Below are 57,671 nucleotides of genomic sequence, written 5' to 3'. Positions count from 1 at the left end.
TGCAATCCTTCAGCAAAGCCGCTACGGCCAAATGAGCCGGATGGACCGCATAAGCCCTTACGTCGTCCATCGTGTCGAACTCGCTGTAGAGCGCGATGTCGAACTGTTCTTCCGGATTGGCATTCAACCCGACTTCAATCTTCCGGATAAACGGGATTTTGGCAGGCAGTGCCTCTATCCCTTTCTTAAAAGCGTCCATCACATTTTTCTTACGCCCAGCTTCCATCTCAGAAGCCAACTGAAATAATACGATATGTTTCACCATAATAATACAACGTCTTTTATATTATTTTCATCCAAAGTTAGCAAAAAATCCGTTCATGGCACCCGCTTCCAACTGTTTTTTGCTTACCTTTGCCTTATCACACTTATGCATCCATTATGATCAGACAAGGAATCATCGGTATTTGGAGATTTTACCGCGACGGTTTCCGCAGCATGACGCTGGGACGCACGTTGTGGGCCGTGATTCTCATCAAACTTTTCATCATGTTCTTTATCCTGAAACTTTTTTTCTTCCCGCCTTTCCTCAAAGGCAAATCGACCGAAGAAAAGGAAGACTATGTAGGCAACGAACTGATAGGAAGAGCTATCCATCCTTAATTTGAAATAAAAACAAGGCTTATGTTAGACAATATGGAGACAATGATAGACTGGTCAAGGGCACAATTCGCCCTGACGGCAATGTACCACTGGCTGTTTGTTCCGCTCACGTTGGGACTGGCCGTCATCATGGGAATTATGGAGACACGATACGTCATTTCCGGTCATGATTTCTGGAAAAGGACAGCCCGGTTCTGGATGAAACTGTTCGGAATCAATTTCGCTATCGGAGTAGCTACCGGACTGATTCTCGAATTCCAATTCGGTACGAACTGGAGCAACTATTCCTGGTTCGTAGGTGATATCTTCGGAGCACCGCTTGCTATTGAAGGTATCGTGGCCTTCTTTATGGAGGCCACTTTCGTAGCCGTAATGTTTTTCGGATGGGACAAAGTCGGCAAGAAGTTCCATTTGGCTTCGACATGGCTCACCGGCCTGGGAGCCACCTTGTCTGCTTGGTGGATTCTGGTGGCCAATTCATGGATGCAATATCCCGTAGGAATGGTATTCAACCCCGAAACGGTACGCAATGAAATGGTCGATTTCCTCGCCGTAGCCTTTTCGCCTGTAGCCGTAATGAAATTCTTGCATACGGTACTCAGCAGTTGGATTGTAGGAGCCGTGTTCGTCATTGGAGTTAGTGCCTGGTTCCTATTGAAACGGCGTGAGAAGGAATTCGCCTTGGCCAGTATGAAAATTGCAGCATGTACAGGTATGGCCGCCTCACTGTTGACACTATATAGCGGAGATAAATCCGCCTATCAGGTCGCACAATACCAACCGATGAAACTGGCTGCCATGGAAGCGCTTTACGAAGGTGGGACAAGACAGCCGTTAACAGTGGTCGGCGAATGGAAAATCCCGACCATGCTGTCTTTTCTGGCCACACGGAATCCCGACGGTTACGTACCGGGAATCCACAACATCCTAGCGGGAGGATATACGACAAACGACGGTTCCAAGGCTCTGTCCGCCACAGAAAAGATAGCGAAAGGAAAAATGGCAATCGCGGCCTTATCGGATTTCCGGCAGGCTCAAAAGGACGGCGAACAAGATAAGATGGATGCGTCCCGCCGCACATTGGAAGAAAACATGCCATACTTCGGTTACGGTTATATTCAAAACCCTGACGACCTTGTGCCGAATGTAGGACTTTCGTTCTGGACATTCCGGATTATGGTAGGTTTCGGGATGTATTCCCTTGCTTTTTTCGCCTTGGTTATTTTCCTGTCATGGAAAAATAAACTGTACGGACAAAGATGGCTGCACCGAATCGCCCTATGGAGCATTCCTTGCGCCTTCGTAGCCAGCCAGGCCGGCTGGGTCGTAGCAGAGGTCGGGCGACAACCTTGGGCCATCCAGGATTTGTTACCGGTCAATGCCGCCATATCCAACCTGTCCGCAGGAACGGTACAAACGACATTCTTCATCTTTCTGGCCATTTTCACTATTTTATTCATTGCCGAGATAGGCATCATGGTAAAAGCCATCCAAAAAGGGCCTGAATCCCGGGCGTAACCGATAAAAAGATTAGTCACTGTCAAATATCAAAACTATGGAATCTACCTATATTTTTCTACAGCATTATTGGTGGTTCATCATATCCCTGTTAGGGGCGCTATTGGTCTTCTTGTTGTTCGTACAAGGGGGCAACTCATTGTTATTCCGCTTGGGAAAGAATGAAACGGAACGCGCCTTATTGGTGAACGCGACAGGCAGCAAATGGGAGTTTACATTTACCACGCTCGTCACTTTCGGAGGGGCTTTTTTTGCCTCTTTCCCTCTGTTTTACAGCACAAGCTTCGGCGGGGCATATTGGCTCTGGATGCTCATACTTTTCAGTTTCGTACTACAAGCCATTTCTTATGAATTCCAATCGAAATTAGGAAATCTGTTAGGCAAACGTACTTACCAATCTTTTTTGGTATTCAACGGAGTCATGGGTCCGGTTCTGCTTGGAGTGGCCGTAGCTACATTCTTTAACGGGTCTGATTTCCTTGTCTGCAAATCCAATCTGACGGAAACTACAAATCCCGTCATCAGTCATTGGGGTAACGAATGGCACGGTTTGGATGCCTTGGCAAATCCTTGGAATCTCATGTTGGGACTGGCTGTCTGTTTTCTGGCTCGTATTTTGGGTTGCCTTTATTTCATCCGCAGCATTCGCGACACAGGGCTGATTCCACGTTGCCGCCGCCAGTTATTGGGAGACAGCATCCCATTCTTGCTTTTTTTCCTGGCTTTCGTGGTCCACACGTTATTGAAAGACGGTTTTGCCGTCCATCCGGAAACCGGCATCATTTTCATGGAGCCATACAAGTATTTCCACAATTTGACAGACATGCCGATATTGCTTGTCTTGTTCCTTTTAGGTGTGACAGGTGTGCTTTTCGGCCTCATTCGTGGTATCTTCTGCCACACCTGTCACAACGGTTTTTGGTTTACAGGCGCAGGAACCATACTGACCGTATTATCCTTACTCCTGTGTGTCGGTTATAACCATACAGCCTACTATCCCTCCACTGCGGATTTACAAAGCTCTTTGACCTTGGCAAACAGCTGCTCCAGCCTATTCACCCTAAAGACCATGGCCTACGTGTCTCTCCTCCTTCCCATTGTCGTGGCCTACATCGCATACGTGTGGAAGGTTATGGACCGCAAACCGCTCACATCGGAAGAAGTCACCGAGAACGAGGATGTATATTAATACAAAAACAGAATACCCATGTATATTATCGGAATAGCCGGAGGCACGGGCTCCGGAAAAACAACAGTCGTACGCAAAATCATAGAGAGCCTGCCCGCCCACGAAGTAGCCCTCATACCACAAGATTCCTATTACAACGACAATACAGGAATACCGATGGAAGAGCGACGTAAAATCAACTTCGACCACCCTTGTGCTTTCGATTGGAAGTTGTTGATACAGCATATCAAGACCTTGAAGGCAGGACAAGCCATTGAGCAACCCACTTATTCTTATTTGGAGTGCAACCGGCTCAAAGAGACCATACACGTGGAACCGCAAAAGGTAATTCTCATTGAGGGCATACTCGCCTTGTCCAACAAAGAACTCCGCGACCTGATGGACTTGAAGATTTTCGTGGATGCAGATTCGGACGAACGCCTCATCCGTGTCATCGAACGCGACATCGTGGAGCGGGGAAGAACTGTACAAATGGTGGTGGACCGCTATCGGGCCGTACTCAAACCCATGCATCTGGAGTTTATCGAACCGACCAAACGCTATGCCGACCTTATCATTCCCCAGGGAGGAGAAAACGAAAAAGCTATCGAAATCATGCGTACCTACATCCTTCACCATCTCAGCCTCCGTTTGGAACAAAGCGGACAAGCCTTATGAGAGTCCGTGCAAACGGAAACAGAACGGAAACCCGTTCCCGGTTACAAAGAAGGAGACCGGACTTATGGAAACCCTATCTGTCAATCAGCCTCATAACCTCCCTATTGCTGTCCTTCAATGCCGTATCCTGCGGAGAAAAAGAAGAGAAAAAAATATCCCCTTTGGGTATTACGGAAGAGGAAGGTGAGGAAACAGCTTATGACTTAGACCAGATACAGGAAGCCGGTGAGCTGATAGCCGTCACGCTATCCGGCCCCGACACCTATTATGAATATAAGGGAAAAGGATTCGGGCTGCAATTTGAATTGGCCGAACACTTTGCCGTGTCCATCGGTGCCAAGCTCCGTATGGAAGCCGTACGCGATACGGCGGAACTTTTCCAACGTCTGAAAAAAGGAGAGGCAGACCTCATCGCGTTGGAAATTCCGGAGAACCACATGACAGACATGGAACTGCAATTCTCCGGTGTCCGGTCGTGCCTGTCAGACAGCACGGCCGCAGCCAAAACCGGATGGGTCGTACGAAAGGATGCACCCTTCCTGGCCGAAGCCTTGGACGGATGGTATAAACCCGAGACGCGGTCTTTCTTGCAAAAAAGGGAACAGTTGCGCCTGTCTCCCGGCGGAAGTGTAAAACGCCGTGTCCGTGCCCCCTTCCAGAATCGCGCCAAGGGCATCATCTCGCCGTACGACACCCATTTTATCCGTCATAGCCAAGCCATCGGGTGGGACTGGCGGCTCATGGCCGCACAATGTTACCAAGAGTCCGGTTTCGACCCGGAAGCCGTATCGTGGGCCGGAGCACGCGGACTGATGCAGATCATGCCTGAGACAGCCGTACATCTCGGCTTGCCCGCCGACCAAATGCACCAACCCGAAAAGAACATCAGTGCGGCAGCCCGGTACCTCCGTGAACTCGAACGTAAATTCAGCGATATACCCGGCAGGGCGGAACGTATAAACTTTATCCTGGCGGCCTATAATGGAGGCACGGGACACGTCCGCGACGCCATGGCCTTGGCACGCAAGCACGGCAAAAACCCGCACCTGTGGAACGACGTGGCTCCTTTCATCCTCCGCCTGAGCCAACCGCAATATTATAACGACCCCGTGGTGCGTTACGGTTACCTGCGCGGAGAAGAGACCTACGGCTACGTGACTTCCATCCGTGAACGTTGGCAACGCTACCGTGCTGCCGTCCATGGCGGCACGACCGGTGCCGCTCCCGCCCCGTCGCGCAAGAATTCACGCGGAGGATTCAAAAGCAAAGTACTGAGTGCCGAAGAACTGGAAGCCAAGTCCAAACAGAATACGCCATAACCCATGACGGAAGAGATTCAGGACATATTCGATGAAATCAGAAACATCATGCAGCCGGACATGGACCATACCGCACGTTACCATGCCCTTGACACGCTGTTGCTCCGTGCGCTGAAAGACCGGACCCGCCACAGTCCGGTGGATTTCACCCACACGGCCGCACGCCTGCACTGGCTCTGCAAACAAACCGGCCATCCGCCCCACCCGTTGGAAGTATTCCGTGCACGGGCAGGACGAATACAAAAAGGGCTTTTCCTGCCCAACGGAGAGGATGAAGCCTACGACTTAAAAGCGGTCTGCGAAGGATTGGCAGCTTTTTACCAGACCCATGTCCCGGAGGACGTGCAAAAACGCCTGCCCCGCCATTGGCGACCCGCTCCCGCACCTGCCGAAAAAGTACTGCAGGCCAAACGTATCCGGATAACGGTGCACCGGTGGGACGAGCATTTCATTTATGGAAAAGACCACACGCATCCCACGGAACAACTGTTGAAAGTGGAATATGCCGACGAAACCGACCGCACGTTCGCCGACTTGAACGGACAACTGTACGAAGGGGCACAGCTCAATCTCTTATCGGTCAAGGCCATAAAGGCGGAAGGCGCATATCCTTACGTCCTAAAACCCGAGATGTTAGTTCTCGACCCGGATTTCCTGATTGACATTACAGCCTTGTGCGCCTGCATCAAGCCATACGGGTATTCGGCATACACCCACTTGTTGAACAAATTCGCCCCTCCGGCACGCTCTGCGGCCATACAGTTGGGAAATGCGGCCAACCAGTTTCTGGACGACTGCGTGAATGAGCGATTTATCCAAAACGCAGACGGGACGACGGAAGCGAAACTCTACCTGCGTTCCATGCAAAATTCTTTCCGGTTCTCCCCTCTTGCCTGGTCCACCTTGCCGGACATCGACCGCGATTTCTTCAACCGGTGCGAAATGCAATTCCACCACATCCGGCAAACCGTACGCAACAGTTTCAGCGCCGCAGGCATCGACATCCGGCAAACGGAAGTGGAACTGGAGCCTTCTTTCCTTTGCGAAGCCCTCGGGTTGCAAGGGCGTATGGACCTGCTCACCCGGAACGCCGACAAATTAGTGGAACTGAAAAGCGGAAAAGCGGACGAATATCCCTACCGCAGCCCGAAGGAAGAACACAGCCTGCAAATGGCCCTGTACAAAGAAATCCTGTATTATAACCTGGACCGCAGGCGTGAGCAGGTACAGTCTTACCTCTTCTATTCACGCTACCCCGGGCTTTATGCCGTAGACGTGCCGCGCAGCCATATCCGCCGCGCCATGGCCCTGCGGAATGCCATCCTGCACATAGAGCATCGCCTGAGAAGGGGGGAATCCCGCACGTTGATAGAGGAGCTGACGGAAGAACGGCTCAACGTGGACGGACGTGCCGACCGGCTCTACACCCGCTACCTGCGCCCCCGCATGATGGAAATACTGGCACCGCTTCATGGCATGAGGGGAGTGGAAGCCGATTATTTCCATCGCTTCCTGACGTTTACCGCCCGCGAACAATTCCGCGCCAAAGTCGGGGACGACCGGGCGGACTCGCCGGGCGGGTTCGCCGAAACATGGTGCTGCGACACGCAGACCAAACAACAGAACGGGAACATCCTGACCGGACTGAAACTGCATCCCGTCCCCGACGAGGAAGGTGCCGTCGTGCGGTTGGACTTGCAACTTCCGGAATATGGCGAAGACTTCCTCCCGAACTTCCGGCAGGGTGACATGGTGATGCTCTACGAACGGAACCACGAAGGGGACAACGTGACGAACAAACAGTTCTTCCGTTGCACCATAGAGGAAATCCATCCTGAACGCATGCTGCTGAAACTATCTTACAAACAGCGGAATGCCGAAGTATTCCGCCCCGACAGCCTTTATGCCGTAGAACCGGGCTACATGGATGCCACATTCAACCAAGCCTATTCGGGACTGTTCAGCCTGCTCACCGCCCCACGGGAACGGAAAGAGCTGCTGTTGGGCATACGGCCACCGGCCACCGACCCGTCCGTAAGGCTCCACCGGCATTACCTGAATGAAGAAATAGACCGTATCGTCCTGAAAGCCAAACAGGCCCGGGATTACTTCCTGCTTGTCGGGCCGCCGGGGACAGGAAAAACGTCGGTGGCCCTGAAATCCATGGTGGAAGAGTTCTTGTCGGACCATCCGCAAAAGACCCTCCTGCTCATGGCTTATACCAACCGGGCTGTGGATGAAATCTGCCATACGCTGTCTGCCATCAACCCTGCTCCGGAATATATCCGCATCGGGCAGGAACTGAACTGCGCCCCGGACTTCCGGACACGGCTCATGAAGCACGTCACCGGGGATGCCACCTCCCGAAAAGAAATCTACGAGAAGTTGGCGCCCGTCAGGGTGTTTGCCAGCACCATCAGCAGCCTATGCAGCCAGACGGAACTGTTCAGCCTGAAGGTCATCGACGTGGCCATCATCGACGAAGCCTCACAGGTGCTCGAACCCCAACTGCTCCCCCTGTTATGCGCCACCACTCCGGTGAACCGGGGAGACTATAACCTGAACCGTCTGGCCATCGGGAAGTTCATCCTCATCGGCGACCACAAGCAACTGCCCGCCGTGGTGAGCCAACCCCGGGAAATGTCACGGGTGACCGAGGATAGCCTGCAAGCCATCGGGCTGACCGACTGCCGTAACTCCCTGTTTGAACGCCTGCACCGGCTAAACAGCCTGCAAGGCACGGAAGGCATCGTGGAAATGCTTCACCGCCAAGGACGCATGCACCCGTCCATCTGCGAATTTGTCAACCGTAATTATTATAACGGCGGACTGGATGCCGTTCCCCTCCCCCATCAACAGGAACCGTTGGCTTTCGGCATCCGGCCGGACGATGACCGATGGACCGCTTTCGTAGCCGGTACACGCATGGCATTCATTTCCGTACAAGCCGACGAAGCAGAATATTATATAAAAAGCAACAAGCGGGAAGCCGAGACCGTGGCACACTTAGTACACACCCTTTGCCAACTGCACAGCCGCTCGAGCATCCCCTTCAGTCCCTGCAAGCAAATCGGAATCATCGTCCCCTTCCGCGCACAAATCGCCATGATACGCAAAGCCTTGGCCGAACGGCACATTCCCAACACGGCCGACATCACCATCGACACGGTGGAACGTTACCAAGGCAGCCAACGCGACATCATCATATTCAGCACCACTGTCAGCCGCCCGTACCAGCTCCCTATCTTGTCCGAACCCGTCATGACAGACGGCCGGGAATTAGACCGCAAGCTCAACGTGGCCCTCACCCGGGCACGCAAGCAATTCTTCATGACCGGAAACGAAACGCTGCTCCGGAAATGCACGGCCTACCGGGAGTTTCTGGATTTTTTAAGCAAAGGGCAAATCCTGCGTCTGTAAAATCCCCCATTACAAAATGTCAAAAAGTCAAATCCGATGGTGCGTGGCCCGTTTATCCGTCCCCCACTCGGATGTCCGCCGTAAATACGCGATTCCCGTACCGTCGGGAAAAGACAAGATGGAAGCCGGACACATATTATGTTATCATTATGAAAACCGTTGGCTGCGTCCTGCGCAGCCCCAAGAGAATGGCGTAACCCCGTAAAGCGTTTCGCCTTACAAAAAGACACTCCGGACCCGCAGGCTTTTCCTTTCCAAATAGAAAAAATAACGGTTCCCGAAGCAAGTTATGCCAAGGTTTCAAGGTGCTTGTCCCGCAGACAAGCGCATGACTTCCGACCGTCATGCGGAGAAAAAAAATGTTTTCTCAGCCGAACGATTTTCCATTCTGCTCCAAACGATTCACGTCTTTAGTAAATAAACATAAAAAAACGCCCTGAAACCTTAAAAAAAGTATTCTTGAAAAGTCATTTCAATACCTGTTTCTGTACTTTTCCCGCCCTCAGGCCATCGAAAGGAAAGCCTTTTCCCTTTCCATTTGCATACAGGAAAGCGGAAAAGCCGTGCATACTGTCAAAAACGGGATATCCGATTCCATTCACCCAGCCTTATTCCGGTACGCCCTATCCACCCCCATACGTACCATCCTATGTGCCCTCAACAGATGCGCACCCACGGTGCATTCGGCCACACCAAGCCGGCCAGCGATGGAAGCATACGACATTCCCTTGTAAAAATACAAAAGATACACTTGACGGCGTCTTTCGGTCAACCGTTTCACCATCTTCTCATGCACAAAGCGGAGTTCTTTATAACAATAGTCTTCTTCGACCGTATTGCGACCACACTGTACCTCACCGTAGCTGTATATGTCCATCCGGCTTTTTTTCATATAACGGCGGCGCAGATAATCTATCACGGTATTCCGCATGACCCTAAAGACTAAATTCTGGAGGGTTACCATGCGCACTCCTTCCCGGCATCTCCATATATGTTCAAAGACATCCTGGGTCAAATCTTCCGCCTCTTCCCTGTCACGAACCCGAGAGAAGATATACCCGTTCACCTTCTCCCTATACTGCATATAACATGCAGAAAACTGACTTTCCGTGAATATTTCCATGATATTTGTTCCTTTCAAGTTTTTCTTCTTGCAAAATTAAGCCACATCGGCAAAACAGGATAGGGCAATTTTCGACAAAACGTATGTCATTTTTTCCCATTTCACACTTTCCTCAAAAAAAAACAGGCATGGAAACCACGATATAAGCGCAATTCCATGCCTGCCATTCCTTAGTATGTCATTCTCAATTCTCCACCATCGGCAAATACCAGTTATTGCGGTCTCTCAATTTATTATAAAGCGCCTGGTCGGGATTGTCCGGACTCGTACGGCGAGCCACACGGGAAGCCAGGAAATCTTCTCCACGACGGAACGCAAAACGCATCAAGTCGTAAAAACGGTTGCCTTCGTAGGCCGTCTCCAAAGCCATCTCGTCGCAAATCATATCCTCTACTTTCCTTATGCTGTCCTCACGCGAAGCCATGGCCGGCAACGCATAATGCAACGTGTCCATCTCCGCATTCCCGCAACCGCGTGCATGCAACCCCATATTATCCTTGTTGTCATACATGTCGTAAAACGTATAACCGGACTGCATCAAACGGCGGTATTCCCCGTTGGCATCGTATTGTATCAGATTGCCACGGCTCAAACCATACTTCAGCACATGGAAAGCCGTCAACGGATAACCCGCACGGTTGATAGCCTCTGCCAGACGGAGGTAAACCGCCCCCGTACGGTAAGTGGTCACATGCGGCCATAGTGAAGAATACTTATTGATGCTCAACCCGTATCCTTCCTGATAATCCCGGTTGAAACGCAAATCGCCCATGAAATATTGCGGTGTGCCCGGCACCGTGATATATGAATAATACTGTGGATTTTCCTTTGTCCCGTAATACAAAGTATCCTTTGCCAACCCCGTAAAGCGAGACATATACTCACTTTCATCCGATTCTGATTCTTCTGTATACATCACGTAGCAATAATAAGATTCATCCACCAATTTCTGAAGCGCGTCAGAACCCATGAAATACCTGAACGATTGCTGCAAACTTCCTAATTTACCATATTGGGAGTTGCCTGCAAATGGAACGAGGCTGATACGTTCCATAGTATTGCCTCCCACAAAAACGGAATTCCAACGGTCCACAATTTGGGCGTCGTCCAAATCCACAGTCCGATAAGCTACCTTTATTTCAGGATTTACAAATCGTTCTTCGGACAATAAATAATCACGATATTCCTGAGCCGCCTTGGCAAAATCGGATTTATTGCCATCCAATGAACCACGCCATAAATAAAGGTCGCCTCTCAGCAAACGGATTGGAAGAAAAAAATCGCTACTGTTTACCGAGCTATTCTGGTCATAAGTGAAGTTCCCGTAATTGGGAAACGGCACATCAACGTAAGGAAGCAAATCATCAATGAAATAAGAACAAATCTCACCCAGTCCCTTCCGTCTGGAAGGGTCGTTCATCACTTGCTCTATTTCAGAATAAGACAGCAGAGGCTGAGTATAGAACGGGATTTCGCCATAAAGCAAAGCCAATTGCAAGTAAGCCCACGCCCGGTAGGCACTCACGGCTGCATATTCCTTCAGGAACACTTTCTGCCCGCGACGCTCCATCTCGGCATCCGCACGCTCCAAATAGAAATTGCAATTATTCACAATGGCATAGTAATCCCGGTAGCGGTTGAAAGTCGCATCCTCCAAATTCTCAAAACGAGCCAAATCCACCCAAGCATTACTTGCACCGGCTAAAGGAACAGGCTTTACCAAATCTCCCCTCAATTCACCTAAAAGCACTCCTTTTTCGACCACGTCTTGAACCTTGTCCAATATACCCAACACAGAGAACACGGTATCGCCCGGTTGAGAAAAATCATGGTCTTCTTCAAACATCACCGTAGTGGTATCCACCTCACAAGCTGTGAAAGACACCGTAGCCGCCATCCAAATTGCGGTCGACTTTAATATGTTTTTTAACATCTTCATATCCTTGTTAAAGATTAATTTTAACCCCTAAAACGAAACTGCGCCCGTGTCCTAACAAACCACGGTCAATCCCCTGGTAAATCGGATTGCCTGAAATAGAGAGTTCCGGATCACTACCTAAATATTTCGTACACGTAAACAGATTGTTGGCAGCTCCCCAAACTGTAATCCCTTGCAGGAACGTCAAGTTGAAGGGAAAGCGATAGCTCAAACTCAAAGTCTTGAGCTTCAAATAAGAGCCATCCTCAATCCAACGGTCGGAAAAACGTGCGTTTCTCATCCGATCCCCGTATTCCACACGGGGAATCGATGTCTGCTGCCCCTCTGAAGTCCAACGGTTCAATAAAGCCGTGGTTTGGTTATTATAAGAACTTCCGCTTTCCAATACGGCACGTTGGTAATTGTAAATGTCATTCCCCAAAGAATAACTGAAGAAAGCATCCAATGTCCAATTTTTGTAATGCAGGCTAGTCCCGAAATTACCGAAAATATCCGGATTAGGGTCGCCGATTACATCTTTGTCTTTATTATCAATCACCCCGTCAGCTACCAAATCGGAGAAATGTACATCACCGGCACGGAAAGCACTTCCATTTTTGCTTCCATTACGTAAATCCGTTTCAGCAGCTTCTTCCGAGGTGGCAAACACACCCTGAGTCTTGTAACCATAGAACAAACCGATCGGGTTTCCTACCTTAGTCATGACCTCACCGCCATAAACAGAAGTATACACCGTCTTATCGTTATCCGGCAATGCAGTAACCTCATTCTTGTAATGGCCGACACTTGCAGAAATTTCCCATGAGAAATCCTTTAATGCCATGACTTTGGCCACAGCCGCAACATCAAAACCCTGGTTTTCCATCTTACCCTCATTACTCCAATAATTGCGCAATCCGCTCACCCCTCCCAATGTCTTGTAAGCTAACATGTTGTTCACATAAGACTTATAATAATTGAATCCAAGCGACAAGCGGTCATTCCAAACGGACATGTCCAAACCAACTGAAATCCGCGTGACCGTCTCCCATTTCAGTTTATCATTGCCGATATTGGCCAAGGACAAACCCGACGTATGATTCAAAAATGCACTTGGAGCAAAGTAAGAGCGGGAGGCAAAGCAATCAATATTGTCATTGCCCGACTGGTCGATGCCGACATTCAGTTTCAAATAGTCAATACCCTTCACGTTCTGGAAGAAAGGTTCGGCGGAAACCACCCAAGCCGCCTGCAAGGACGGGAATATCCCCCAGACATAATCGCCCAGTTTCACTCCCCCTGCGGCATTCCTGCCGAAACGCGTAGATGTCTCCGCCGTCAACGTTCCCTGCAAAAAATACTTATCTGCATAATTCCAATCCGCATTCACATACACAGCCGTGGATTTCCATTCCTCAATAATGCCGTCCACCTTACGGTTCTTCATTTCATTGGTGATGTTCGGCAACTTATCTCCCGCACTGTTGTCTGCACGAATAGCATCCGAATTAAATGAATCGCTTAAATAACGGAAACCGCCAAAAAGATGAATCACATGTCCGCCATAACGGCATGACCAATCAATCCTGGTATCGCTCGCCACGGACAATTGCTTACTGGAATAAGCCCTTGACCTGTTGGCTGTCATATCGTCACCGCTCTCTGTAAAAGTCGGTACCCCCTCATCCGGAATAAACGAACGTTCCGTGACATTGTTCAACACGTAACTTACCTTTTCAGACAGTGTCAGGTTTCGATTGATTTTCCATTTCGGCATGGCACTCAATGAAAACAAAGTATACTCCAACCGGTTTTTATTACTCGCGTCGCCATTCTCCAATATGGACAAGGGATTGGACAAGTTAAAACAATCGTAGTCTGCCATGGATGCCGTAAACCGGCCATATTGGTCAGGATTGTATGCAGCCAATACGGGGGATTTAATCAGGCCCAACATTCCCGGAGACAATACCTGCCCACTGCCCATTCCGTCATCCCGTAAATTCCGGGTCGTATTGGAATAAGCTACATCCAAACTGCAATCCAGATTCTTCATAAACTTCACATCTGTATTGAAACGCATGTTCAACCTTGCGAAATCATTATACTTCAATGTGCTTTGCGCATTTGCATAGCCTATGGAAAGATTGTAATTAGCCACATCGTCACCACCTTGCACGTTTACACCGTAATTCTGCGTGAAAGCCTCATGATAAACATAATCCTTCCAGTCCGTATCGTTATGGTACATGGCATACTTTTGCTTGTCCGTTGTAAAATCGTCCAAGAAATCCGGAGTTTCGGTCACGTTCCCCATTACATCCGTTGCATACAAACGATATTGCCCGGCATTCATCATCGAAGGCAATTTCGGCAACAATTCAACCGCCCCATAGATGTCTACATCAATCCGTGTAGCCATACTCTTTGCACGTTTTGTCTCTATCACCACAACCCCATTGGCACCTTTCGCCCCATATAATGCAGTGGCGTTTTTCAACACTGTCACTTTCTCAATGTCATTGACACTGATAGCCGAAAGCACGTTATTGACATAACCTTCATGCATTAACGAACGTCCGTTTTGAGTATCAAGAATCACACCGTCCACCACAAACAGAGGTTGCCCGCCTCCATTCAACGAATTATATCCTCCAATAAACATGTTCGCCCCTTGGGCGGGATTACCCGAACGAAGCAACACACGCAAATCAGCACCAAGTTTTTTTGCCATTTCATCTTCAACGGTCAAAGACGAATTTGCAGAAAAATCCCCGACACTGCTCTTATTCGTCACCCTCACTTCATTGGCATAACCATTGGAAAAATGTTCCGAATACATCCTCACTACCAATTCTTTTCCTTTTCCGGCCAAATGTACCCTGGCCAAAGCATAAGTAGGAGTACGCACCAACAATTGATTGGCATACAACGGCACTTTTATTTCAAAGGCACCCTGTTCGTCGGAAATGGAACTGAACCGGTCGTCTCCGGCCACTTGTATGATGCCGCCCTGTACCGGCCCGCCCGTGGCTGCATCGACCAATGCCCCCTTATAAACCACCGTGGGTATCTTATTCATTTCCCTCTGCACTACAATCTGAAGCGAATCAGTTTCTCCTCCTGCGGCCGATAACGTGGAATCTGCCACCCCTTCCGCATCCACCTGTCCATAGGTCGTTTGCAGGCTGCCTGCCAAGGCCATACAAAAACATATACTATATAGATTCTTATTCTTCATCACTTAAATCTCCATCAATTGAGGGTTTCAACAATATGCAATCAATATATAAATCACGTGTATAATCCGACTCACTACGTTTAGGCGTGCTGACGATTTTCAAAGAGATTTTGGCATCTTCCATAGAAGCACGATTGGGGAAATAATCACAATAAGCAAACTGATGCCCTCGTGCCACCCATATCGTATCAACCTTGTCGCCTGGTATTTCAATCCCTTCCACTTCCAACTTTTCCTTCGTGTATTTATCATTCAATTCTACATCAACACGTCCTTTTTTCGTATCAATGGAAGAAGACCAACCGTTACGCGTCAGATTCATCGGAACAAATACAATCCCTATGTCATAAGCACAAGACAGCACGTTCGGGATTGCATAAGTGACGGTGGCACCCCGCAACATGTTCGTAGAAGTAAACTTCATGTAGTAGCTTGATGACACACCGGTATTTGCAGCGGCAACAAACACCGGACGATCCTTATTTTCATCGTAATAATTAGCCGTAAGCAGATACTCACCGATATTTTCGGCTTCAACAACAATGTCACTGTTTAAGACCTGATAAGGGCTTAAATTCACATCGGCCGCTTTCAATATTTGTCCATTGCTACAACCAATGGCTTCGGTCCCTTCAAACAAGCCCCCGGCATCTTGTGGACGATAGAACAATTTTCCGGACGTACTTTCCCAATAATCGGATGTCGAAGACTGACTACGGGTTTCAAATACCAAAGCATCCAATATGCTGCGACACGCATACTTGTCTGCCAATTCCGGTTCTTCGTCTTCCGAATAATGATAAAAGCCCTTAAACTTATCCACCAACCGGTCCCAACAATCATTCACGGGAACCAACATCGTATAATCCTGCTGCTCGTCATTCAAGTAGCCAATCTGCCCCCACAATTCATTTGTCAAGACAAACACGGAATCCGTATACACCTGTTCCCCATTCACCACACCGCCCGGTGTACTCAATTCAGGCACAAACTCCAATTTATTAAAGCTATACAAATAATCGGTAATATTAGAAAAATCAGCATCCTGTCTCAAATAAGACCAAACATTGTTATTGTAAACCGCCTGGCAATCTAATATATGCAAATCTCCATTACTGCATTCAATATTAAAAGATTTGGCCGGCGAGCCATTGAAATGAGGCACGCCTCCTTCTGACACAAAAGGCATGGGCTTCCCGTTCAACACCTTTATGGTATCGTTCACAACGGAGGATGCCGCAATAACCCCACGGGCGATATGGTTTTTAACCACTTGCTCCATCACTTCGTCCGGAGTCATGTCCTCACCGGTCACCAATGTCGTGTCTATGCTGCCGGATGGTGCCCAAACCGTATAGCGTTGGCCCGAATCCAAGAACTTGTCATAACCGTATCCTTTAAGCAATTTTGCAAAATCCGACAACTCCGGACGGGCAGTAATTTCCTGCCACAAAGTCCTTGTAGGACGGGGTACACCATCATAATGTGCATCCCAATCGTCCGAACAAGACAAGACCAATCCGGAAGCCAATACCGCCATGCAACAAATAGTTGCCTTGGCATATCTTTTAGAACCTTTCATAATCTTCTGCTTTTAATTTAATTTCTATCTTCTGGTATGGCACCATTATACACACTTTTCGGCACAATTTCGATAAAATCGATATTCAACATGCGCCCGGTTCTTTCGTCTACTTTACGCAAGCGCAAATAAGAAGGTTTTTCTTCCAAAGTCTGGGTGGTAACGATATTACGTATATACCACCAATCGTTAACCAACTTCGCACGTAATGAAACCCTGTCATTGTCTACCCTATACACGCAGGCAGGCCCCTTCATATACCCCAAATTACGCATAGCCTTGTCATTCTCAGTAATGGTTGTCTTTCCTTCGAGGTTATACGACACGTCGTTATGGATATCGTCAAATAAATCATTATCTGCTATCATTCCCACTTTTGGCATTCCGCCTCCCCATCCCAAATTCAAAGGAATTCCGGTGGGTTGCATATATTCGGTATTTTGTCCAAAATAGATTTGCGCAATTCCCATAAAGCCATTGGCCACGTACCCCAACCTGATTTCATATTGGCCGGCCGGTACGGCAGGCAAACGTAACATCACATCATATTCCCCCGCAAAATTCATATTATCCGTACGGAATGCTGCCAAATCATAGTGCGACCCCATTCCGGTTCCCTGAGCCTGAGGCCAACGGTTATATTTGCAATCGCATTGGCTGTCATAACGCACATCATCGAAATACCCTTCCGGGAAATGCCACCACAACATATCTCCGTCCGGATCCAGACGGACATCATTGTTCACCAATTCAGGAAACAAGACGCCCGTATCAATACGGATTCGTTCACTACGAAGCATTTTCACGACATTTTCATTATAAGAAAGGATGCTGCCCAGAAATTGGAAATTGCCATTTACAGTTGAAGAACCTCCGGAAGGAAGGACTTCCACACCATCCATCCTGTTGTCAGCCCTATTCACATCGTCACAGCGATTCAAATATATCCCGTCTCCCAAAAGAGAAACTTTTTGCGCACGCAACAAATTACCGGCCATGGTTTCGTAGTACTCCACAAAATCCCCACCTTCCTGCACAGACCAATCCGGAGTGGAACATACCAAATCCCCATAGCTTGCATTACGGTCCAAGATGTGATAAGCAATAAAACGGTTTAAAGGATTCTTGGGATGCGTATAGTCATCATCATATACCCCCTTGTCGTCCGGATATACCTTGTCGTATATGTCCTTTGCATAATTGAACAAGGATACCAAATCCGCCTGAAGATCTCCCGTATAGACAGGCTTACCCATATTTTGCGGATCATATACCGTTTTATACAAATTATCCTTCTCCACCAATACCGTATAACCGAACTTGCGGGCCGGAGGAACTTTATTCCCCTCCGTGGTGTACTCTGAGTTCGAAGCATATTGGGCCAACCGGGACAACATCTCCGGACTTTCATCTTTTTCCCTTAAAATGGAATCCGTCAAATGAGTCTGTTTCAATGCCTCCATAAACAGGGTAAAGCCTAATGTCTCACATTTGGACTGCATGTAATCAGGCAATACATAACTGGACTGCTCCAACACACGGTCTATGGTATGGACGACCCCATTACTCACCGTATCGTTAGCTTGGATAATCCGTGAATAATCATTCAGGACAAATACCGTCATACTATCGTTTATTGCAGCATCGAACTCCTTCTCAATGGTCACTTGCACCTTACGGTCGTACATATTAGGCTTCTGAAGATAACCTGTTGAAAAATCAGAGGTCAAGTAGCGAACGCCTATCAAATGGCTTTTGGCCAAGGCCACCACTGCAGAATCCGGCAGGGTCTCCAACGTGCAGCCCGGATAATTACTATCCACATAACGGTCTATGGCCTCGTTGGTCGGTGCAAAGCAAGTGTAATCCCCATAAGCATACATCAAACCTTTCATGCCGGCACGTTCCAAAATAGTGGAAAACTCACCATATTTCCCGTCCGCATCCAAATAATCACCAACCGTCTGACCTTGGAACACATAATAACTGTCACCTTCCACACCGTCGTCATAACAGCCGGACAGCATGGTTGCCAAAACCACACATCCTATTACCTTATTATATATGTTACGTTTCATATTACTTCTATTTACTCTTGATTAATAAATGATGTAAGCCTGATTCTGGTCCGGTACCAACAACGGATTCACATCTAACTCTTTCTGATAAAAAGGCAGATACAAATTGTCCAATGACCCCATCCGAGCCACGGCATCACGTCCTCCCGTTCCATATTTACGTTGCAAATACGTACTACGCAAGGTGGACATCGCATTCACCGGATTATCGGAGTGACGTACCATCCGCATCAAGTCATACCAACGCTTCCCCTCGAACATCAATTCACGCTGCCGTTCATCCAAAACGATGTTCTTGATCTTATCGGCATCATACACCAACAAGCTACGCCCTTTGCACGACCGCATGTTCACAGATTTCACAATCTCAAAAGCTTCCTGCTTGTTTTCATCCCCTCCCATATAAGCCAAAGCCTCAGCACGCATCAACATCACATCCGTCAAACGGTAAACAATCCAATTCTCTGCCGTGGAGCGAAGCACTCTTTCATCATTTCCAAAATACAAGAAACGAAACTTATAGACAGGATAACTGTTCGAGGGTTCGCCCTTATATCCGGTATTCTCTTCCAACCGTAAATCAGATGCGTCTGCAAACAAGGCATCAGCCGTCTGATTGGTCAAATAAGCCGCTGCATTGACCCTGCCTGAAAGGTCTTTATGATTTCCGTAGAAATAAGAAATACCTTCATTGCCATCCTTACGGTTATCATAATCGTATTGAAGCTCAAAAATACTTTCAAATGAATTACCCCGCTCATACAACATGGTATAAGGATAATGCGATGAATAAGATTCATCCAAAAGCGGATAGCCATTGTACAAGGCCAGAGAGCCTTCCGTAGAAGAAGATATAAAATTTCCCTCCAATTCTGCTGTTTTGATGACATTGTACTCTGCCATTTTCTCATCCATGATTTCCTTGCAATATTGCGCGCACTTGGCATAATCCCCTTTCCACAAGTAAATATCTGCCAAAAGGGCTTTCACGGATAACTTATTGAAACGTCCTTTCCTTTCGCGTTCATCATCAAAAAACTTTTTATTCCATATATAATCTTCTGACCATTCCAAATCTGCAATAATCTGTTCCAACACTTCCTGCTCGGAGGATGCACGTACTTTGAAATCCACATCATCGCCGATAGTCGCCTGAAGCACCAACGGCACTTTTTTAAAGGTGCGGATTAAATAGAAATAACACAAGGCGCGAATCGACTTAGCTTCGGCTTCATGCGTACGTAATTCGTCTACTGAATAATTTCCATCCTTGGCTTGGGCCCCAGGTGCATAATGCAAGATGGTATTGCATAAATTGATTACATTATAGAAATCCGCCCACGAAGTCCAACTGTTGTCCGGAACGATATTATTCGTATAAAAATCATAAAGCTCCTTTTCTTTTGCGGCCATTGTGGAAGTTTCAGTCAAATTGTCGCCCCGTAACTCCCCCCAGGCTATCACACGTTGTGAGAAGCCCTTGTCCTGCATGTGAAAATAGCAAGAAGTTATCACACTCTCCACCTCGCTTTTCTTCTCCCAATAGTTTTCCACCACCACAGCATTCAGGGGCGTGATATCCAAGAAGTCGCCACAGGAAGTCGTAAAAGCGGCGAGAGAAACGGCCATGGCCAATGTCCCGGTTTTCAATATCTTTTTCATATTTCCTTCTGTTTATTCATGTCATTAGAACGTTGCTGTCAACCCGAATGTGAAAGACTTTGCACGAGGAGTAATCGCCTCGTCTTTAGTCACTCCCATATCACCATAATTCACTTCGGGATCCACGCCTGAGTATTTGGTCAGGCAGAACAGGTTCTCTCCGCTCACGTAGAGGTTCAGGCGGGAAAGCCCGATGCGCTTGATAAGCTTGGAGTCAAACCCATAAGAAAATTGCAAATAGTTCAGGCGCAAGAATGAGCCGTCTTCCACAAAACGGTCGCTACCCATCCAGTTATATCCTTGGCCATACAAAGCCCGAGGCAACACATGTCCCCCATTTGCACCGTCACCTTCCTTACGCCAACGATAGTTCACCGCCGTACTCTGATTGTCGGCACCATGCATGTTTTCCGCCCTCATTCGTGCCACATTTGCAATCTTGTTACCATAACGGTAGTTGAACTGCGCATTCAAACTCCATCCTTTATAGAACAACCTAAACCCAAAACCACCAGTCAATTTGGGCAATGAGCTGCCTAAATAGACCACATCATATTGATCAATGCTTCCGTCATGGTTCACATCTTCATAAATAGCATCACCACCGGTAAAAGCATATTTCGTACCATTATAATCATAATACATGGGCATCGGTTCTCCATTGGCACCATAAATGACGCTTCCGGCCTCATCCCGCGCCACCGGACAAGTCGCGCCGGATGCCTGTGCCTTGTCGAACTGATCGTAACTGTAAGCATACACGCCTTTGTAACGCAAGCCGTAAATCGCACCAAACGGGTTGTCTATCTGCACACGGGACATATACTCCCCGTTTTTAGGTAACTTGACCCCTGTTCCATTAATGGCATTCAGACGCGTAGGTGTCATGGCCGTAATGGTATTCCGGTTATTAGCGAACGTAAGATTGAAAGTAGCTGCCAAATCTCCCGCCAATTTTACACGGTTCAGGTTCAAATTGATTTCATAACCTTTATTCAACATGTCTCCACCATTCTCCACAATCAACTCCGAAAAACCGGTCGTTGTGGGAATAGAAGCATGTTCGGTCATCAAGTCTGTTTTCTTATGGGAATACAAATTGATATCCGCCGTAACCAAATCATCAAACAATCCGATATTCCATCCTAAGTTCCACGCAGACTGTTTTTCCCAACGCAAATCCGTCAAGCGGACATTGTTCGGCCGCATCCCGATGGAATTAATATACCCTCCGTCTACACCATACACACTGAAATGAGTATCTTCCTTAGGAGGTTGCGTACCCGTCACGCCCCATCCGAAACGAACCGCAAACATGCTCAACCATTTTTTGGTAGGTTCCATCCATTTTTCATCCGAAATGTTCCAACGGCCGGAAGCTGAATAAAAATACCCCCAACGGTACTTTTGGCCAAAACGGGTGTTTCCTTCTCCGCGCAAGGCCAAATCCAACGAATACTTGGACTGGTAGGCATAATGCCCCTGAAGCACCCAATTGGCCTTCCGCCAATGACCTGCCCCCGTTTTCGTCTCGTTCAAAAAGCCACCGGCTGTCCCGGAAGTGATGGTTCCGCTTGGCAACAAGTATGAACTCAAGAACTGGGAACTGGACGTACCGGAAACCATTTCCCCTTTAAAGAACAAGCGTACCGAGTGGTCTTGGTTCATGATATAAGGGATATATGTCAACTGATGACGTGTGTTAAAACCGAAACTCTTTTCAAAAGCCGAAGAAGCGGAATTTATCCCTTTCTCATTCTCCTTGAAATCCACATTCCTCAACTCCCAAGGATAGTAAGAATCATTGTATTTATTGTAAATGCTCAATACCACAGTCCCCTTATAAGTCAATTGGTGCGAAGTCTCGTCAAGTCCCAACAAACGGTATTGGAAATCGAATTGGGGTTGGATGTTATAACTACGTTCCTCCTTCTTTGCCAAATATGCCGAAGCCACCGGATTCACTTTACCGCGTTGTGACGAAAGTTCATCCTTGTCCCCTTGGTACCGTTCCACAAACCTCGGTTGCATGTAATACGTACCCAAAGAATTACCGTACGCATCCTCGTCATAAATAGCCAGATTGGGCATCTTCGTATAAGCTATCCCCAACAAATCATCACTATTCATGTGGTTGTCCGTATAAGTCAGTGCAAAGTCACTCGAAATCTTGATGCGGTCGTTCACAAAATAATCCAATGCCATACGGGTTGTAAAACGATCCAGTTTCTGAGCGATGATAGAACCTATCTGATGGTCATAACCGGCAGAAATACGATAATTCGCTTTTTCCCCGCCTCCCGACAAAGAAACATAATGCGTTTGGAACAACCCGAACTGCTTCACGGCATCCCTCCAGTCGGTATTGTTATTGAATTGTTCGTATTCAGAAAACGTCGGGTCATAATTCAGTTCCGGCTGACTTTCGGGATTTTGGTTCACATTGAAAAGTTCCTCTTTCATCATCATGGTATACTCATCTCCGTTCAATAATTTGTAACCCTCCGGCTGATAAGTCCCCTTCAACCTCAAAGAATAAGTAAACTGGGGCTTGCCACGCCTTCCACGCTTGGTTACGATATTGATGACCCCGTTAGCACCTTGCGATCCCCAAATAGCCGTAGCCGCCGCATCTTTCAGCACCGTAATGCTCTCTATGTCTTCCGGGTTGATAGACAATAATTCGGCAAACTTTTCATCCGTCATACTCGTATAATCAATGTCATCATTGGCATTGGTCTCAAAGATGTTGTCATCCACGACAATCAACGGTTCCGCATTTCCCATAATGGTTGACACACCGCGTAAACGCATCGTCGTACCCGAACCCAGGTTTCCGGATGAAGCGATAATGTCCAAACCGGCAATGCGTCCTTGCAAAGCCTCGTCGGCAGAAGTGAAGGACAAACCTTCGAATTCCGTCATCTTAATAGTCTGTTGGGCAAAAGACTGTTCACGTTCCGGTATTTCCAATCCTCCGGTGGCTATCTTCGGACGGGCTTCCACCACGACCTCTTTCATCACCTTACTGTTTTCCTCCATCATGATATCGAAAACCACCCGCTTTCCTATTTCCTGCAAAACCGTCTTGTACCCCATATAAGTAAAACGCAACTTATTCTTAGGGTTTTGTACTTTTAGGGTGAAATGCCCGTTCATATCGGTCACTGCGGCCGATACAATACGGTTGGCCGCATCTATCTCTCCCACATACACTCCCATCAGAGGACCCAAATCGTCCGACACGGTACCGCTTGCCACTTGGTTCTGCCCGACGGCCCACAGCGGACATAAGCAGAATAGGAATACTATCAAATATTTTATCTTGTTCATAACCTCTTTTTTTATGATTCATGGTATTGTTAATCCTCCGGAACACGTTCATTATCTTTCAGGCAGAAACATTCGTCATCGTATATCAAAGGTTCATTCACACGATGAACCACCACGTATGAAGAAGCGTTGATATTACCATTTTCCGTCTTTTCCGAGAATGTGTACTCACGTGTCATCCGGTTATAGAATTCTGGATTTTCAGTCGTTATACGAACTACACCCGTCTTCTCCGAATTGTCTGCCACCGTAATACCTGTGGCATCAGAATTCACCCGCAAGGTATAGCTCAACCCCTTGTCTGCACCGTCCGAATGGGTTGCCGCAGTCTCGAAAGACATATTACGGGCATCCCCACCGATATAAACCGCATTGTCTTGGAAATGGTACTTCAAGAAGTTCATCACCCGTTGGGTGTAAGCCTGTTTCAAAGAATCCACATTGACATCCGTCCCGGCATACACGTTGGCCAGATTGTTGATGTCCTTCCAACGCGGCAACCCGAGGCTGTAAGCTTTTTCCATAGCCGCATTATCCGGCACATATACCGTATAATGATAAGAACTGAAAGTCTGTATGGCCGCATTGTCATCGTTCATATTCAAAGATTTTGTAGAAATCAAAGAATACAGGTTAGACTCGTTGGTCGTCCATTCCTCATTTCCCAAAAGCAATTCGTAAAATTCAGAATACTCCGGATGTTCCACCAACTCCTGCATCAAACTATGGAATGTAGGCTGTACCATTTGGTCAAGCACGTAATACACCCCATTGTCCATCGTTACGAAATCCTGCGTTGTTACTTTTTCCCCGGAATACTGGTCGGTCACGGTCACTTGCCCGCCCACTTTTTCAACCTTCATGGGTCCGTCATCCTTCGTCTGGTAATATACAGAACCATTACCCACATAATTGCCCCCGTTCACATCCCGGGGAACGATACAGAAGTTCAGCAAATCGGTCAGACGGTTCTCGACCACAGGATTGATTTGATAATATGAATTGCCCTCACTATCCTCCTGCAACGTGCTGCCCAATATGCGCATGTCATCCTCCGTGCAGCCGGCCCATCCGCCCAATTTCTTATCATAGCGGTAAGAATACGCTTCCACCTGGTTCTTCTCCGCATTATAATAAAACTTGAACCACCGCGGGTCCGTTCCGCTATACGACACGGGGTCAATGTAACGGGAAAGGGCCTCATCCGTCAATATCATGAAATCATAATGGCTCACCATAGATAACAAGTAAGGCCTGAACTCCAAACTTCTAATAGCCCAATTCATGATTTTCATATTCTCATTGACCAACGTCGGAGCCAATACGGAACGGAACGATGCCGGAGCATAGGCTTTTTTCATCACGTACACGGCACCATTGTTACACACAGCCGTGCTTCCTTTTATAATATCAGCCTCGTCAAGTCCGACAGGATCTTTGGCATCATCCAATACCAAATTGAATTTGCTGGGCAAAGAAGACAAGAACGAATACTGCATATGGTTGTTCAAGAACTCTGCCAACACATCATTGGGAACGTTTTCGAAAGGCTCGTCACTCGGATAACGTTCACGCAAGAAAGAGCCGTTTTCACTGTTCCAATACGAATTCAACGCCTCATCCGTAGGAGCGAAGACAGCACCCATGTCCAAGTTGACATTATCCGTATACTCCCCACCTGCGGTATAGATATTCCCTTCTGCATAATCGTTACGCGAAGGATCAAATTTCAGCACGCCGTCCACTTCCACACCGTTGTACGAAGTCAGTGAATTCCCATCGGCCGAAGAGAAAAAGTAACGTCGTCCATATATGGAGTCACCTCCGGCCAATGCCGGATAAAGATTCTGGTCAGCATAACGGTCGTGCAAATCCTTGTAAGAATTGGAAAGGGAAGCTGATACGAAAGGAGCTGAATAACGGTCCATCAATTTGCTGAACAAAGAGGTAGCCCCGTTCGTACGCAAATAACCGGCCATGTTGGGCAAAGGTTCCGGCACACCATCCATAATATGGATATATCCGTTTTGGCACGTCACATTCCCCTCGCGTACCTTCACATTATTTATATATACATCCTCTTCCTGGAACTCCGTTCCATTAAAAAGGTAAGAAAAATCTTTTTTAGTGATGCCCTTGGACATCATTTGGCGCCAAATAAAATGCACCATCGGCACAGTCCCTTCTTCAATCAGGTTATACACGGGCTGATGCCTTCCACGCAATCCGCCCCAGTAATCCGCACTCACTGAAGCCTCAGGCAGTTCTGCCACGGACACAGCCGGAATGGAATCATACACCGACCATTGCGTATTGGTACGGCGCATCACCTGCCCTTTCAATATATTGTCTCCTGACGGTTGGTTGGTCAACAAATCAAGCACGTAGGCATTCTCCAACATGGAAGTGTTCACCAAAAACCTCTTCATCGGAATAGAAATATGGTTCTCGTCCACACCGTGCGCCTTGAAATAAGCGCGATAAGTATCATCGTCGGGCACGAAGACCGTCACGCTACCGGTCTTGCTTAAGAATTCGGTGCGCCCCAAGTCATCCACCATCTTCAAGTAAATACTGAAATTACCTCGACGTGACAACTCGTCATAAATGCTTTGCCCCAACCACGAGGGTTTCTCCTGTGCCCATTCATAATCATCCGAACAGGAGGGCATCATGCAAAGTGCACCCACCCCAATAGCCATGGAGAGCAACACCTTATACGTCCTTGCACGTAATACCTTTATTAGCATAAAACCTTTATTTTAAATTTTGTTTTCCTTTCACCTTAAATGGGAGAAACGGGACGGCACACGGCGGTGTCCCGTCCCGTTTTGTTTTAGATTAATTGCCTGCCACTACATATTTCTTGCCGCCTGCAATATAGATGCCTTTCTTCAAGCCATTCACCGCATCGGCACGTTTCACTTGCTTGCGCACAAGCTTGCCGGTAATATCGTATACATCTACAAGTTCCGACGAATTAGCGTTGCAATCCATCATGGTGCCACCGATATTGCTTCCTCTTTCCGTACCTATATAATAGAGACGGAAATTGTCGGCCAGGAACCAAGAATCATTTCCTCCAACTCGTCCATTACCACGTATTCCGATAGTTACGGCCCCATTCTCCACATAGATTTCAGGAACCACCGTGGTCGTTCCCAAAGTAGCCTGTGCTGCATCCCATACATCCTGCTTTCCGTTAAAGGCACTGTCGGCATATTCAATTTCAGTATAGGCATATACAAGACTGTCTTGTCCGGCACTTCCGGTCACAGTACTTACCTCCACACTGTTCGTCTGTGCGTAAAGCCTCATCTTGTCCCATTCATGGTTCAAGAACGTAGCAGCTTCCACACGATAGGCACCGGTAGGTAATCCATACTTACCCTCGGCAGACACTTCGGGTTGCGTACCGATAACCTGACGATAATCCGTAGCCGAAGAAATATTATGAGCGTCATTGCTAGAGTGACTGGTCGTGTACATCCAAGTATCACCAGAAGTGGCTCCTGTACGCGGTGCGCGGTCGGCATTCGTCTCCAATGTCCATCCATTGATTCTCACATCCGTCGGATTGCCTTCATCATCCGTGGCATCCTGATAGATATTGGGATTGACAACAAATGTCGTCATATCAAACGGTTCATCAGCTGTTGCCCGGGACAACACTTCAGGAGTCATGGCATTGACACACTCCCCTTGCAAGGCTTGTACCGCCAAATCCACATCCAAAGGATCCAACTCATCCGAAGCAATATAAGTCATTACGTTAAGGTAAGCCTCTGTTTGTGCCAAGCCCCCTATCTGGTCAGCCAGAACTTTGGCAGTACCCATCGGGTAACAAAGTGCCACGGAATTCATCAACTCCGCAGTGGCCGCCTTTAGAGCCTCCGCCTGTTCAACCACTGCGTCCGACAAATAATTGTCCCAAGACATATCCTCAGCCACTTCCGCAGCCATCTCCAAAGCCGCACTAAATGTTTTCTTTGCTGTAGGTTGGGCAAACAAAACACCTTCATTCAATTGGTTATTGAAATTATTTCCATTCTGCACCAACGGAGTCAAAAGCAAATAATTCGCAATCAATTTCTCAGCATCTGCGTTCATCTTGTCCAAGTCGTCTATGGCATAAGAAACGTCATCCAAAGTCCCTTCCGTCAAGAATATATAATAACCCTCTTCCGGATCCAAGGCAAAACCGTAAGACTCACTGTCATCAATGCCATAAACAGCCAAAGAATCATGCAATACGACAGCCTTATCCAAACGGTCTTGTAAACGTCCACGGTAAGCACCAAGAACATCAGAACCGGCAAAATAAAGACGGAAGTTATCGGCATACCAATTCTTACCATTACCTCCTTGATGGTTATTCTCCGGATCTGCTCCCCTTACACCGATATACAACTGGCCATCCACCACCACGACATCTTCTACCGTACTGGTCACATCTGTCTTAAAAAGAGCCTCATCATAAAGCATCCTGTCGCGGTTAAAATACACCGTGTCGATATTTACACTGTCAGATGTCGCATACAGTACAATCTTATTCGGATCACCGTCTGAATAAGTGGCAGCCGCCAACTGATACAAACCGTCCGGCAATTTGACCGCACCATCCCCGATTCCTATTTTCTGATAATAATGCACTCCTGTCACGTCGTTGCCTTTATTACCAGACCAGTTACCGGCATGCAATTCGCCATCACCGTCAGTCACCGTACACCAAATACTGTTGTCACGGGCATCGTTCCGACCGAGAATCCACCCACCAGGCATCTGGTTCTGTACACCGGTATTATTAAAGATATTCGGATTGGTAATAAAGCTTGTCATATCCAATTTGTTCTTTTCCGTGACAGTAGCCAAGAATTCCGGCGTCAGTTTCTCTTGGATTTTCGCATTCAAGGCAGCCACATCCAAGATGGCATCGTCAAATGTCAATTCCACGGCATCCAAATCAGCCAACACTTTCTTATACTCATCCGTGTTCTCCAATCCGCCCAACCGGTCGGCTAAAGCCTTTGCCTTTCCTAAAGCGTATGACAATCCGGCCCAATTCCGGGCCGAAACCACCATTGCATTCAATTTCGTGGCACTTTCTTCTGCCCCGACGACCATATCAGCCATATTGGTCTCCGCAAGTTGTTTCTTAGCTTCCGCAATCTGTTGCTGCAAAGAAGTCTTCAAAGCATTGTTCAATGTGACCTCCCCGTTCTCGACTTTTGCCCAATATGCCTCAGCCCCCTTCACGGCATTATTCAAAGCCATGGTCAAAGCACGTGCGGCATTAGCCGATTTCACAGTCTCCGATACCACTTGCAACGCTTCCGTGACATCGCCTGTGGTTCCGGCATACTTGTCATATACGGCCTGAAGCTCTGATTTTATAGCTTCAGCTCCAAGGTCATTAAAGTCATTAATCAGATTCTGGAATGAACCCATCAACTCAGTAAAGGCTTCTTCTGCCGTTGCCTCTCCCAAATATGTCAAACGGAAATTGTCGAAAACGGCCCAATCATTCTTGATATACGCATTTTTCTTCACACCGAGACGCAAAGTACCGTCCTGCACAATCACTTCCACCGTATTACCGGCATAACGCCCGTCGCCAAAGGCAATCGCAGCCTTGTTGGCATCTGCGGGAACATCTTCCTCACTCTCGGCCAAAAGAAGAGGGGATTCAACCAAGCCGGCATACAACATGGCGTTCCGGGCTGAACCGTCACCTCGATAAAAACCTTGGCAGGTCAAACGGTAACGCCCGTTACGGATGCCAGTAAGTTCCTGGTAAATATCGAAATTGTCATTATTGGACGCCTCCGCACAATAAAAATGATTTCCAGAAGCTCCACCCGGAGAACTCAAACTGACCGTTCCCCCATTATGCACTTCTTTCCAATTATGAGGTTCCGTGCGGACAAAACTGGCTCCCATGATATAGAACGTGGCATCCACTCCATGGTCTTTGGTCGCTTGGTCAAGCTTTTGCTCACGCTGCGCTTTCGAAACGAACAACCATTGCGCGTCAGTGGCACTTCCGTTACCGTCCAAAGTCAGCACTGTGCCTTCCCCTCCATAATAAAACCATTTGTTGGCATCCAAGTTCATCACATACTCATTAAGGCCGTCATCCGGCGTGGGATCGGTGAAGGTATATTCAGCCGGATTGCCATTGTCGATATACCCATCGCTACCCAAGCCCCTGTTGTCACCGTTGCAACGGGTCACAATCTTGTATTTCCCGTTCGACACGACTACCGTGCACAATAATCCCGGCTGTCCCAAGGAACCTTGCGTCCCCCAGGTATTGGCACCCAAAAGGAAACCGTCACCACTCTTGTTATAAAGGTAAAACTCACCGCCTTCCGCAGGCAGAGCCTCACCCACCCAAGGATTCTCTTCTTGGGCAAAGGCCATGTTGGCAGCCGTCAATGCCATGGTCATCAAAGCCACTGGCAAGCGTTTGCCCAACCGGACAGAAAAAATTTTCGTCGTTCTTCTTTTCATGCTCATAAGTTTTAAGGTTCATTATTCTTATCGCATATCACAGCCGAACCCATTGACTGCAAAAGCGTCTCTTTATCCAACCGTTTTCAAAGGTAGGCACTATTTAAATTAAGGTATGGGACAAAAAATAACAAATGATTAGACATTTTATAACATGGCACAGAAACCACTGATTTTCAATACATACAAAATGTAAAAAACCACCTTTATCCTATCGTCCCATACTCATTCCATCCCATAGCCCTACATCACCTTCAGGCTCTTGCAACGCCCTGAAGCCGTCACATAGCGCAAAATCATCATGCCTTTCCGCGACAGCAGATCCACACGGTTTGTACCCGGCACACAACGGACACTGCTCAACAGGCTACCCTCAAGTGTATATACATCCAACAAGCCCTCTTCGTCCACAGAGACTTCCAGACTGCCTTCACCACGACCGACAACTTCCAACAACGGGATGCCCTCCTCATTCTCCAAAACGGCATCCTCCACAGAAGAACCGTCTTCCTTCTTCACCAGACGGAACGGGAATGAAGTGCAAAGCCCTTGGTTCACCGATATGACCGATGACTCCGGAGCAATCTCCCACAAACCGCCGGACGCGGACGAGGAACGCTCTATGGCATACAAGTCGTCCGACCCGCATTTATGCCACAAATTGAAAGAATGACGGGAATAATCGCTCGCCGAACTCAGACGCCCGTCCTCCGACAAATGCTGCCCGCTGTTGGTACGGCTGATGAACATGTAACGCGAACCGTATGTAGAGGGAAGGCGGCGGATGCGCCACAGATACTCTTCATCGGTATCTTCTGAATAAGTCATGAACTGACCGTCCGTATTCCGCAGGTAACGACCGCCCATAGCCTCTTGGATATAGTAGCTGTCCTTATCAGAAGGAGACAAAACATTGGTCTCATATACCGGCACATCGAAATGGTACACCGTGCGAGCCTCTTTCCCTGTAGATGAAAAACGTTGGAACACCAAGGTAACATTGAAACTGGTGTCCATGGCCGATACATGCAGGGTATCGTTCAAATCGGCCACCTGCCCGCCCAAATCATCCAAATGGTAAGTCAGCGTGTCGGCCTGGATGGTATCGTTGCCCACGACCCATTTATAAATACGCGTCGAATTCACCGACTGGCTCAATATGGACGTAGGCTTGGCATAAAGGCTGAAAGAAGCCCCGCGCGGCAACACCATGGAAGTACCGGGATATTCTTCGCCATTATAAATAATGAAAGGATCTATTTCGGAAACCTCCACGCGGAACACCTGAGACTTGAGCACTCCCGACTTGTGTTCCATCGTCACACGGTAATAGGCACTGGAAGCCACACTGGCCAATTCAAAACGGTTGGTTGTCGCGTTGTTCAGCTTCGACCACCTCTCCCCGTTCGTGCTCTTTTCCCAACGCCATGACTTGACATGCCATCCACCGTAATCCATGCCTAAAATCACGCTCTCGTTCTTCTTCACGTAAATCAAAGTGTCCTGGCTTTCCCGGTAAGCATATTTGCAATAAGGCGTACAGTCACGCACGTATGCCTCACCAGCCACCTGTATGGAGAACATCTGCGTGCTTACCACTCCTGCCGCATTCGTATAACGCACGCGGTACACGAAAGAGGTATCCGCTTCCACCTCACGCTCGGCCGAAGTGCAAGAAGCATCATCGTCCCACGACCACTTTCCGGTATCAGTCTCACCATCCGGCAAAGCCACCTTCAGCGTCACTTTCGCCCCTCTCGGGACGGCATTCAACAAAGTACGGTCCAACGCCTCACCGTCATACCCGATGCTCCCTTTCAGGACGGTTGGCACAAGGGTCTTGTCTTCCAACGGATCCAAGGAACACATCAGCGTGGTGAAACCCAAATGGTCGTATCCGCCGCTGTTGCCGCCATAGAACCCTCCTCCAGCATCTATGCCGTCACCGTGGACCATCATGATCTTATGCGAATAGGGCATGTCCACGCCACGGATGTTTTCGTAGTAGTTCACGATGCGCGGCCAACCGCAGCGGTTGGTGCCTTGCCCGCCAGACCCCATCTCGGGGAAAGTGCCGTCCGAATTGGTGTATGGAGAATTGGGCAGGTTTTCCTCAAAAGTATTGTAAGCCGCCACATACTCAAAACCGGCCGCAATGCGGTCGTCCATATAGGCATAAAGGTCATCTCCCTGGTTCAAACCTGCCCCACACACATCCGCTGCCAAAACCACAGCCATGGAAGCATGTCCTTGGTCTCGGTTGGATTCCTGCATTTGTCCGAAATAACCGAAGGGTCCACGCTCGTCCGGATGGAGCTTCCATACCAGATTGCGAAGCGTCTCGGCATAGCGGTGGTCCTCCATGTACTTGTAATACTCCATACCGGCATTGTACACATAAATGTCGTCGCACAAAATGCCCACGCTGATTTCGCACAACACGTTGCACAACCCCCAATTCGACCAGTAATGATCGTCTGCACAACCATGACGCTCCTGCAGGAAACCGAAACTTTGGTCACTGAACACCCTCAGCATCCACTGTTGGTAACGTTTGAAATCCTCACGGTTCCACCCTTCGTAGTCCCGCATCAATTCTCCTGCATTGGCAAATTCATATCCATAAAGCCCGGAGGCAAGGCTTCCGTTGGAATTACCGGACACTTTCTGGCAGGTCCTGGCCCATGCGTTCATGACTTCAACAGACTTTTCCGCATAACGCTCATCTCCGGTAATCTTCCAAACCAGTGCACACTGGTAGGCTGTAGCTGCATCATTCATGGCGGCTCCATAATTGTCACCTTCCGGTTCCCAGACATTCCATCCTCCACGGATAATCTTGACTGTGGGATTGGGCTTCCAATTCAAATCCACATGCTTGCTGGTCATCAACTTGTTGTAGGCCGCCGTCCAAGGTTCCTGCCCGGTGGCCAACTTTTCCTTCACCCTGTCGAAATCCGCCTGCGTGTGCAATATGCCGGGATGTATGAACCCCTGCCCCATTCCGGACAAAGACATACAGGCAAACAGCAACGACAATACGCTCTTTTTGTTCATAGCATTCATTTTAAAAATACAACGTTCCAAAATTATATGATTCATTCCATACAATATGGGACAAAAAATAACAAATGATTGGACAATTTCTAACACTGCACATAAGACACTCATAACCACATACATAAGATGGCGAAAAAGATAGCATAAAACCCTTAAATCAATCTCAGGAGAATGAAAAATCATTTGGCTGAGATTGATTTTTCATTCTCCTGAGATTAAAAATCCGTTTGGCTGAGACCGAAAATCCACTCCATGCACAAAGGGTTTCACACGACAATAAAACAAGACATTTTTAGGCTTTAGGACTTTTGTTTTCCCTCTTGTTCGCTTCACGGTACTGCGTAGGTGTCATGCCGAACTCTTCCTTGAAATAACGGTTGAAGTATTTGATGGTGTTAAACCCTACCTTATCCGCAATCTCCGCCACGTTATATTGGCTGCCCGCCAACAACTGGGCGGCACGTTTCAAACGGACGGAACGGATGAACTGAAGCGGTTTCATGTTCAAGATGACCGTCAGCTTTCGGTTCAGGTGTGTCTTGCTCAAACCGAGGTCTTTGCTCAAATCCTCCAAAGAATACTCCGCATTGCCCATGTTTTTCTCCACGAAAGCCAAAGCCTTCTTCACGAATTCTTCATCCAAAGACGTGGTGGTTATCTCGCTCGGAGTGATTTCAATGTTTTTCCTGAACGTTTCCTTCCTCGCCTCCCGTTGCTCGATGAGTTTACGGACACGGACCTGCAACAGCTCGAAATTGAAAGGTTTCGAGATATACGAATCGGCACCGGCCTTGTAACTTTCTATACGTGCGTCATCCGACATCTTGGCCGTCAACAAGATGAAAGGGATATGGGAAGTATGAATGTCATTCTTCATCCGTTGGCAAAAGGCTATGCCGTCGCACCGAGGCATCATCAGGTCCGAAATGACAAGGTCGGGCCATTCCTCACGTACCATTTCCTCCCCTTCCACGCCGTCCCCAGCTTCTACCACGTCGAAATCCGCACTGAGTTCATGAACCAAATAAGCCCTGAAATCCGCATTGTCTTCCACGACCAACAGCTTTTTCTTCCCACCGGACGGCTCTTCGTCTTCTTCTCCGGCCGACAGGACGGAAGCTTCCACCGTCTCCTTGTCCTCCCCGTGCGGCACGGTGGCTTTTTCGTCGTGCAACAAGTCTGCCGGCAAAAGAACCGTAAAAGTGCTGCCCTCACCAGACCGGCTGTCCACCGTAATCTCTCCACCGTGCAAATCCACATAGCCCTTGACCAGATGCAAACCTATCCCGCTGCCCGGTTGGGTCTTGTGGCCGTCCTCCACTTGGTAGAAACGAGTAAATATACGCTCCTTGTCCCCTTCTTCCATGCCACACCCCGTATCCCGAACGGACACGGCTACATATTCACGCCCGTTGCGGACCGAACTTTCCACGCCTACGCCTATGCAACCGCCCGAGGGGGTAAACTTCACCGCATTGGAAAGCAGATTGTTCACCACCTTATAGACCTTATCATGGTCATAGTTCATATAAAAATGCTCCACCTTGCTTTCAAAAGTCAACGTGATACCTTTTTCTTTCACAAGTCCGCGGAAAGCCTCGACCGCATCCCGGACGAACACGACCATATCCCCCATGCTGACCGACAATCTCTCCCCACGCATCTCCAATTTCCGGAAATCCAACAACTGGTTCACCAACTGGAGCAGTTTTTCCGCATTACGGTAAATCACGGTCAGCCTCTGTTTCAAGTCCACGTCGCCCTGCTGTTTGATAAGTGTCCCGAGAGGTGTCAGGATCAGCGTGAGGGGCGTACGGAATTCATGACTTACATTCGTAAAAAAGCGCAGCTTCATCTCTTCCAGATGCTCCTGCTGCTTCCTGGCGTTTTCCCTGCGCTCCTCCATCATCTTTTCCTTTTCCCGGCGCACGTACATCCGTGAAAGCCAATAGGCCATACCAATAGCTACAAGGACATACACCGCCATGGCATAATAGGTTTCCCAAAAAGGAGGATGCACGACAATGGACAGCCGGGCAGGTTCCTTGCTCCACACCTTGTCGCCATTGGCCGCATACACTTCAAACTCATACGTCCCGGGACGCAAGCCGGTATACACGGCACGTCCAAGGCTGGCGGCACGGGTCTCCGTCCATCCCTCTTCATAATTTTTCAACCTGTATTTATAATAAGTGTGGGACGGGTTGGCGTAATTCAACCCGGAAAATGCTATGGATATGAAATTCTCATCATAACGAAGTTCTATCTTATCCGTACGGGTCATGGGGGCAGACAAAACGACATGTCCCTCATATTCTTCTCCCACCCGGACGGGTGTATTGAAAATACTAAGCCCTGTCAGGATGGGGCGGTTGGCAGCTTCTTCACACACCATGTGCCCGGGATTGAAATAATTAAACCCGTGTGCCCCTCCGAAATAAAGCATCCCGTTTTTCGCTTTCAGTGCGGCATGGTCATAAAACATCCCGCTTTGCAACCCGTCCGGCACACCGAATGCCACTACGGAAAAACGATACCCGCCTTTTCCCTCTTCACGGGGAATAATCTTACATATACCATTCAGGGTCGAAGCCCACACTACCCCGTCACAGTCCTCCAAAATGGAAGAAACCGTATTGTTCGGCAACCCTTCGGACATCGTGAGCAAATAAAGACGTTCCGTCTTTTTATCCCAAATCCGGATGCCGTCCTCCGTGGCAAACCATTGCAAACCGCGTGCGTCGGTCAGCAAGCCAAAATATTTTATGCCGGATTTATAGTATTTATCTTTACGTGTATCGGGAATCCGAACTTCGTCTTTTCCTGCGTCGTAATAAAACAAGCCGTTGTCCCCCAACGCGGCAAAACAATCTTTCCCTGTGGGACAAAGAGAAAGAATCAACTTAAAGTTCTTCAACTCCGGATGCCGTTCATGCAGCATAAACTCAATGGTTCCGTCCTCCGGGTCCAACAGCCCCACGCCGCCATTCACGCTGACCCAATAATTTCCATGGGAGTCTTCATACAATGCCCGCGACACATTCTGCGCCACGTCCTGCTCGGAATCGCCTTGGCTTCTTAAAAAATGCTTACATCCCCCCCCCCCCGCAAATTTGGTAAAAACCTTTTAAAAAAGTTCCCACCCACACATTTCCCTGACGGTCGCGGGAGAGCGACAAGACCAATTCATTGATTTCATCTTTAAAAACCTGTTCCACCTCATGGGTTTCCGGATGGAAACGAAACAGGCCTTTGCCACTCCCCACCAAGATTGTGCCATCGTCCTCCTCAAGGAAGCAGCGCACGGATTCGTTGGTGATGTAAGAACTTCCGGGGCATGTCTGTGCCAACTGGAATTTCTGCATGCCGGGGTGATGATAGCACAGCCCCTGAAATAACGTGCCGACCCAAAGCCCGCCGCGCGGATCTGCCATCACGGCATAAATGTCATTATGGAGCCTTCCGCCGTTCGTCAAGGCCATGTCCGGCATCTCGGACACAGAAAATGTCTTCCCGTCAATACGCCGCAGGCCACTCCGCGAAGTCCCGGCCCAAACATTCCCATCACGATCCATGTCCATGCAAGTAAAGAAGTTGGATATGCCGGATATGCAGGCCACATCCTTCCACTCCCGGAGTGTACGGTTATAAAAACAAATGCCATTGTTGTACATCAGCCACAAGTTCCCCGCCGAATCGGGATGCAAATAAAGCCGGTCTGTATATCCATTGATAATCCCCTCGAAACGTGAATCCTGAAAAAGGAACTCGGAAGAAGTATAATCCCAACAACGGATCAGGCCGCTATCATACACGATCCAACAGAAATTCTTATATTGGGCCAATTCCAACGGAACGCCGTAGCGGCGCGTGAACTCGCTGTCACCACGGTCTATCACTTTTTTCTCTTGTTTTCGGACATCATAAAAAAAGAACGTATTGTCCTCTGTCAGGAACCAATAATTTTTAGCATCGTCAATGAAAAGGTTCTTCAACCTCTTGTCGATTCCCATGCTTGCCAACTCCCCTTGAATATCATAATTGAAAGTGTTCGTCTTCAAGTCCAGAAGCAGCAAATAACGCAGTTCCTTCATCCACACACGATCCTGCCCGTCATAATACTCTTTCGGCGGACGGGAATATGTCCACACGTACTTCCGGTCTTTGTCGTATGGAAAATACTCAAACGATGCCCCATCGTAAATGTTCAATATCGAGGCCGTCCTTATCCCGACACGCCCGTCCGGGACCATGCTCAGGCCACGAATCTGATTGTCGGACAAACCGTCCGGCACATCTATCAAACGAAACTTATACTGTTCTACCGCCCTGCACGGAAGTGCAAGACAGATACAAGACACAAATGCCCAAAACATTCTTGACATGTTCTTCATAATCGTTCCACGTTCTTTATGTGACGTTATTTTTCGTTGGTATTAATATATGCAAATATACTTCAAAAAGAAAGTAAACCCTATCAAAAAAACAGAAAAAAAGAGCACGTATCAAAAAAACACGTGCCCTTGTTCCTTACGCCCCACAGCTTTCATTCTATCGACAAACCATCAAAAACCACGCTGCCTGCGGCCTTGCCGCCGCCGAAGCTACCTGCCACCCCGACATAAATTTCCCGGGGCATTTCCACCTCCTCGGAATGCACATAAAACCAGTTCACCCCATCTGTAGACTCATACGCATAAAAGACATTCCCCACCCGTGCCAACTTGAACCAGGCAGGTATCCAAGTATAAGTATTGCCTATGGCAAAACGCCTTTCACCACCGCTCTCCTTGCGGTATCCCATACGGGCAAACCTCCGCCCCCAATGGCCAAGCGTCATCGTCACGACCGTGGCATCCCCCTTTAAGGCTGCCCTTAACATCAAGCCGCATTCTTCCGTATTCCCGTCCATCCTGTTGATACGGCACGACACGGCAAAGTCTCCTGCCACTTTCCGGTACAGGTATGGAGCATTGTCCGACAGCGCGTCCACGGCCGCCGAACGGCAAGACAGGCGATAGGTACCTCCCTGCACGCCGGCATAGTCTACCCTGCCTTCCTCCACATGTCCTACCTCTGCATAAGTCCATCCGGACGGGCATCCTGTCACGGATACGGCCTTCACCCTCACACTCTCCGAAAAACGGCTCGTTCCGGCCTTGTTGACCGCCGCCACCCGATATTCATACGTCTTGCCTTCTTCGATACGGGAATCAATAAACCAATTGGTCACTTTCTCCTTGTATACCCCGACATCCCTGAAGTCATCCCGGCCTGCTTCCGAACGCTGTATCACATAACCGTTGGCGAAATACTCCGCAGAGGGTTCCCAATCCAGACGGATTTGCCCGATGGAGGCTTCTGCCCGCAATCCCGTGGGCACTGCCGGTACAGGCAAGATAGGATAGTTGGAAGGACGTAATGAAAAGGTCAACGACCCATATCCGAAATGGTCTTTGCTACCGTATTCCGGACGCAAAAGCTCGGCCATCCTCTTGGAATAAGGTGCCGGTACGCCTTTCAACACTTCATAATGGTTGTATATCATCTCCCAAACCGGACGGTCCTCCAATTGGCCCAACCCGTTTACGGAAGGCCAACGGTTGTTCAGCCCTTGGCTGTTATTATAATAAGTGAAAGGGACACCGCGCATCTGGTTGTGACGTGCCACGTATTCGGCCCCGGCCAACAGGCGGTTGCTGTCGTAGGCAAACAAGTCATCTCCTTGGTTCCAGGCAATCTGGCAGAACGTAGCCAAGAAACCTACTCCCAGTTGGGCATGCTCTTGGTCTCGCCCGCTTTCCTGCCATTGCCCGAGCACCGTTCCATCTTCCATCCGGTGCAGATAAGGCACGGCATTTCGGATGCTTCCGTTCCCCAAGCCGTGCTTGAAATATTCAACTCCTTCCCGGTAAATGTCCGGACGGTCGCACAGCACTCCGATGGCAGCCAAAGCGACCATGTTGCAAGCATCCCAGTTTGTCCAACAATAGTCCACACGGCCGCCGCCATGGGTCCGGAGGAAATCCCGGCTCACGGGATACAAATATTCCACCATCATCTCCTTGAAGCGTTCAAAGTCGGTTCTTTCCCATAACGGGCACACACGCAACACTTCCGCAGCCATGGCAAACTCCCCGATGGGGATGCCCAAAAGCCCTTGGTCTTGCCGCGCCTTCGGCACTTGGTTCACGGTATTCGCCCAGGCATTACAAATATTGATGGCACAACGGGCATACGCCTCATCACCGGAAATGTACCAACGGATGGCGTTCAGATAAGCCGCATGGGCTTCTATTGAAGCCTTCTGGCGGCTGTCGCCCATGTTGGCCATCGGGCGGGCCGCAAACGTCGATTGCGCCCAAGGATCCTTCTGTAACTCCGCCCAACCTTCTGCCCAAGGATGCTGCCCTTCGCCCACCATCGCCTTCATACGCTCCAAATCGGCCAAGGTATGCAAACCGCCGGGATGCACAAACTTACGATAATCTGCCTTCTCATTAAACAAAAGCGTCCCGAAACCCGGTTGGTCACGGTCATACCCTTCCGGCCTGATTTGTCCGAGCACCTGTCCCGTGAAAGGCATAGGAAGCCCCATCCGGTTCACATAATGGTTGTAGGCTATGTCGAACACGTACATGTAGCGTCCGCGTGCCTTCGGCGACACTTCCTCCCAATCGCAGTACTTCCCGGTAATGTCCGTCCATCTCACGAAAGGAACATCGTAACCCAAGTTGTAACGCGCCACATATTCATATCCTTTCAACAGACGGTTATCCTTAGCGGAATATAAATCATCCCCCTGTTGCCAAGCCAGTTCACATACCGTGGCCATTGCCCCGAGTCCCAGCATGCAATGGCTTTGGTCGCGCCCGCTCTCCTGCAGTTGGCCGGTTTCCCCGTCGATATAATGGGCCAATGTGCCGTTGTCGTACCCGTCAAGGTAGAAAGCCCGTGCCTTCTCATACATTTTCCGGTCATCCAGATGGATGGATGCCGCCATATAAGTCTTGGTCACGATAGCCCCCCAATTCCCGTTCGTATAAGGGTTACGCTCATAAAACGTTTCCAATACGGGGAGGAACACTTTCGTGAACATCCGCAAAGCACCTTCATAATCCTCCGCAGGCATCTTACGCCACGTATGCTTCAACGCTTCAAGTGCATAAATGATTTTAAAACCTTCCAAACCGGCTAGCAAAGGAGCGTCGTTCGTATCGGGTATGCGTTTCAGGGTGCGTGCATAGGCCGTCAATACTTCCGCCGCCTTACGGGCATGTGACTCATCGCCCGTGATACGCCACATCAGCGCATTCAAATAGGCCGCACTGAAGTCACGCTCCATTCTCGATTTGGTATAACCGAATTTACCGTCACGCGCTATGGTATCGAACGGGCCTTCCATTTTATAATCCGACTGTGCACACGGATGTTTTTCCAACAACAGATAGGAGGCATAAGCGTCGTCGCTTTTCCCTTTCACCAAACCACGGATTTGTTGCATCCGTTCTTCCGTATGCAACACACCGGGGTGCACGAAAGCTGCCGCAAGCACAGGGCACGACAGCAATAGGAATCCCAAGAACAGCCATAACCTGCCTATAACATTCTTCCAACTTTTCATGGTTTTACAATTTTTCATTTCAAAATATAGCCGACAAATATAGCGAATTTAAAAACACCATACGGCATCTCTACCTTACATTATTCGTCATTGCGCCCTCTGTGGACACAAACGTCACATCCTCCACGTGCGGCCCCACATATATACCCGCCATGTCACCGGTGTTATACCAAGCCGGTTTACCGGGCATGTCGTCCGTAATCAGCTGTCCGTTGATGCGCAGGTTCTCGAAACGCACGTTCCTGATTTTCCTCTCTTCGTCATATCCCTCGATAATAGACAACTCAGCCCGGTTTCCATCATAAGAGACATCTTTAAACGTGATATTTTCAATACCCCGTCCCGGTGCCGTACAATACTTCTTATTATAGAAAATACGCAAATTGACCAATGAGCCTTCACGGAAATTCTCCACGCGGATATTTTCAAAACGGACATCGCGGACCAGATTGTTGTCTCCGGCATTGATGGACATGCACCCCTGGTAATTCAACTGCTTCTCCCGATGGTCCAAAATGTCGATATTGACGTAATTCAAATCCTCAAGCACTTCCGGATTCTTCGTGTCACCATGGATGCCTATGAATATGGGATGGGCCACATCTGCCCAAAGCGTGGAGTTTTGCATCGTGACATGCTTGCAGCCCCCCTTGAACCCCAAACGTGTGCCGTACACCGTCGTGCAATCGTCCGAATTTCGGCAGAACACCCCGTCGAACAACACATTATTACTGGCAAAGACATTCATCCCGTCTCCCCACCCGTAATAGCTGATAGCCTTCACATTGCGGATGGTCACTGCATCCGAGCCTCCCGTAGCGCACTGGGTAGTGGCAATGCCTTCCACCAGTACATTACGGGAGTTTGCTATACGGATGCCTCCTTTTACCTTATAATCTATAATACCACGTCCTATCAATTTCACATCTTGTACGCCCTCAATGAGCACACGCCCGTTCAGTACGGCACCACCGGCCAAGTAAACGGTCTGTCCGGATTCCACCTTCACCACACCATTCTTGGGCGTATGGTAACCCGGGCCGAAGTAGACCACATTACGGTCTTTTTTTCTTGGGACATCCACCTCCACCGGATTGGCGAACAGGTGCAGGTTATGAAAAATATCGCCGTTCACTTCCACCGACAAGTTGCACGGCCTGTCCAAAGTGAACGTCAGCTCCTTTCCTTTTAACTGAAAAGGTATACCGTATGACAAAGGACGAATCCTTGCACTGTCCACCGCTCCTTTGTTATAAGTGACTTTCACCTCCACCTTTCCCGAGAAGTCGAAAGTCGCCATCGAAGCCTTTTCCACACAATGCTGCGTCCCCCTCACTTCATCCACGCAAACCAAATAAGAAGGTACGTTCCTCCATTCCCCATCTCCTTGACGCGCTTGAACCGTAAAATCATCATTCAACTCCGCTCCCTCCGGTACAGCGTAAGTCACCAAAGAAGACGAGGCATAGCATGCGGCACTTCCCGTCATCACCATAAAGGCCATCAAAAGCCAATGTCTTATTTTCATTCCGTTTCCATTATTGATTTCCGGTTGCAAATATAGCCCAACCACAACAAACAGGATGGGACAAATCGAAACAAAAAAGGGGCTTAAAATCTCCAATTCAGAGAAATTAAGCCCTTTTTTATCATGTCACCCTACCTTTAAGGGAAAAACATGCCGGTTACCGGCCATGCCCTCCTTCCGGTTCCTCCCCAAAAAGCGGGCATTTCAATAACACCGTCCGACGAATCCTCCGCCAGCCCGCAACTTCACTTTCAGCACCTCTTTCTTCGACACCTCACGTTCTTCCCGTACCACGGAAGCAAGTTCTTTCCCATCATGCAGGAAAACCGCTTGTTTCTTCTTTTTCAGGAAATCCAACGGTATCTCAATCTCCCGTTCCTTGTCCCCGTTCATCACGCCTATCCACCACTCTTTCCCTTTCCGGCGGGCATAAGCCACGACCTCCCCCATTTCCGTACAGGGAAGTACAAGGGTCTCGTCCCACACCGTGGGCACAGCCTTGAGCAAATCCACGAAAGGACTTTCCAGATAATACGAATAATGGTCGGAAAAATGAGTAACCGGCGACAGGAATACTATGGCTTGGGCAAACTCGTGCGCCCAAGAGTATCCGCCTGTGGCCAACTCTTCCGGATTCAACGTCACCGGCGTGACATCAGCCGGCCCCGCCATCAGACGCGTAAAGGGCAAAGCCACATAATGTGCCTGCGGGAGCACACGCCTGTAACGCCGGATTTGGTATTCATTTCCTCTCACCGCCTCACGCGTGATGTCATTGGGATAAGTCCTCGAAAGCCCCGTGGGCTTCACGCTGCCGTGGAAATTCAACAACAGTCCCAGTTCCGCACAATCCTGCATGCCTCCCATATACCATTGCATGATTTCCGCCGTAGCCGTCGGGATAAAATCAATCTTGATACCGGAGGCCCCGATGGCCTTCACCCGTTCCAGATAAGCCCTCCGCGACTTTGCATCGCGCATCTCGTTGGAATTGACCCAAACCAACGACTTCACACCGACACTCCGTCCGTAGTCAATCACCTCCTTAAGCAATTCCCATTGGTCCTTGCCGTCCTTATGCCAATTTCTCCACCCGTCATCTATCAGGTAATATTCCCAAGAAAGTTCTGCAGCCGCATCGAACCAAGCCTTTTGGTCCTCATAACGCGGGGCACCCACGCTCCACCATTGCCACAGGCACCGTCCGGGCTTTACCCACGAAAAGTCACGCCCCTCTTCCGGCGACGGGCACAAGTTCGTCAACAAGTCGGAATTCACCAAACCGGTCAAATCGGATGCAATGATGGCACATCTCCAAGGAGAAACGTCCTTTCCTTTATATTTCCCGGCCAAGACCTTTTCCGACTCATCCGGCAGGCGCTTGATGTCCCATCCTTTTTCCGAGGAGGGAAAGCATGACTTGAAACCATTCCCCGAACGTGAAAAGGCCATGTCGGGAAAGTCTTCGCAATCTGCCTCCGTAAATGTCATATACCCTTCTGGCAATTCAACCGTAAGCGGGCCGCATACGTATTCGTTTTCCGGCATCTCATCCATCCGGGTGACATAAGCTTCCTTCTCATAACCTATGTCATAACCCGCCCACGCCACTTTCTTCACGTTCCGGGGCACATTCCAAGCTGTATGTTCCCGCTCTATGCGCCGGGCATTTTCAGGCAAGACGTAACGTACGGCCACACCGTCGTCATACACCCGGACCACAAGGCCGTAACGCACCCCATCGGCCGACAACGGCAACATGGCTTCCACCGCTTTGTCCGACGCCATGGCATGATGTCCGAACAGAGGGTATTCCGTCTTGAATTTCTCCACTTCGGGTTCTGCCGCCAACGACACATTCTGCCCAAGGTCCTTCCCGTCCACGACAAGCCCCAAGCGCGATGCCTCCAAGACCTCAACCTTACCTTTCTTCACTGAGTAAACCAACTGGCCTCCGTCCGTATCCACACAGACTTCAATATTCTTGCCGGGACTGCATAAACGAAGCAAATTGTCCCCTTCGGCATAACTCCCCCACGTGCAGGCACATAACAGCATGCAAGCCCTGCCCCACATTTTATTTACCATATCTTTTTTCACCTATTTAATAATCTCTACTTGATAACGGCCACAAAACCTCCACGCGGCAGGCAATCTACCGTCAAGGCTTTGTTTCCTTCCGGGACGGGCACGTTCTCTTCCACCACAAAGCCCTTGCCGTCGGCATTGTCCTTAAAGCAAGACACGTTCCGGCCTTTCCCAAGGTCAAGCCGCCCCAACGGCACTCCTATCTTCCGGCCTTCTTCCGTACCGTTAATTCCGGCTACATACCATATATTCCCTTTACGACGTGCCATCACCACATATTCTCCGGGATAACCGGCCAACAACTTCGTATCGTCCCATGCCGCAGGCAAACCGGATAGCAAACTCCTCACCTCTTCCGGCAAGCCACGATATACTTCCGGACGGTCGGGCATGTGCTGCAAAGCCGACTCGAAAAGGACAGGAAGTGCCAGTTCGTGGGCATAGGTCGTGATGTGCGGGTTTTGGGAATCAGAGAAAGTACCGGGCGTGTAATCCATCGGACCTATCACATTGCGCGTAAAGGGCAACGTGGCATTATGGGCTGCAGCCCGTCCGGTCAATGTCCCGTTATTGTTGTACCATTCCGCACCATAAACCGCTTCCACCGACATCATGTGAGGATAAGTCCGCTGCCATCCCCTCGGTATGGCAGCCCCATGGAAATTCACCATCAGTTTATGCTTGGCCGCATCCTCCAACAAATCGATATAATAATCCATGGAAGACACGCTGTCGCCGGCAAAGAAATCCACCTTGATGCCATACACGCCCAATTCGTTCAACCATCCGAATTCCTTTTGACGGTCTTCAGGCTTGTTCAGACGATACAAGGGTGTGGGTCCCAACCACTGTGTACTGGAATTGTACCACAACAAAGGCTTTACACCGCGTTCCTGCGCATACTTCACGGCAGCCTGCAAATCGCCACCGTTCGACATTTGATCCCATTCCCAATCAATCAGGCTATAAGGCCACTTCATGTCGGCAGCAAGGTCGAAATAGGCTTTCAGTTTTTGGAAATCCTGCGTTCCATGGTTCTCTGCCCAATAAATCCATGAAGCCAAACCGGGTTTTATCCACGACGTATCCTCCACTTTGGACGGGTCGGACACATCGGTCACCAATGTTGACTCCACCACATCCGACAACTTTCCTATGACAAGTACCCTCCAAGGTGATTCCCATTCCTTGTCCATGGCCTGCTTTTCACTAAACAAACGCACGCGATAACGGTCGGCACTGTCGGCATTGCACAAGAAAGAACCACAATGGCCGCGCCGGATATTGGCTTCCGTCACCAACATGAACACGGTGTCCCTTAATTGCACCAAGCCGGGATACCCCCATTTGTCAGCCGAACCATCCTCGCCCCGGCCATCCGTGGACAAAGGATAAAAACCTTCATACCCCAAAGTGTATTGTTGCATCCAACGTTTCGCGCCCTTAGGCACATCGTATGCCGTATATTCGTCCACCACATACTCTTCCGGCGATACGGACTTTACCCCATACTTGAAAGCCACGCCGTCATTGTAGGCCCGGACGGTCACATCCAAGATGTTACCCTCTTCGTTCTCGAAAGAATAGACCTTTTCAGTCCCATGGTTCACACAATGGCTGCGTTTTCCTGTCGGCATCAGGTAATCGTCCTCTACCGGCTTGGCTTCCGTCACGCTTTTGAATTTCAGGTTCCCTGCATACTTTTGCAAGTTGGTCTCTATCCCCAAATCCACCAACGGCAACGCACGCGTCCCGTCATAAAACACCGATAGGGCCGCATCGCCATAATGCTCCTTGTCGAGTCCGGTCAACTCCACCAACACATGCTTGTCCGGGGAACGCACTTCCTGCATGTCCTCTATCGCACAGGAACAAAGTCCCGCAACAAGGCCTAAACACCATCCCCATTTCAAAACTCCAGTCTTCATTCTCTTCTATTTTTATGATTTCACATTTTAATATACTCGCAACCATCGCCACCGTACAATTTTCAATAATTCCGTATCGTGGCATATACACCGTAAGACTCTTGGTCCACGTCGAACAAGGGACGGAGCCGGAACTCATTTACTCCGTTACGCAAGACAAACCGATTGGGTTCACCGTCCACGACCGAAAGCCCTTGAAGCACCTCGTCCTTGCTTCCCTTCAATATCACTTCGCTGCGGGTTTCAAAAGCCAACAGCATCGGGCCGTAGAACACGGCAAACATGTTCTCCTTGTCCGGCATGGACTGCAAACGGAAAGCGTAACGGAAGTCCATTCGTACCCGGTCGCCATCTGCCCAACGCCTTGAAATCCTCAGGAAAGAAGAGGGGCGTACCGGCATGTCCTGTTTCTCACCGTTTACATACACCACCGTTCCCTCAGCCCAAGCAGGTACGAACAGATTCAGGGTAAAACTCACCGGACGACGCACCGAGACGGTGAAATCAGCAATCGGCTGCAAGGGAAAACCTCCGGTCTGTTCCAACTCTACTTTCTTGGATGTCCAATGCAATTCGGAAGGCACATACAGGTTCACAAACACGGCCGAATCGTCATGGTAATAAATGCCGCTGTTCAGTTTGGCAAAAGCTTCGGCACAGGATCCACTGCAACAGAAGAAATCATTATCCTTCAAGTATTTCTTATTGCGCGGCGAGCCCAAAGGCAAATGGTAGACATACGCTCCGGTAGACCTGCTTTGCACGGGAAGCGCCCCGTTGTAAAACGTATTCATATAGGCATCCGCATAGCACGGGTCGCCTGTCCATCCGAACAAGTAAGCACTCAACTTCTGAGTATTGTGCGTCACACAGCTTTCGGCTATCTCACGCGTCAAGGTGTTACACAAATGTCCGGGTTCCCCCCAATGTTCCGCTGTCAGCGAGGTCCGGGTGGTCACTACGGGACGCGGACCGCTGCTCGTCCCGTTCACGTACGCATGCCCTCGTTGGAGGATGTCCCAAAACTGCATGGCCGCCTTCTTGTATTTTTCTTCGCCAGTCACCTCGTAACGGCGGGCAAAACCATTGACCAACACGATATGCGTATTGGCATGCAAGCCTGCCAAGATGTCCTCGTTCCGCACCAACGGCTCAAGGAACCAGGCCGGGTCGAAACAGGCGGCTAAAGCCAAATGTCTGGGATTGCCCGAAATGCCGTACAGTTCATAGAGCGCTTCATTCATGGCTCCTGCCTCATTTTGCGGGTTCGCCTCCACGGTGTACATCATCCTCTCGATACGTTCCGGAGAAAGCTTCGCCATCCGGCCTTCCACATAACCGGCCAAAGCCTCCACCATACCGTAAGCCTTCCGGTTGCCTGTCTTCGTGTAAGCGTCCAACAAGCCCTGCAAAATCTTATGGAGCGTGTAATACGGTGCCCATACCCCCGTAAAGCGTGTTTCCAATGTCTCGAAGTCTTTTTCCGGAAAGGCACTCAAATAACCGTTCCCATGCGCTTGTTGGCATTTGTACAGCTCATCCACCATATACTCCAACCGTTGGGAAGCCCACCCGTCCCCATATCTCTCGGCCAATACCGACAATGCCGACAGGTAATGCCCCGTGAAATGCCCCCTCAGCCCGACACCGGGGGATTCCCATCCCTCCAATGGTTTTGCCAAAGACGGAAGCCCGGCCGTGACCCGGAAATTATGCAACAGCCTGTCGGCCTCGACAGACTGAAGGTAAGCCACATCCAAGTCTTCCCGCTGCTTGATCCAAGAAGCTTCCAGTTCCACATCTTTACCGGAAAAAGGACGCAATTCCACCACGGAAGGAGATTCTACTTTCCCGTTTCCCCACACTCCGGACTGGCACAGCCCGAAGCCGATAAGGACAGACAAAATACGTTTTTTCATGATACCTGAACCTCGTTATACTTTATTTCCTTTCACAACCGGCATTTCAACTCTTTCCCTTCGTAGCGCACAAGTTTGCCGTCCGTCCGTTCACCGAGGGCTTCCGTACCGTCAGCCACCACTACCCTGAAACGGCGTGTCTTTTCCATGCCTTCGAAGCCGCCCCGGCGCTCCCCGAACGTCAACACACGACGCTTGTCATTCCACTGCAATTCAATGGTCGAGAAACAGCCTTGTTCATAATCGTAATTGTCTCCTTCATCTTCATACAACACAAAACGGGCATCCCGTCCCGGATAAACCACGATGGTGAGTTCTTTCCCCGGCAATTCACCCGTATGCTGTACCACCGGCCCCATCGGCACGATGGAACCTTGGCGCACGAATAACGGAATCTTGTCGATGGGGGCATCGGCCGTGACTTCACGCCCTCCTTCATACTTCTTACCGGTCCAGAAATCCATCCAGTCCGCCCCCTCGGGCAAGTAAACGGTACGCGATTTCGCCACATCCTGCAACGTCACGGAACCTTTGTCGTAATACATCGGACGGGTCACGGGACAAACCAGAAAAGCCGGACCGAACATGAACTCATCCTTGATGTCGTGCACACGGGCATCTTCCGCAAAATCAAAAGCCAACAACCGGCTCATGGTATAATCCTCCTGCGTGACCTTTCCGGCCAGAGAATATATATAAGGTATCAGGCGGTAACGCAAATGAATCATGCGCAGGATGCTGTCATAAAAGGGTTCGCCCGGCTCGCCGAACCGCCAAATCTCGCGCGGAGTGTCCGTACCGTGGCTGCGGAACAAAGGCAGGAACGCCCCGTATTGCAGCATGCGTACATAATATTCCCGGTAACCCATATCGTCCACGCCCCGGTCGAAATCCCCGGCACGGAACCATTCGCGTCCACCTCGCGTGAAGAACGAACCGATGTCCACCGTCCAATAAGGACAGCCCGTGGCCATGAAATTCAGTCCCTGTGGTATCTGTTGGGAGAATGACTTCCACGAAGCATGGGTGTCGCCGTTCCATGTAATGGTGGCATAACGCTGCTGGCCCGCATAACTGGAACGGGTCAGGTTCACCACACGTTTACGATCCGTCGTGGCACGTTGGTTTTCGTACAACCCTTTGGAATGGTACAAAGAAAAAAGGCAACTGCGTTCTGCACCCAACACGGCATCCAACAAGGCCAAATTGCCTTTCCAACGCTCCTCATGGCTGTCCCACCCGTATCCTTCCGGCATCGCTCTCCAGTCGGCATCCAAAGGTTCCGTACAGTCGCACCACCATGCATCGAAACCGTTTCCGAAAAACTCCTCATTGGCATAATCCCAATAACGCGCCCGAGCCAGAGGGTTGAAAGCGTCATACACGGAATGCCCCAACATGAAGCCACGCTCCGCGAGATCCTTCGTCTGCGGGCAATTCGTCGGATTAGGCCAGATGGAAACCATAAGCTTGGCATCCAAGGCATGCAACGAATCGGCCAAATGGCGCGGGTCAGGATAAAAACGGCGGTCCATCTTCATGTACCCCCATCCCTGAGGCCAATAGTTCCAATCCTGCACGATGACATCCATAGGCACCTGCCGCCTGCGGTATTCCTCCGCTACATCCACCAGTTCCTCCGAACTCCGGTACCTTTCCTTGGATTGGATATACCCGAACATGTAACGGGGGAACATGGGAGACTTCCCGGTCAGATAACGGTATTGCGCCACGACCTTGTCCATCGTGCACCCTTTCATGAAATAATAATCCACCTCATTGGCCGCCTCCAATTCCACGAAGCTTCCTTCAGGAGCGTCCTTGTACACCATGCCGCATCCCGCATCGAAAAGCAGGCCGTAGCCGGCCGTGGAGTTCAAGACCGGCACCATCTCCTTCAGGTTGTGCTGGCACAGGTACATCGTTTTCCCACGCAGGTCCAAGTAGTCTTCCATGTGGCATCCCAAACCATAGAGGGCTTCCCCTTGCGCCCACTGGAAATGGTTGCGGAATTTCCAACTCCTCCCCACCGTGTCGCGCCGAAGCACGTCCATCACTTCCTTTTCCCCGTCTGCCGTCTTCACGATACGTTTGCTCTGCGGGTCATACACAACATTTTCCCGATAGGTCTGTTCGGCCTCGCGCGGCCGTTGCGGATTTTCCGACAACAAAGTACGTCCGGTACGCCTATCCTTATACGTCAAGGCATACGAGCCAAGGTCTACCCATACTTCAAGGCTGTCCGAGCGCAAAGAAAGCCTGCCGTTCTCGCGTTGCAGCCGGAAAGGAACTTTTTCTTCCTCGCGCCCCGTGCACACGATGGTGCCGTTGCCCAAAAAGGCAGGCTCGCACGTGTAGCGGACCCGCACGATGTCCGGACGGATAAATTCCACCCTCATGCGCCCTTCCGGAGTCTGGAAATGCACACCGTTGCGTTGGACTGCATAGCCCTCCCCCTCTGCCATTACCGGAAAATGGCACATCAAAGCCATGCAGGCCACAAAGACTCCCTTGCAGGAAACGGAATAACGGAATTTACTCCTTTTACCTTGATTTATTTCCTTAAAATCCATATTTGTTTGTTTTTCTAACCACAACGCAAAGTTAAGGCATATCCTTTAATCATTATAGGACAAAAACATACAAATAATAGGATTTAAAAGCACATTTCAAGCCCTAAGCAAGGCGACGGGGCATCTTCCGCAGGATCCTCGGGAACTGCCATGCAAATATCAGCGTGCAGCACACGGCGGCAGTGGCATCGGATATGCCCTCGGCCGCGAACACCCCCATCATGCCCATGCCGCGTGGCAAAAGCAAAGCCAAAGGCACCAGGAGGATGACCTTACGGAGCAAGGCGATGAACACGGACACCTTGGCCTGCCCGAGTGCCACGAACATGTTCTGGCAAGCCCGTTGCAGCCCGAAAATGGTCATTCCGGCCAAAAACACGGGCAGCGTCTGTTCCACGGCTGCAATAAGCTTCCCGTCGGACGTGAAAGCGGAAGCCACCAACCCGGGAAAAAGTATCATGAAGAGCACCAACAACAAATTGAACGTAAACATGACTTGGAGCACAATCCGGAAACAGTCCTTCACGCGTTGGCCGTTCCCATGCCCGTAATTGTAACTCACAATGGGGATGAAGCCTTGCGAGAAACCTGTCAGCGGCACGCTGACGGCCAGCATCGCACTCTGCATGATGGCCAACGCGCTGATATAGATGTCTCCATAGGTCTTCAGGCTGCTATTCAGCACGAAGCCCACAAGGCTCTCCGTACTGGCCATGATGAACGGCGAAACGCCCAAGGCAAGCGTGGACAAGACCACCTTACGGTCGGGACGCATATACCTGCGTTCCAACCTCAAAGTGGCTTTCCGCGAAGTCAGGAAACGCACCACCCACAAGGCACTGCATGCCTGCGAGATAATAGTAGCCAAAGCTACCCCTTTCACACCCATGCCGAACACAAAAATAAACAGCGGGTCGAGACCGATGTTCAGCAACGCACCGATAATGACCGAGCACATGGCAATGCCGGGCCGGCCCTGGGTGTTGATGAAAGTGTTCAGCCCCACCGAGACCTCGACGAACAATGTACCCAACAGATACACCGAGAGATAATCCGTCGCATACCCTATCGTATGTTCCGAAGCCCCGATGGCCATCAACATGGGTTCCATGAAAAGGTAGGCCGTGGCAGAAGTCAGCACCGTGAACAGCAGCAACAATACCAGTCCGTTCCCCAGGATTTTACCGGCACGCACGCGGTCGCCCTGCCCCAAGGCAATGGCCGCCAACGGAGCACCTCCGGCTCCGACAATGGAAGAAAAGGCCGAAATCAGAATTATCACGGAACTGGTCACACCGATACCGGCCAACGCGTCCGTCCCGATACCGGGAATATGGCCGATATAAATGCGGTCTACAATGCTATACAACAAGTTCACGATTTGGGCGGCCACAGCCGGGAGGGCCATACGGAACACCAAAGGCAGCATGCGGTCCGTACCCAACCGCTCTTCATACAGGTTATTCATGCGTCTTCTCTCTTATAAATTCGTGCAAAGTTACAAATTTCACACAGACTGACAGAATGACAGAGCAAAGTTCATATTGACTTTTTGTATTTTCCACAGCCACGAGATTCGGATATTCCGCCCCGAATCCGGTCGGGACGGAAAATAACGCAGCCATACGAATTTCCGCCAAGCCCAAAAGTCAGGGACAGAGGCTTATTCCTTCCTTTCCGGCACAAGCCCATTCATTTTCTCCGTATGTTCCTCGCTTTCAAGGTCAAGAAAAACCGTTCCGGCTTACATTCTGCCACATCCGACATGACCATAAAAACTTTCCAAATAAATCTCCCGTCCTCGTCCCAAGCCGGCCTTCAGCCCTCTCAAAGCCGGTTCCAGTACCGGAAAAGAGTCTCTGTTCCCGTGACATGCGGACAAAACGGAAAAGACATGCCCGTATAAAAAAATCAATCTCTTGAGACTGATTTTTCATCATGCTGTAATCCGTTTGCCGTTATGCAGTGTTTATGCAGGAAAACACTTTAAATCCGCATATTTATACAGATTGTTTTCATGGATTTGCCATGAACGTCTTTTTCTGATGTCAGAAAAAAAAGGCATGAAAAGACTTTCTGAAAGCGAAAAACAACGTTTCATACCAAAATGTCCTTGATTTCGGTAAAAAAATGGCCTATACTTTCCCATGATAAAGTTCTAACTTTGACGCATGAAGACCAAACCCTTGAAATGTACAATGATAAAGAACATTTATACCATGCTATATGGAGGGTTAATTTTTGCTTGCGCGTTTCCCTCCATGAACATGTTCTACGACCGGTGGAACACTCCAAAATGGCTATGCACCCTCTTCTTGACAGGATTGCTTGCCGTATGCACCGCCATACTTGGACATAACCGGAAAAAGACAAGCGACTTTTCCCGTTTCTCTGTATGGAGCGAAGCCGCTACCATGATTGTCATACTGGAATGCCTTTATGCCCTCATGTTCCTATTCAAATACCCGACGACATGGCGGATTGGAATAGCCGGAACGTTTGACAACCCCGCCGGACTGGCATTTTTCTTATGCGCCCTCCTGCCCTTCATCTCAGGTATGGCCTTACGCTTCCTAAAAGATAATGGCAAAAGAAACATATACATAACAGTCGCCTTACTCGCAGGGACAACCGTCGTGCTCACCCACTCGCGCACCGGCATACTGTGCCTCGTGGCATATATCCTTATGGCTCTAAAAGATTATGGCAAGATTTCCATACGCCCGACATGGAAAACCATCATCCCGGCCATTGCCTTCACAGGCTTCTCCATCTTGTTTTTCAAACCGGAATCTACCTCCGGACGAATGTTCATACTGGAACAGACATGGGAGCTTATCTGTAAAAGACCTTGGAGCGGATATGGCACAGGAGGCTTCGACCGAGAATACATGAATCAACAAGCGGAGTTCTTCAAACAGCATCCCGAAAGCCCGGTAACGATGTTGGCCGACGAGACGGGACACCCATTGAATGAATTCGCCTACCTATGGGTGGAACATGGCATCGGTGCCCCCTTGGTCTTACTCCTTTCATGGGCAGGGTTATGGCATGTCCTACGAAAAAGAAAAGACATATCCTCACAAATAGGCTCTTACACGCTCATTCCCCTATTGTTGTTCGCCTTGTTTTCCTACCCGTTCAAATATCCTTTGGCCTGGATTGCCGTAGGATGGTGCGTAAGCATAGCCGGAAAGACCTATTTCAAAGCTTTTTCCCGTCGAAAAAGCCTGAGGGCTTTGGCCACCTTTTGTCTTGCTTCCATCGGAATAGGCATAGGAACATACCTCGCCCATGCACTTCCGCAAGAAAAAGAATGGGGACATGTCGCCCGAGAAGCCCTCAAAGGGAAGGGACGAGAAATGATGCCCCGGTACGCACGCCTGTACCCACATTTCTCTCATAATCCGGAATTCCTATATAATTATACGGCTGAACTATTTCAAGCCGGACAAACGGAGAAAGCATGGCATACAGCACAAGTCTGCCGGAAACAATGGAGCAAGTACAATTTGGAACTACTAACCGGAGACATTTGCCGGGAACTCCGAAAGGATGAGGAAGCCGTCTGCCACTACCGACAAGCGGCTTACATGTGCCCCGTAAGGTTTGCTCCGTTGGAAGGCTTATATTATGCCTACCGGAACATCGGGGACACCATCCGTACCGACTCCATTGCACAATTCATACAACAAAAAAAGTAAAAATCTCCTCATACGACGTTGAAAGGATAAAGAAGGAAATCAAGCCCAAAAACGAACTGATGTTTCAAAATGACCCATGATTGGTTACGAATCATCCCATTCATTCTTCTAAATATTTCCTTTCTTTGCCCAAAGGAACATGAATTTCACAAAAAATGATGAAGAAGCTATTGCATTTTTTCATTCTTCTATGTATGACTACAGGGATTGCAAGCTCCTGCAAAGAATCCGGACTTGACCGTTCCCTGTCACAGGCCGGAAACAACCGTAAGGAACTGGAAGCCGTCCTGCGGCATTACCGGAACGCCCCACTAAAACTTCAGGCCGCCCGTTTCTTGATTGAGAACATGGATGCCCATTATGGTTTCGGCGGCGAAGCCGTGGAAGAATACTACCATGCCATGGACAGCATATTCCGCCACGGGAAAGGTGACCGAACCTATTGGAACCGCCAGTACGATTCCATCCTCGCACAAGTAGGGACAGGCTTGGACAGTTGCATGTCCGTCCCCCTCTTCGACATTGAACATATCAAAGCCGATTTCCTGATAGCGCATATAGACAGTGCTTTTGCCGTGTGGAACCGGAACTGGAACCGGCAATACAGTTTCGACATGTTCCTACGTTATGTCCTGCCTTACCGGATAGGGCATGAAGGGTTGAGCTTGTGGAGGGGCAACCTATCTATGGCAGCCTTGGAACAAGAAAGTTATAAACAAAACATATTCAATTCAACATACGTATACGAAATAGCGAATACCATATCATGGCTACTTAGACCTGCTATTTATTATCCCTCACGCCACCTCCCGAATTTTCCACTTGACAAATTGCCAAACCTAAAACTTGCTTCTTGCCGAGAATATGCCCACTTATGCGCAGCCCTATTCCGGGCAAGGGGAATACCGGCCACTGTAGACTTCGTTCCGCAGTGGGGAAATCGCTCCTTGGGACACGTTTGGTGCGTGTTTTTCCCAAACAACCAAACTTCCATACCGGTTGAACTATGCGAACCGTTAGGCACGGAATTCATGCGTAGACGAGAAGACCGACTTCCCAAAGTTTTCAGAAATACTTATGAAAAAAATCCCTATTCACTATATGTGCAGAACAAAGAACGGGACTCCCCACCCTCCGTTTTCAATACACCTTATATATTGGACGTGACAGACCAGTATGTAGAAACATCAGATGTAGATGTCCACTTATACAATCTGGACTATGATACCCGTTACGTATATCTTTCCGTCTTTAACGACCAAAAATGGAGTATCGTACATTGGGCAAGAAAGAAAGGTACAAAAGCTCGTTTCACCAAATTAGGACGCGACATCGTGTACCTTCCTGTATACTTCATACAAGGTCTGACCATTCCGGCCGGCAACGCATTCCTATTAGACCATGAAGGACTGAAAACGGATATTCAGCCAGACATATCTAAAAAAATTTCAGTCACAGTAAAACGTAAATTCCGAGATACGAAATCTAACCACTTCCTACAAGGAGTTATCGGAGGAAAATTCCAAGTAGCCAACAGAAAAGACTTCAGAGACTCCATAACCCTATACGACATTCCCCGAATCGAAGACAACCGTTACCATAAAGTCAACACCAACATGTCACAACCTTATAAGTATTTCCGCTACTTGTCACCAAACTTGTCACGCGGCAATATGGCGGAATTATACGTTTTCAATGAAACCGGAGATACTTTGCGCCCTCATGAATATTTCGGCAATTTACACACACGCCCCGGTATGGGCATTGAGAATCTGTCTGACGGCAATACTTTATCATATTATGAATCCCACGACCTATACAACGTGTGGTATGGATGGGAATTTGAAAGCCCCTCACAAATTAGCCAGATTCTTTTTCTTCCACGGAATGACGATAATTTTATCCGAGAGAAAGAAATATACGAACTATTATATTGGGACAATGGAGAATGGCATTCTTTAGGACAACAAACTGGAAACTTTAAATCCGAGTTAGTTTTCAAAAACGTACCTTCAGGAGCATTACTTCTTCTACGGAACCATACAAAAGGAAAAGAAGAGCGTATTTTCACATACCAAAACGGAAAACAAATTTGGAGATAATGAATCTATGTTAAACCCTTTAAAAACAAGAGCCAATGGAATAAGTAAATGAAATACAGTAGTTCAGTCAACAGAATACGACCACTACACTTATCAAATCAAGTAATTAATTTAAAAGAAAAAACAAATGAAAAAGTATATAGTCATTCTTTTTATCGCCCTCATTGGCGGTGCATTCATCTGGAGTTGTTCCCAAGATGACTTAGATAACGGGCAACCCATTTATCACTATTCGGCAGAACAGCTGGCCGAAATCCGTGCATTGGCCGAGGAGTATGACGTACCTGAAGTCAAGTATGCCACAGCATCTGAAAAAGGTCTACCTACAGTAGAAGAGATGAAAGAAATTTTCATAAAATTTGCAATAATTAAAAGCGTATTGAACCAACCATTGGAAATTTCAGACAAGAGCCAAACACATATAAACTTTAGAACAAGACATAGTTTGGTTCCAAGGAAACTCAATATTGGCGGAGAAACATTTACAGGCTCAAAAGATGTAAGTCAAATGATATACGCAGGCAGTGACGCATGTTGGCTACACCTCGTTGTTTCTTGGGAAGGAACCAATGCAACAGACCCTTATACAAAACTTAATGTAACTGTTGAAGCGAGATTTGAAATAGGGCCAAGTGTACCTCCTACCTTTCAAGTAAAAAACGAGAAAACGGATTGGCATTGGGAAGGTTCTAATTCTATTATCGTTGATTATTCTTGTACCTTAGAAGACGAAAGCGGTGTCGAAGCACCCATAAACATATCCGAATCAATTGATGTCAACGTAGAGTACCCATAATGATTTTATAGCAAGAGGTTGTGTTAATACACTGGCACAACCTCTCTCGCAGAAACATTGCTCATAAAATAGGTAAGTATGATATGAAAAAAAGGACGCTCATTGTATTACATTACATCATTCAATTTAGTATAGCGCAAATATCCGCTTCAAATGTATATGTAGACTCCCTCGCCGCCCGCGTGGAACGCTT

At 48.8% G+C, this 57,671-nt stretch carries 30 protein-coding genes (1 of these 30 running past the window's edge); 10 read left to right on the top strand and 20 right to left on the bottom strand.

Annotated features, from left to right (window positions below):
* A protein-coding gene (locus tag HMPREF9442_RS01920; RefSeq protein ID WP_008624724.1) for a Dabb family protein crosses the window boundary here: on the bottom strand, window positions 1-265 show its 5' portion. 44 nt of this gene lie to the left of the window's left edge; 265 of the gene's 309 nt are visible here — the first part of the coding sequence; the start codon lies at window positions 263-265; its stop codon lies off the left edge, out of view.
* Between the two features lie 116 nt (window positions 266-381).
* On the opposite strand from HMPREF9442_RS01920, the gene HMPREF9442_RS01915 reads away from it, so the two are divergent.
* Genes HMPREF9442_RS01915 through HMPREF9442_RS16375 form a run of 7 tightly spaced genes read left to right on the top strand, consistent with a single transcriptional unit; the run spans window position 382 to window position 8,911 of the window.
* Complete coding sequence (locus tag HMPREF9442_RS01915) at window positions 382-603, top strand: DUF4492 domain-containing protein (protein ID WP_008624723.1); 222 nt, start codon at window positions 382-384, stop codon at window positions 601-603.
* A gap of 21 nt (window positions 604-624) precedes the next feature.
* Entirely contained in the window at window positions 625-2,121 is a 1,497-nt protein-coding gene (locus HMPREF9442_RS01910) for a cytochrome ubiquinol oxidase subunit I (protein WP_008624715.1), read from the top strand.
* Between the two features lie 37 nt (window positions 2,122-2,158).
* Window positions 2,159-3,310 (top strand): cytochrome d ubiquinol oxidase subunit II, encoded by a 1,152-nt coding sequence (gene cydB / locus HMPREF9442_RS01905; RefSeq protein ID WP_008624713.1) that lies wholly within the window; start codon window positions 2,159-2,161, stop codon window positions 3,308-3,310.
* Between the two features lie 18 nt (window positions 3,311-3,328).
* Window positions 3,329-3,967: a uridine kinase gene (gene udk / locus HMPREF9442_RS01900; protein ID WP_008624704.1), complete on the top strand. Its 639-nt coding sequence runs from the start codon at window positions 3,329-3,331 to the stop codon at window positions 3,965-3,967.
* Entirely contained in the window at window positions 3,964-5,286 is a 1,323-nt protein-coding gene (locus HMPREF9442_RS16850; RefSeq protein WP_008624702.1) for an MltF family protein, read from the top strand. Before udk ends, HMPREF9442_RS16850 begins: the two co-directional genes overlap by 4 nt.
* 3 nt (window positions 5,287-5,289) lie before the next feature.
* Window positions 5,290-8,706 (top strand): DEAD/DEAH box helicase, encoded by a 3,417-nt coding sequence (locus HMPREF9442_RS01890; protein ID WP_008624700.1) that lies wholly within the window; start codon window positions 5,290-5,292, stop codon window positions 8,704-8,706.
* A gap of 16 nt (window positions 8,707-8,722) precedes the next feature.
* Window positions 8,723-8,911: a hypothetical protein gene (locus HMPREF9442_RS16375; RefSeq protein WP_172634377.1), complete on the top strand. Its 189-nt coding sequence runs from the start codon at window positions 8,723-8,725 to the stop codon at window positions 8,909-8,911.
* Between the two features lie 393 nt (window positions 8,912-9,304).
* On the opposite strand, the gene HMPREF9442_RS01885 is transcribed toward HMPREF9442_RS16375, so the two are convergent.
* The 19 genes from HMPREF9442_RS01885 to HMPREF9442_RS01800 form a co-directional block, all read right to left on the bottom strand.
* Window positions 9,305-9,829: an RNA polymerase sigma factor gene (locus tag HMPREF9442_RS01885; protein WP_008624694.1), complete on the bottom strand. Its 525-nt coding sequence runs from the start codon at window positions 9,827-9,829 to the stop codon at window positions 9,305-9,307.
* Between the two features lie 184 nt (window positions 9,830-10,013).
* Window positions 10,014-11,768 (bottom strand): RagB/SusD family nutrient uptake outer membrane protein, encoded by a 1,755-nt coding sequence (locus tag HMPREF9442_RS01880; protein WP_008624692.1) that lies wholly within the window; start codon window positions 11,766-11,768, stop codon window positions 10,014-10,016.
* Window positions 11,769-11,775: 7 nt separating this feature from the next.
* A complete protein-coding gene (locus tag HMPREF9442_RS01875) occupies window positions 11,776-14,988 on the bottom strand; it encodes a SusC/RagA family TonB-linked outer membrane protein (protein ID WP_008624690.1) in 3,213 nt (1,070 codons plus the stop codon).
* A complete protein-coding gene (locus HMPREF9442_RS01870; RefSeq protein ID WP_040602477.1) occupies window positions 14,978-16,570 on the bottom strand; it encodes a fasciclin domain-containing protein in 1,593 nt (530 codons plus the stop codon). The genes HMPREF9442_RS01875 and HMPREF9442_RS01870 overlap by 11 nt, the downstream gene beginning before the upstream one ends.
* A 17-nt stretch (window positions 16,571-16,587) precedes the next feature.
* A complete protein-coding gene (locus tag HMPREF9442_RS01865; RefSeq protein ID WP_008624681.1) occupies window positions 16,588-18,648 on the bottom strand; it encodes a fasciclin domain-containing protein in 2,061 nt (686 codons plus the stop codon).
* Between the two features lie 21 nt (window positions 18,649-18,669).
* Window positions 18,670-20,310, bottom strand: a complete 1,641-nt coding sequence (locus HMPREF9442_RS01860) for a RagB/SusD family nutrient uptake outer membrane protein (protein WP_008624680.1) — start codon at window positions 20,308-20,310, stop codon at window positions 18,670-18,672.
* 24 nt (window positions 20,311-20,334) lie between these two features.
* Window positions 20,335-23,643, bottom strand: a complete 3,309-nt coding sequence (locus HMPREF9442_RS01855; RefSeq protein ID WP_008624679.1) for a SusC/RagA family TonB-linked outer membrane protein — start codon at window positions 23,641-23,643, stop codon at window positions 20,335-20,337.
* Window positions 23,644-23,672: 29 nt separating this feature from the next.
* Window positions 23,673-26,393 (bottom strand): fasciclin domain-containing protein, encoded by a 2,721-nt coding sequence (locus tag HMPREF9442_RS01850; protein WP_008624678.1) that lies wholly within the window; start codon window positions 26,391-26,393, stop codon window positions 23,673-23,675.
* A 91-nt stretch (window positions 26,394-26,484) separates the two neighbouring features.
* On the bottom strand, window positions 26,485-30,156 hold the full coding sequence (locus HMPREF9442_RS01845; RefSeq protein ID WP_253270984.1) for a T9SS type A sorting domain-containing protein: 3,672 nt from the start codon (window positions 30,154-30,156) through the stop codon (window positions 26,485-26,487).
* A gap of 243 nt (window positions 30,157-30,399) precedes the next feature.
* Entirely contained in the window at window positions 30,400-33,213 is a 2,814-nt protein-coding gene (locus HMPREF9442_RS01840; protein ID WP_253270983.1) for an alginate lyase family protein, read from the bottom strand.
* Window positions 33,214-33,508: 295 nt separating this feature from the next.
* Complete coding sequence (locus HMPREF9442_RS01835; RefSeq protein WP_008624675.1) at window positions 33,509-36,268, bottom strand: ATP-binding protein; 2,760 nt, start codon at window positions 36,266-36,268, stop codon at window positions 33,509-33,511.
* Window positions 36,269-36,305: 37 nt separating this feature from the next.
* On the bottom strand, window positions 36,306-37,610 hold the full coding sequence (locus HMPREF9442_RS16595) for a ligand-binding sensor domain-containing protein (RefSeq protein ID WP_008624674.1): 1,305 nt from the start codon (window positions 37,608-37,610) through the stop codon (window positions 36,306-36,308).
* Between the two features lie 152 nt (window positions 37,611-37,762).
* On the bottom strand, window positions 37,763-40,840 hold the full coding sequence (locus HMPREF9442_RS01830; RefSeq protein WP_253270982.1) for an alginate lyase family protein: 3,078 nt from the start codon (window positions 40,838-40,840) through the stop codon (window positions 37,763-37,765).
* Window positions 40,841-40,910: 70 nt separating this feature from the next.
* Window positions 40,911-42,368, bottom strand: a complete 1,458-nt coding sequence (locus tag HMPREF9442_RS01825; RefSeq protein WP_040602485.1) for a glycosyl hydrolase family 28 protein — start codon at window positions 42,366-42,368, stop codon at window positions 40,911-40,913.
* Between the two features lie 204 nt (window positions 42,369-42,572).
* Window positions 42,573-44,456: a glycoside hydrolase family 97 protein gene (locus tag HMPREF9442_RS01820; RefSeq protein ID WP_008624670.1), complete on the bottom strand. Its 1,884-nt coding sequence runs from the start codon at window positions 44,454-44,456 to the stop codon at window positions 42,573-42,575.
* Between the two features lie 26 nt (window positions 44,457-44,482).
* Window positions 44,483-46,384 carry a glycoside hydrolase family 97 protein gene (locus HMPREF9442_RS01815; RefSeq protein ID WP_008624669.1) on the bottom strand — a complete coding sequence of 634 codons (1,902 nt, stop codon included), beginning with the start codon at window positions 46,382-46,384 and terminating at the stop codon, window positions 44,483-44,485.
* A 62-nt stretch (window positions 46,385-46,446) separates the two neighbouring features.
* Window positions 46,447-48,303 carry a beta-L-arabinofuranosidase domain-containing protein gene (locus tag HMPREF9442_RS01810; RefSeq protein ID WP_008624668.1) on the bottom strand — a complete coding sequence of 619 codons (1,857 nt, stop codon included), beginning with the start codon at window positions 48,301-48,303 and terminating at the stop codon, window positions 46,447-46,449.
* 32 nt (window positions 48,304-48,335) lie between these two features.
* Window positions 48,336-50,876 (bottom strand): glycoside hydrolase family 31 protein, encoded by a 2,541-nt coding sequence (locus tag HMPREF9442_RS01805; RefSeq protein ID WP_008624667.1) that lies wholly within the window; start codon window positions 50,874-50,876, stop codon window positions 48,336-48,338.
* 103 nt (window positions 50,877-50,979) lie between these two features.
* Window positions 50,980-52,344, bottom strand: coding sequence for an MATE family efflux transporter (locus HMPREF9442_RS01800; RefSeq protein ID WP_008624666.1), 1,365 nt, complete (start codon window positions 52,342-52,344; stop codon window positions 50,980-50,982).
* A 730-nt stretch (window positions 52,345-53,074) separates the two neighbouring features.
* On the opposite strand from HMPREF9442_RS01800, the gene HMPREF9442_RS01790 reads away from it, so the two are divergent.
* The 3 genes from HMPREF9442_RS01790 to HMPREF9442_RS15265 all read left to right on the top strand — a co-directional run bounded on the left by HMPREF9442_RS01790 (window position 53,075) and on the right by HMPREF9442_RS15265 (window position 57,478).
* Window positions 53,075-54,580 carry an O-antigen ligase family protein gene (locus HMPREF9442_RS01790; protein ID WP_157183516.1) on the top strand — a complete coding sequence of 502 codons (1,506 nt, stop codon included), beginning with the start codon at window positions 53,075-53,077 and terminating at the stop codon, window positions 54,578-54,580.
* Window positions 54,581-54,774: 194 nt separating this feature from the next.
* Window positions 54,775-56,682, top strand: coding sequence for a transglutaminase-like domain-containing protein (locus HMPREF9442_RS01785; protein WP_253270981.1), 1,908 nt, complete (start codon window positions 54,775-54,777; stop codon window positions 56,680-56,682).
* Window positions 56,683-56,809: 127 nt separating this feature from the next.
* Window positions 56,810-57,478: a hypothetical protein gene (locus HMPREF9442_RS15265; RefSeq protein WP_008624659.1), complete on the top strand. Its 669-nt coding sequence runs from the start codon at window positions 56,810-56,812 to the stop codon at window positions 57,476-57,478.
* Window positions 57,479-57,671 lie beyond the last annotated feature (193 nt).

The sequence above is a fragment of the Paraprevotella xylaniphila YIT 11841 genome (assembly GCF_000205165.1).
Lineage (GTDB): Bacteria > Bacteroidota > Bacteroidia > Bacteroidales > Bacteroidaceae > Paraprevotella > Paraprevotella xylaniphila.
Note: the sequence above shows the minus strand (reverse complement) of the source record. Positions and strands in the feature narration are given on the sequence as shown.

Excerpts from the sequence above, each read along its gene's own strand:
- HMPREF9442_RS01910 (WP_008624715.1), top strand. The coding sequence starts at position 625 with ATGTTAGACAATATGGAGACAATGATAGACTGGTCAAGGGCACAATTC.
- HMPREF9442_RS01815 (WP_008624669.1), bottom strand. The coding sequence starts at position 46,384 with ATGAAGACTGGAGTTTTGAAATGGGGATGGTGTTTAGGCCTTGTTGCG.
- HMPREF9442_RS01915 (WP_008624723.1), top strand. The coding sequence starts at position 382 with ATGATCAGACAAGGAATCATCGGTATTTGGAGATTTTACCGCGACGGT.
- HMPREF9442_RS01890 (WP_008624700.1), top strand. The coding sequence starts at position 5,290 with ATGACGGAAGAGATTCAGGACATATTCGATGAAATCAGAAACATCATG.
- HMPREF9442_RS01880 (WP_008624692.1), bottom strand. The coding sequence starts at position 11,768 with ATGAAGATGTTAAAAAACATATTAAAGTCGACCGCAATTTGGATGGCG.
- HMPREF9442_RS01785 (WP_253270981.1), top strand. The coding sequence starts at position 54,775 with ATGACTACAGGGATTGCAAGCTCCTGCAAAGAATCCGGACTTGACCGT.
- HMPREF9442_RS01830 (WP_253270982.1), bottom strand. The coding sequence starts at position 40,840 with ATGAAAAGTTGGAAGAATGTTATAGGCAGGTTATGGCTGTTCTTGGGA.
- HMPREF9442_RS01865 (WP_008624681.1), bottom strand. The coding sequence starts at position 18,648 with ATGAAACGTAACATATATAATAAGGTAATAGGATGTGTGGTTTTGGCA.
- HMPREF9442_RS16375 (WP_172634377.1), top strand. The coding sequence starts at position 8,723 with ATGTCAAAAAGTCAAATCCGATGGTGCGTGGCCCGTTTATCCGTCCCC.
- HMPREF9442_RS01845 (WP_253270984.1), bottom strand. The coding sequence starts at position 30,156 with ATGAAAAGAAGAACGACGAAAATTTTTTCTGTCCGGTTGGGCAAACGC.
- HMPREF9442_RS01825 (WP_040602485.1), bottom strand. The coding sequence starts at position 42,368 with ATGAAAATAAGACATTGGCTTTTGATGGCCTTTATGGTGATGACGGGA.
- HMPREF9442_RS01870 (WP_040602477.1), bottom strand. The coding sequence starts at position 16,570 with ATGAAAGGTTCTAAAAGATATGCCAAGGCAACTATTTGTTGCATGGCG.
- udk (WP_008624704.1), top strand. The coding sequence starts at position 3,329 with ATGTATATTATCGGAATAGCCGGAGGCACGGGCTCCGGAAAAACAACA.
- HMPREF9442_RS16850 (WP_008624702.1), top strand. The coding sequence starts at position 3,964 with ATGAGAGTCCGTGCAAACGGAAACAGAACGGAAACCCGTTCCCGGTTA.
- HMPREF9442_RS01875 (WP_008624690.1), bottom strand. The coding sequence starts at position 14,988 with ATGAAGAATAAGAATCTATATAGTATATGTTTTTGTATGGCCTTGGCA.
- HMPREF9442_RS01850 (WP_008624678.1), bottom strand. The coding sequence starts at position 26,393 with ATGCTAATAAAGGTATTACGTGCAAGGACGTATAAGGTGTTGCTCTCC.
- HMPREF9442_RS01800 (WP_008624666.1), bottom strand. The coding sequence starts at position 52,344 with ATGAATAACCTGTATGAAGAGCGGTTGGGTACGGACCGCATGCTGCCT.
- HMPREF9442_RS01790 (WP_157183516.1), top strand. The coding sequence starts at position 53,075 with ATGATAAAGAACATTTATACCATGCTATATGGAGGGTTAATTTTTGCT.
- cydB (WP_008624713.1), top strand. The coding sequence starts at position 2,159 with ATGGAATCTACCTATATTTTTCTACAGCATTATTGGTGGTTCATCATA.
- HMPREF9442_RS01885 (WP_008624694.1), bottom strand. The coding sequence starts at position 9,829 with ATGGAAATATTCACGGAAAGTCAGTTTTCTGCATGTTATATGCAGTAT.
- HMPREF9442_RS01805 (WP_008624667.1), bottom strand. The coding sequence starts at position 50,876 with ATGGATTTTAAGGAAATAAATCAAGGTAAAAGGAGTAAATTCCGTTAT.
- HMPREF9442_RS01820 (WP_008624670.1), bottom strand. The coding sequence starts at position 44,456 with ATGGTAAATAAAATGTGGGGCAGGGCTTGCATGCTGTTATGTGCCTGC.
- HMPREF9442_RS01860 (WP_008624680.1), bottom strand. The coding sequence starts at position 20,310 with ATGAAAAAGATATTGAAAACCGGGACATTGGCCATGGCCGTTTCTCTC.
- HMPREF9442_RS15265 (WP_008624659.1), top strand. The coding sequence starts at position 56,810 with ATGAAAAAGTATATAGTCATTCTTTTTATCGCCCTCATTGGCGGTGCA.
- HMPREF9442_RS01810 (WP_008624668.1), bottom strand. The coding sequence starts at position 48,303 with ATGAAAAAACGTATTTTGTCTGTCCTTATCGGCTTCGGGCTGTGCCAG.
- HMPREF9442_RS01855 (WP_008624679.1), bottom strand. The coding sequence starts at position 23,643 with ATGAACAAGATAAAATATTTGATAGTATTCCTATTCTGCTTATGTCCG.
- HMPREF9442_RS16595 (WP_008624674.1), bottom strand. The coding sequence starts at position 37,610 with ATGAAGAACATGTCAAGAATGTTTTGGGCATTTGTGTCTTGTATCTGT.
- HMPREF9442_RS01840 (WP_253270983.1), bottom strand. The coding sequence starts at position 33,213 with ATGAACAAAAAGAGCGTATTGTCGTTGCTGTTTGCCTGTATGTCTTTG.